The sequence below is a fragment of the Sphingobacterium anhuiense genome, assembly GCF_042686355.1.
Classification (GTDB): Bacteria; Bacteroidota; Bacteroidia; order Sphingobacteriales; family Sphingobacteriaceae; genus Sphingobacterium; species Sphingobacterium anhuiense.
In genome coordinates this window covers 173,014-230,684 of record NZ_JBHUPE010000012.1, presented here as the reverse complement: position 1 = coordinate 230,684, position 57,671 = coordinate 173,014, and the positions used below count along the sequence as shown (strand labels likewise).

Sequence of the window (57,671 nt, the reverse complement as noted above, 5' to 3'; positions counted from 1 at the left end):
CACATTCCATGTAGGCATAGGATAACAGAACCTAATTTTTTAATAGTAGATAATCCTCATTTCAAGATGAATTATAATTAAAATTGCTACAAAATGAATACAATAAAACTAATAATAGCTGAATGCAGCATATTGATTTCTTTTAGTAAAATAGGTCGCTGTATTTTCTATACAATTATCGTACTCCTTATTGCTTCTTGTGGCAAGGATAAGGAGTACAATATTGTACTTGAAGATGGCAAGAGTATCGTCATTAAAGATCTTCCAGGTGATACCGATGCTTCTATGGGAGATGGAACAGAAGGTAAAGAAAAACGCAACTTTTATACTTTCTTATTTCGTTTCAAGGATCAGAAACAAATTTGGATTAAGACAAAAGCAGATTCGGCGCAATGGTTAAAAACCAAAGATTGGGACTTAGCTTTTACTGGCCCTTATAATTCCGAAGTTTTTGTCAACAATTCGCAATATCAATATAACCCAGGATATCAAGGAGAGGCTAACAATACCGCAGTCATTTTACTCAAACAACCCTACCAAAGTATCACCGTAGCTCCTTCGGATGACGAGTTTAATAAAAGTGAAATTAACAAAATCGGATGGGCATCTTCAGAAGGTTCAGATGGGTGGTTTCGTTATAGCCTGAACAATCACATTATGCAAGCGCTACCTAACAGAACATATGTCATTCGACTTCCTGATGGAAAATATGCTAAGTTACAACTTATCAATGCCTACAAAGGCAATCCATCTGCCGTTACAAATATGAACTGGCCAGCTCCTTATTATACATTCAAATACTATGTACAAGATGATGGTACCAAAAATTTAAACACAAACACGCTCTAAAAAATGAAAACTAATTATCCGTTAATAGTATATTCTGCCATAAATTTTATCAAATAATATTTATAGTAAAGTAATTTTCATAGATGCTGATCATATCATAAAAATAAAAACGCAATTATACCATAGTGTATTAATGAGTAAATGATTCCAAATTTCTTAATAATCCACAGGCTAGTAATTATCCTTAAAAAATATCAAACTTCTAATTAATAGCTATTTAATAGGGAATATTTATTGATTATTACAACTAACAAATAAGCTTAAAAGCTAAACTCTAAAAAGCAAAAAGCATAGATTAAATATCATTTTTAATATACAATGGAAAAGCTAAACTCATTACCTTTACTATTATTTAGAATTAATATAAATAAAGATAGCGGTCAAATAACCTGATCATATAACCACGGGAATAATTGAAATTATAGTATTACAATATATAGCACTAAAATGAAAATAACAAAAACTAATACCCTTTTAAAATTCGTTGCAATCTTTGTTTTTTTAACATTGCTAGGCGCCTGCAGTAAAAGCGATCCTAAAATAGAACCTGAACCGAATCCAGATATTTCAGAAGGAATGTTCAATCGCTTAATTTCAGTAAAGAACTTTGGAGAGGACTTACCAACCGGAACCTTACCCACAACTAAGCAATCACCTATATATTATAGTTTAGAACAGAATAAGGCTATTACGCCAGATTATAGGCTGACAGCACGTTGGGATATTTCTTTCGCAGACATATACAGGAGTTTTATCAATTGCAATAATAGTTCAAATGGATATGGGGTAGGTGGACCTGGTAAAGGTGGAATTTATCTAGTCAAGAAAAAATTTGAAGATGTTGTAGATATTCCTTCCGATGCTGAATTCCGTAGAGGAGAAAAGGCCTATGGAACAGATGATTCAGGAACTTTTGGCGAAGGCTTGGGATGGTACCTATATGATTTTGGTGGCGACATCAAAGGTGGTGGAGCCGAAAACAAAAAGCATGTTTGTTATCCAATTGAAGAACATACCTTGGTAGTGCGCACAGCAAATGGCAACTATGCGAAGATCAAAATACAGAGTATCTACAAAGACCTCCTAAATCCAAAGGACTGGTATAGAACTTCACCTACACCATTCTTCACTTTTCAATATGTACTCGCGAAAGCAGGAAGCACCAAATTTGAAATCAGGAATTAAATAATAATATCCATAAAACACGATAGTCAATATTTAAATAAAATGAAAAGAGTATACACTTTTATAAGCATACTATTCCTAGGGTTACTGTTTAGTAACTGTACAAAAACTGAAGATCTGCCTTTACTTCCTAGCGACAAAATACTAGAATATAAGGTGACCAACCTCCCGAATGACGATGTTATTTATGGTGCCATAGACAATAACGAGAATACCATCACGGTTTACTTACCCTATTATTATGGATTATTGGTAATTGATCCTACAATTCAGGTATCATCTGGAGCCAAAATCACGGAGGAGATCTTGCCTGTTAAAACTGATGAAAAAGATAAGACATACACCGTAAAATCTGCAACAGGAACAACCCGTACCTACAAGCTAAAGATCGAATTACAAAGTACATCATCTTTTGAAGCGACTTTTGCATCAACATCTTCCATTGCGCTTACGCAAGGACCAGGAACGAAACTTCCTGCGATAAATGGGACTTTTATGCATACAAACTCTTCACTGGTCAGTATAGTACTCATTAACCAAGAGACGAAGCAACGTGTTCAGATGCCAACGCCTAATAGTTTAAAAGCTTCAAGTCTTGGATATCAATTAACTTATACCGGAACCGAGCGGGAAAATCTTATTCCTTCGGATATCATTGCGGGCACATATGATGTCGAAGTGACCAATCTTAATCATACCATTATATTAGCCAATCCACTCAAGATTACCTATAGACAACCAGATGTAACTTTCACCTTATTAGGATTAACATTGGCTAAAAACACGGATTGGACTATCAAAGCTAACTTAAACAAAGTAATCCTCGATCCTACAGAGGTTATTATGACACTCAACGGCAAAGATTATCCGCTCACCATCAAATCCCATACACGTACCGAGATGCAGGTTTCGCTACCAGCAAACCTTCCAACAGGGAGTTTCGAAAATGTCCAAATCAAATTCCAGTTCAAAGACTGGCCTGACGTTGTGAAAACGCAACTATACACCAGTACGATAACGGAGTCATAAACATGCATCCACATATGCCAAGGTGGCATCAACATTAAATAAATAAAAAACAGGAGGTCAACATGAAATTAAACATTAAAACAATCTTACAATCGGCAATGGCCGTGACAGTGCTATCGGCAGCAGTATGGGCAGCGGCCCCAAAAACAGAACAGGTAACAGCTCCTTTGGCGCTTACTCAAGCAAAAGCAAACACCAGCTTAACAGTAGTTGGTCAATGGTGGAGCCCATCAAACGCTGCCAACTGGCCTGCTGTTTATGTAGATTTTACAACAGGTTCTCAAAGTCTAATCAGCAGTGGACAAGTGGCATTCTTCAGTCATGTTAATGGCTCGATCAAAGCAAATGCAGGTTTCGAAATTAGAACAGTAACGACGGACATCTCCGCTGTTTCTGCATCGGACTGGAGTACTGCTACACTAGTAACATCATTAGGTAGTGGCACATGGTATGAGTACGATCTAGGTTCCCATGAGAATGTAGCCATTCAACCACTGACTGTATTGGTTGGTAACGCTTCAGGTGCCTTATATGCCGTAAAACTCAATAACTTCAGTAACGTAGGGCAACGAGTTGTTGCAGGTCAACTACAGGTAAAAGCTGATGCTAATATCGAGTATAAAGCGCTTTAAACAACAATAATTATCTATAGAAGATTCCGTAACCTGTGGATGGGTTGCGGATCTTTTTAATCAAAAAAATCATGCTACTTTCATTATCGAAAAAACAAATACGTTCATTCCAATTGTTGGCTATTTTTATACTGACTATGACATGTTGGTCTTGCAAGAAAGAAACCCCCGATTTACCTTATAAAGACATCGAATCATTTAGCATCAGAGATGCTTCAGGCAATACCTTATCAGCAAGTATAGTAGAAGATCGGATTATCCTATACTGGCCACCGCTGGTGGACCAACCAGAAAGCATTACACCAACCATAAAAGTCTCAGAAATGGCCACTATTACACCTGCTTCAGGCACATCAATAGAATTGCAATTAGAAAAACCCATTATCTATACCGTTAGAGCGCAGGATGGTTCCAGCAAAAACTATACATTATCCTTTCAAGTCAACCAACCGCAAGTACAAGCTAAATTGAATGACCCTATAAATACCTATTATCTAAACGAACCAGAAAAAGGGACCTTTACCTTCGTGGGAGAAAATATCATACCCAATGAAACACAAACAAAAGGTTATTTAATCGACAAAGATGGAAAAGAAACTCTACTATCTTTAAATACAGCGCTAACTTACTTTATAGCTAAATTTACAGCGCCAGACAACCTTAAAGCAGGTAGTAGCTACCAGGTGAAATTAGTTTCGGGTCGCTTCTCAGTACTTAGCGATCCGTTCGAAGTATTACTACCTGGACTTAGTGCCTTAATAAAATCTAATGTTGCTTATAATGCCACAAAAGGACAAAACCTGGTTGTACCATTAGTCAGCAAAATACTTTATGAACTTTATTTCAAAAGCGATTTTGATCATTTTGTAGCTGTTGATAACCTTAACAATTCTTATAAAATAACTAATGCAATAGTTGATGTTACAAATCTGACCGTGAGCCTCCCAATACCAACAACAGTGCTTGGAAACAAAATTACCGTCCTCAAGATAATGGACAAATCCGGCAAGATCTTGACTGAAAGTAATTATTCCATTGCTGTAAATTAAACTTATTTGTCAAAAGACTTCGCATCGTGCTATTAAAAATTTACTGGCCAAAACAGGTAATTCTGGTTGCTTTGATAACCGTGTCGTTATGCAGCTGCAGTAAGGGGAAGTCATCGCCGGAAGATCCGACAATTGTACCTAACCCAGAAGAAACGCTACGAGAAAAATACAGTAAAAGTAGCGCACAGTGGCCAGTAGCAGAATGGTATAAAAACATTGAAGTACGAGAACTAGCAGCATTGTCCGATAATCCTTCAAAAGATAAGGTTGAGCTTATTGCGCTAGGCAAAGCCCTGTTTTTTGATCCCCGTACAGGTAATGGTCTAAAGACCTGTGCTTCGTGCCATAATCCGGACACATACTGGATCGATCAGAAAACAACAGCGGATGGTATAGCTTTACATCACCGTAACACACCATCCATGGAAAATGTCTGGTATTTGGAAGGGAAACTCTTTCACGATGGGCGTGCGAAAACCTACCGTGAACAAATTGCAGAAGCTATCAATTCGCCAATTGAAATGGGCGGAAATACCGCCACACTACCAGCCAAACTGCAAACCAGAGCTGGTTATGTAAGTCTGTATGAATCGGCTTATAATAATAAGAATATGACCATAGAGGGTTTGCTAGATGCAATAGCTGCTTATTCCAAATCCATTAGCAGTGGAGAAACTGCATTTGATAGGTTTGTCCAAGGTGATTATCAGGCGTTAAATGACCAACAATTGGAAGGGTTGCATCTATTTCGTACGAAAGGAAAGTGTATCAATTGTCACAACGGCCCGTATTTTACAGACTTAGATTTTCATAATCTCGGCTATGCAGTAACGAACAAAGGTGCATTGGACAACGGACGATTTGAGTCTTCTAAATTAGAAAGTGACAAAGGTAAGTTTCGCACACCTGGATTAAGAAACGTCACAAATACTGCACCATATATGCACAATGGTACTATTGCTACTTTGAGTGAATTAGTCAACTTACTAAGCCAAGGAATGACTCAAAAGACTGGTCAGCAGATTAATGGCATATTATCACCACATATACAGAATTTAAGACTCAGCAGTAAAGAGCAGGAAAATATCATTATCTTTCTATCAAGCTTATCAAGTGAATCGATAAAAACTGAAAGACCAATATTGCCGTAACAAAAAAATCCCAAAGGAGGTCGCCTTTGGGATCTTTGAGCATCCAAAGATGTGGAAGCATCAATATTAAATAAATTGGGACAAAATTAGGCTTTTAACTCGAATAAAAAAGTTTAAATGAATTAATTTTAAACTATCGGCTCAAATGTCGCTCAGTAGCCACAAATATAAAGGACAAATTTTAATTGAATATGGCTCAATCATTTAAAAGTATTTCGATGCTTTTTTTGCTATTGCTTAGCTCAGCCTGTCAGAACAGGAATAAAAAAACAATGCAAACAGATGAAATAATAAATCCTATAGAGGGAACAAAAAAAGAACTGATTCTCGATTCAATTTTTTTGTATGCTCAACAATTATACCGATGGCAGGAATCACTTCCCTCCTATACAGATTTTACTCCTCGTAAGAAGTTTGGAAGCATTAGTCCCGAACAGACTGCTTATGAACGTGAGCTTTTCGCAATAAGTCAATACTCATTGGCCCATAATGGCAAACCATATGAATGGTCTGCAATTGCAGGAAAACCAAAATACTCTTATCTGGAGCGCAGTAGAAACACAAAAAAAGGTAACGGACATGTGGCAAATACAGAGCACCAATACAAATACGCGACACACCTGTCCTATTGGACTTCAGGCAATAAACAAATAGCCTATCTTTATATCGCTTCCTTTCCCGAACTCGCTATTGTTCGAACAGAACTGAACAGACTTTTTACAGAACTCTCCAACAAACAGGTGACTCATCTGATTTTAGATCTGCGTCACAATGGCGGCGGATATGTAGAGACAGCAGAATATTTAGCCAATTTGATTGTACCTAAAAAACTGGATGGGAAAATCATGTTCAGTGAACAATTTCATCCGAATGTCCAAAATGGCAAGGCTACCCTTTTAGGTAAACAACCCTATTTAGACGCAAATGGAAATCCTGTACAATATAAAGGCCGTTCCGCAACTTTGGCCGATGTAGACTATAGTGAAAAAGCCAATACACATTATTTCGCCAAGAAAGGAGTATTCAACACATTACAACACTTATCATTTATTGTATCCGGACGGACCGCATCAGCTAGTGAACTTCTTATTAGTAGTTTTAAACCTTACTTTCCTGTGAGACTTATTGGCCAGAAAACTTTTGGAAAGCCAGTAGGATTTTTCTCTCTTAAAATTGATGCTTTCGACATTTATCTTGCATCCTTCCTGATTCGTAATGCTGATGGTTGGTCGGACTATTTTGATGGAATGTCTGTCGATATTTCCCTAGCCACCCCAAAAACAGACCTACATATAGGTAATCCGAAAGAGCCTTGGCTAGCATCTACACTGCAAGACATTGTTTCTATTACAGACGCTAAGCTGGAAAAGGGTATTGATAATATTAAAGATAATCCTCCCTTCGTCTTTTGGCCAGAAACAATAGGTGAGAATCTGCTGTTTAAAACAAAATTCCAATTAAAGAACTAAAAAAATTATGTACAATTTAATTCAGATCGTTTTTCATAGATGATAAATCATTATACAGCATAAAGGTTTTAAAATAAATACGAATATTTGTATAGAATAATATAACTAAATACTAGAAAAATGCTTAGTCAACATATCAAAGAGCAAACACATGCTGCCCATCAAAACGTTGAGGGAACTATCGTACGTCAATTAAAAAGTATTCGTTCAGATGCTGATTATGCAAAAGTCCTAAAAGGCTTTTACGCCTATTTCCGTGCCGTCGAAGATCGTATTGCGCCTTTTGTAACTTCGGATATTTTACCAGATCTAGCAGATCGTCGCAATTCTTCTTATATAAAAAAAGATATCGAAGCATTGGGCGGAAGTGTAGAAAATCTTCCAGAAGCTAATGCTCCTCTAGTTAACAATGTGTTAGAAGCCCTAAGCTCACTTTATGTTCTTGAGGGATCCATTATGGGGGGGCCATACATTGTGCAGATGCTGAATAAATATGGAATCACTAAAGGCACTTCGTTTTTTGAAGGGTATGGTGAAAACAGCCGTGAAATGTGGGCAGGATTCACTACTGTCTTAAATAAACATGCTGAAGATCCTGAGAGCTATACACTTGCGACAGAGAAGGCAAATCAAACTTTCTACAATTTTGGAAACGTATTTTCCCCAATTGTAAATGTAAACTAAAACACAGCATTATTGTTTATATTTATGAATGGAGCAAAAAAATGATAAAACAAAATGGGTAAAACGTTTAGGGCTAGGCGCTTTTCTCTTTTTCCTTTTTAAAGGTTTAGTTTGGTTAGCAGTATTCTTCTTTGCCGCAAAATCTTGCAACTGGTCGTTCTAAACAAAACCTGATCACATCATTTAATGATACATGTTAGTCTCGATTTTTTATTGGGACTAACAAATTATAAAATTACCGCGCGTTATAATAATTGATCAATATTATTTTGACAGACCATTTATAATTCGCACCTGATAAGCTCCGTTATAATGATCACCAACCATAAGATTCTCACTAACCGTAATATAATATTGGCCTGTATCTTTAAATCGATATTCGAGGACTTTTCCGAATGGACCATCAGCACTCCCATCTGGAGAAAAAAGCTGACCAATACGGATATTTGCCGTATTGGTTGGACTTTCAAGTATAATATGAGCGGAATCCGGTTTATGGACAGATATAAAAATAGTATCTGTAATACCTGATTTTTTCTCCATTTTATGAATAAGACCTCCCTCTAAAAAGGTAATTCCGGACTGCCGATGCAATTCGGTATCCTGAGACTTGTCTTCCACAGTTGGCCTCTGATGAGAGGTATTTGGTTGGCATGCAACAAAAGTGAGAAATATAATAGAAGTAATGACGAACAATCTAGACATAGTTTTATTATTATAAACAAATAATAGAATCAAATAGTTTACACCCAATTATTTGGTTAAAGAAAATCGTCCTTTAAGATTCATCATCAAAACTCTTCCTGTGTTAATTCCATATTGACCATCGCTCCAGCTGTATTTCCAGTACTAACAGCACTTGCTACGGAGCGCATCATTGTGGTGGAGTCACCACAGGCAAAGACACCTGGAATATTGGTTTTCTGAAAATTATCAACTTTGATATGCCCAGCCTCAGTAAGCTCACATCCCAAATTCACCGGCAGGTCTAAATGCTGTACAAAGGGAACTGGAGCATACACCGCATCAAAACTTTCTGTTCGACCATCATCAAACACCAATTGCTTAACATATCCGTCTTTGTGGACAATTTCTACAATTTCAGTTTCAATTATACCAATTTGATTTTTAGCTAATTTATCTTTTTGTTCTTCTTCAAAATTTGCGTCACCTCTTGTCAAAACCTGTAATTGATCAGTGAGATTATGAACTAGTGAAGATAGATGGATTGCCTTATCCCCTTTTCCAATAATACCGGTTTTTTGATGTTTAAATTCATAACCGTGACAGTAAGGGCAATGAATAACTGAAATCCCCCAGCATGCAGAAAACCCCTTTATATCAGGAAAAATATCCTTAACTCCAGTTGCAAAAATAAGTTTCCTACCGATATAAATATTCCCTTCTTCAGTACAGATCTCAAAACCTTCTGACGCAAACCTACCATCTGTCACGACACCATTTTCAAAAATAATGCTTTCATATTGCTCAACCTGTTGCTTTGCTATGGTAGCAATCTCCAAGGGTGTCTTACCATCTTGTGTCAAGAAATTATGAGAGTGTGGCGTCTGTCGATTGCACGGAATTCCACTATCAATTACCAACACATCTCGCAAAGAACGCCCTAATGCCATGGCAGCAGAAAGACCAGCATAGCTACCTCCAATAATGATGACATCATAAATTCTATTTTCTTTCATAATAAACCTTTAATACACCATTCAACAATTACTTTTGTGAGATGGTGTATTAAAGGTAATAACTATCGCAACTTAATTGCAATAACATTGATAGATATTATTATTTCTTACTCTTTCATGACAGATGCATTTCTATCAAAATTTGTATGAATAAATTAACATGCCTACAAACCATATAATTTCAATTATTTTCCAAAAAATTGAAAACACTACTCAATAAAAAAAGGCTACCTTAAATTTTAAGTTAGCCTTTTTTCATTTTTATAATACGAATAAATTAGAAGCTATCTTCTAAATAGCCAATATCCAACGTACATCAAATGCATCCGTTATTTCAATCAAGCTTTGTTTGATTTCATCTGGAGTATAAGTAATCTTTCTATTAACTTTCAATTTATGAATTAATAATTTGCGATCTCCCGCATCATTACAATGCAGAAATATAGATAAATAATTTCCGATCTGACGACCTTCATTATGTACCAAATCTGAACCATGAATTACAATCATATCAGAAATTAATGATCCAATAATTATAGGTGACTCCAGATAGTTATTCATCTCATTTTTAAATTCTTCAAAATACAACTTACCACCAAAACAATTTTGGTAAAATTGAAGTGCTTTCTTACAATTTCCTGAAAATGTAATAAAAACACCATTCATCATTTTATCGGTTCTCTGAAATAACATATTGCTATTAATTATGCATCAGGTATTTCAGGTTCAACCAATCTCTTCATTTTATCTAATGATTCCTGCCAACCTAAATAGCACATTTCAACAGGTATTACATCTGGAATATTTTCTTGCACAATTTGAAGTTCAGTACCACAGGACACCTTATTCAGTGAAACTGTCGTTATCATTTCTCCCGGAAGATTAGGATCATCAAAACGATCACTATATTTAATTGATTCATTCGGTAAAATTTCTAAATATTCTCCACCAAAAGAGTGCCCATTGCCAGTGCTGAAATTTATAAAAGTCATTTTAAAGTTACCGCCTACTTTAAAATCCATTTGTTGCACTGTACATATAAAACCATAAGGAGGTAACCAGGTGGCATGTGCTATTGGATCAGCAAAAGCACGAAACACTTTTTCAGGACTGGCCTGAATAATGCGATGTAAGGAAACTGTATTCTTTTTCATGACATTAAATTTTAGGAATTAATATTTTTTTGATTCTACATATTTTACAAAACTATTCAAGATGGCTTGCCATCCTTGTTTTTGAACTTCAAACTCATTTTCGCTCTCCGCATCAAAAACTGTCGAAAGAGTTGTTTTACCATCCTTTTCCGTAAATACGGTACGCACCTTTCTTCCATCATTCATGCTGTAAGCCAACTCCTTAAACAATTCGACCTTATCATAAGTACCTTCAAAATCAAAGCCAAAACTACCATCTTTAGCTTCCATTCTATTTTTAAATTTTCCATTTACCCGGACATCATTTTCACTAGCAGGACAGTGCCAATTTGGATCTGCACTATTCCATTGCATGATATCACTAGGTGTATTCCAAGCGTCCCATACGGTCTCGATGGGAGCATTTACTATTGCTGTAACGTTAATTTTTGTTGATTGTATCATTCCTCTTTTCTTTATGTTTATAATGCTTATACAAAGATGGAGATCATTTCAAAATGTCACATGTTGTAAAAACGACAACTATAGGGGTGGATAACGACAAAAACTATTTGTACATTTATCTAACTAAATTAAGAGATATGCAAATTTCCATTTTCGTTCCACAACATGGTACAATAGAAGGTATTACACCCGCATTTCGTACTTTTCAAACCGCTAATGAATTTCTTACCTTCTTTGGCAAGAGACCCATTTTCAATGTTGAATATGTTGGCTTAAATGAATATATCACCGCAAATAACGGAGAGTATACCATAAAAACAAATCGCTTATTATCTGAAGTTACTAAAACAGACCTCCTCATTATCCCTCCAACATTTGGAGATATGGATAAAGGGATAAAAGCAAATGAAGAGGCTTTACCCTATTTCAGAAAACTTCATTTAAAAGGAACAAGCCTTGCAAGCTTATGTGTAGGAGCTTTTTTACTAGCAGAAACAGGATTATTAGATGGAAAAAAGTGTTCCACCCACTGGGCATACATAAACGAGTTTAAACAAAGATACCCTGCAGTCGAGATCGAAGATGGAGCTGTGATCACCGAACACGAGAATATCTATAGTAGTGGCGGTGCAAACAGTTTATGGAATTTAATACTGTATCTGGTCGAAAAATATTCAGATCGAGAAACTGCTGTGATGATATCAAAATATTTTGCATTGGATATCGGAAGAGATAACCAGTCTCAATTTGCAATTTTTAGAGGTCAAAGAAACCATAACCACACTGATATCCAAAAAGTACAGGATTATATAGAAAAAAATTACGAAGAAAAGATTACTGTAGAAGATTTAGCAAAACTCATCAATATTGGTCGTAGAACGTTTGAAAGAAGATTTAAAGATGCTACAAACAATACACCTATCGAATATATGCAACGCGTACGCATAGAAGCTGCAAAAAATCATTTTGAAGCCTCACGAAAGAATGTCTCCGAAGTCATGTTTAACGTAGGTTATACCGATACAAAAGCGTTTAGAGATATTTTCAAAAAAATAACAGGCTTAACCCCAATAGAGTACAGAAACAAATTTTCAAAACTTGGAGATGAAATATAAACCTAAAAATCATAAACCAATCCAAAGATCACAAATCACTATTATCGATCATTTACATTTATAGCGACAAGCAATACATTAATTCCTCAGCCAATAAACCATCCGGCCATCGTGATTCTTTTGAATAAGTATACACAAAACCACATCGCTGATTCGCAGCTTTTGAAGCCTCATTACCCGCCCGATGTGATACAATAACCTGAGCACACTCCTTTTGCCTAGCCCATTCAATTCGGGCTTGAAAGAATAATTGAGAAAGTCCCCTGCCACGATAAGCCTCTTTGATGAACGAAGAAATTAAAATGGCCTCAGATTGATTATCTCTGTTCAGCACTACACCACTTAAACCGATCAATAAATCTAAATGATATAAAGCAAAAATTGCCCGTGCATCATTTTCCAATAAAGCAATCCAATCATCCTGACTATACAAAACTTCTTTTGCATATGAACTACCAAATAATTCGGGATTTGTCTTTAAAGCCTCAAGTCTGATTAACTTATAATCTTGCCATTGAGATGGGGCTATCCGCTCTAGCTTATAATCACTTAAATTAATATTCATTTTTCATTAACTAGTTTAATTTTTCATTTTTCGAGAGAAACAAGTTACTGATGGAAATTTTAAGTTTGATATGTAATCCTATAGTCCACCTCAGTAAGCAGATCAATATAATAATTTTCTAATTATTTCTACTTTTCACAACTCATTTAAGACCATTAACAACAACGTGAAAAGTCAATAAATTTGACGCTATCTTAAAAAGATTTAAGTAATTACAAATATACAGCAATAAAAAAAATAATTTTTTATTGCTACATTTAGATTAGCAAAGTTTACAATCGAGCTCAATAATACTTTTATTATTTTAAAACAGAAAATAAGGGATACTTTTATTAAAATTACATTTTCGAAGAAATGAAAATTCCAAAAAAGTTTTTAAACCGTCAACATGAAATAACTGCTGATTTTTTACGAGAAGTAGATAACCATCTGACAGATATATTATCGGGCAAAAAGGATCAAATGTTTGAGATTAGAGATTTTGCAGCTTTGCTTTACATTCACCCTATTCACCTCAGCAATACAATCAAATCCGCAACAGGGTACTCACCTTGCTATTTCATGGAAAATAGATTAACAGAAAAATCAAAATCACTCTTACAAAATAGCGATATGTCAATTGCCGAAATTGCGCGCACATTAACCTATGACCCCTCCAACTTCACCAAATTCTTTAAGCGTTTTTCAGGAAAAACTCCAAAGCAATATCGGGTAGATTATTTCCAATCATTATCATCCGAAGTTAATAAGATAGCGATATAATACTTAAACTGTCACCATTTTAATCAACATTTGTCATTTAACTTTGTTTTCAATAAAAAAGGAACAAATGGAAACAAAAAATAAAATTGCACTTGTAACCGGTGGTAGCCGTGGACTAGGAAAAAATACTGCACTCAAAATCGCATCAAAAGGAATTGATATCATCTTAACCTATCAGTCACAAAAAATTGAAGCAGAAAACACCGTTCTAGAACTTAAAAACTTAGGTGTAAATGCTGTGGCTTTACAACTTAACGTTGCGGACAGCAAAACCTTTGACAGCTTTTTCACTGATATCCAATCGACACTTGTATCGGTATTTAATACCGATAAGTTTGACTTTCTAATCAATAACGCAGGTATCGGTATCCATGCTTCTTTTGCAGAAACGACTGAAGAACAATTTGACAACTTGGTAAACATTCATTTTAAGGGAGCCTTCTTTCTAACGCAAAAAGCTTTGCCACTGCTACGTGACGGCGGTGCTATTATCAATGTATCGTCAGGCTTAGCTCGTTTCGCTACCCCCGGCTATGCGGCATATGCGGCAATGAAGGGAGCAATGGAAACTTTAACTAAATATCAGGCAAAAGAATTAGGAGTAAGAGGTATTAGATCCAATATAATTGCACCAGGAGCAATTGAAACTGATTTCGGAAATGGTTTAGTACGAGACAACGAACAAATTAACGAAGCAATTGCTTCACAAACAGCACTGGGAAGAGTAGGACTTCCAGACGACATCGGAGGTGTAGTTGCTTTCATGTGCACAGATGACGCAAGATGGATCAATGCACAGCGAATCGAAATTTCAGGTGGCATGTTCTTATAGAAGAATAAAAAAATTCAGCTACTAAAACCTGCGTATTCAAATATCATTTTGAAACATGCAGTATTTGAAATCATTAATTTAATACCATTTTAAATTAATGATTTCTTTTTTCTTAGTCTAGTCAACTTCAAAATCAACAAAAACAGCCCCATCAAAATGTTGCTCTTTGATATTCCTAAGGGCATCTTCGATAACAATTAGTGCTGGTTCCCCAATTCCAGAAGTATAGTCCAGGCGAACGAGATAATCCCATACATCAGAAACTTGGATTGGATAGTAACTTGGATTTTCATGATCAATACCTTGCGCAGAGGCTAATATATTGTAACCTCTAATTTGCAATTGGAGTAATAGGTTCTGATTAACAGGTAAAAATTGCATAGTCATTTAATAAAACAAAATGTATTAAGCTTAATCAAATCAAAAACACATCTTTTAAAAGAATTCTTACAAATACTTATTTAGTGAACCTATGAAATAAACTATTTAAAGACACATCCTTCTAGCTTAACTAAGTTTTTATCAGATATTTTTTGTTAAATATCCTAACTGGTTCGAGAGCTACATAATAAGCAACATCCGGTACAAAATAGCATTTATCTGATTTGTAATGTTTTTATAGTTAAACAAATAATTAGAATAAAATGTTTTAAGAATCAAATTGAAAAATACAATTTTTATTAATTTATACAAGACAAAAAAAGCGGCACCAGAAAAAACCATAACCAATACATTAAACCTCATATATGTTAAGTTTCTCACTGCAGAGCACTGAAAAATAGTATCAAAAAAAAGCTCCCTGTTCATAACAAACAAGGAGCCTCACTTCAAAGCATTATACACTAATTTTTAATAAACAGACTTGCAATATTAAGAACAGCCTCAGCTCCTAAAGGCTCATCAAAAGATTGAGTAGCCGCAGCCAAAGATAAATTACCTGTAACACCTTTCAAGGTTGTAATATCAACATTTGCTTGAACTTTATTATCTTCCCCCATATAAACAGGATCTACAACAGCTCCAATTCCACTATCATTTGCACCTGTTATCCAAGGTTTTTGATTTGCAGCAGCACCCCCTCTTGCTCTACGCATCTGACGTATATGCGAAGCATGACGAGCCTCTACCGAATGTATCTGTAAAGCGGCGGTTAATACAACTTTATTTCCGAGCAAAATACCTGCCTGTCCCTTATATGCACGGACACCAGTATCTTCAAAAGCTTGAGCAAGAGCTAAGAATGTATCATAATCACTAAAAACATTTCCAAAGGTACCTCCAGCTGTAAAATCAAAAGTAGGTTTAGAAACTGCTTTATCTCCTAATACCTGCTTAAGAAATTTAACATGCGCATTTTCATGATCACGAATGGTTGTAATAGCTCCCAAAGGTCTACCTGAAGGAATTAGATTGGGGGCAGCAACCCCTTTAGTATAATATTCCGCTTCAAGATATTCCAACGTTAACGCATAATTCAACACACCATTAACATCTGTAGGAGCTGTCGCGCCATAAGCTTTCTTAAAAAGATCACTTATAAGGAAGGGTAATGCGGCCAAAGTAACCTTTTTTCCAAAAGAAGTCATATTTCGAATAACTTCTCTGCGTGGACTAATGCGATCAGTGAATTCTGGATCAACATTATTTATTTCGTCAAAAACATTTAATAAATTCATAACAATAAGATTTAGAAGGTTAATAAGTAGGTAAATCCTTTACATCAATTTTAGATTTGATAAATGGGGAAGCCGCCTGAAGCACCATTGTGGGACTTTTAGCAACATCTAAACCATTTGAATCAATAACTTCCATATTCGCAAAACTTCCGTTATCGATCAAATCTCTGATCAATGCAGCATGTCTAGCTTCAACAGATACAATTTTACCTGCTAAGGCAAGATAGTTGACATCTTTGATCAGCCATCCAGCACCATTATAGGCAGAGACACCCAGATCTTCAAATGTTTTGGCGGTGCTTAGCACACTTTCTCTACTTGAAAAGTTAATACCGGAAAGATTAAATTCTAAATTTGAAATAGCTTTCCCACCTAAAGCTTTTTTAAAGAATTCGCGATGCGCAACCTCATGATCTCTGATATCTGTTAAGTAAGTCTTTTCCAAATCTGATATACCAGAGTATGGACTATTTACAACCTGAATATAAAAAGCCGCTTCAAGTTGCTCAAGTGCGTAGGCATAATTTAAAATAGCGATGTCACCACTGCCAAAATAAAAACCATCTGCCCCCATATCTTCATCATGGCGGTCTTTTTTACAACCAGTAACCCCAAGTAGGGCAAGACTTGCCACGCCTGCACCGGTAAATTTTAAGAAATCCCTTCTCCGAAGGTCTTTTTTATCGAGATGTTCGTTTTCTTCTACTAAACACTCTTTTTGAGATGACATTTTTTCCATAACATATTCGTTTTTAGTGTATAATTTTTTAGTTTATGAATTTATATACGACAACTTTTTATGAGTGGATTGGAAGATTTTCTTTTTTTTCAATATTTTCTCAAAACAAGTATATACCACATATTACAAGCGTATTAATTCACCCTACTTTATTTTATGTAAGCTTTAGAAAATATATTATACTATTTCGATTCATAAAAGAGGATACTACTCCTAGATTCTCATCCCCTATTAGTACACCTGTGCAAACGATACTTCCTGCATAAAAAAATAAAGTATCATTAATCTCCGATAGAAAATCAATGCTTATTATAAAAAAAAAGGCAAAATTGTGGTATAATTTTAGCTGCGATATCATGCAGATCCAACAGCAAAATATAAAAAAGCTAGTTGATAAATGTACCAGTAATTAGAAACCGAAAATTAAATTTAATAACATGTCTTTTCACACATACCTAAAGAATATTGAAGAAAAAACCGGAGTAAGTCCCGAAGCATTTATAGACTTAGCAGCCCAAAAAGGATTTATAGAAAACAATAAAATTAAAGCTGAAATAAAAGCTAATCAAATTATCAATTGGTTAAAAGAAGATTATCAGCTCGGACATGGTCATGCACAAGCAGTCTATGCTTATATCAAAGGGAAAAGAGATTAAGTCGCATTAGCACTAACTTAATATTTGTTTTTATATGATTGATTAATATGTTATACCTAAAAAGTGTTGAAAATACTAAGCCACATGTGGATCGTATATCTTACCCATACAACATTCCATCCATCCATAGTTTAGATAAGCTTACTTTCCGTAGCCCAGTCACTTTTATCGTAGGAGACAACGGATCAGGAAAATCTACTTTTATCGAATCAATTGCGATTAAGTCAGGATTTAATGCCGAAGGTGGAAGCTTAAATTTTAACTTTTCAACGAAAGAATCACATTCGAACCTTTATGAGGATATTAAACTGATCAGAGGTCCATACCGCTTTAGAGACGGTTATTTCTTAAGAGCGGAGAGTTTTTTTAATGTTGCCAGTGAAATAGATAACCTTTACGAAGGCGATCAAGCGAAATTAGAAGAAGCATATGGTCAATCATTACATCAATGTTCACATGGAGAAAGCTTCTTAGCATTGATGCATAATAGATTATCAGGAAAAGGGTTTTATATTTTTGACGAACCAGAATCAGCACTTTCATTTGACAGTCAACTCAATATGATGATTCGGATAAAAGAATTGGTCGATCAAAACTCTCAATTTATTATTGCAACACATTCCCCTATTTTATTATCCTATCCCGATTCAGAAATATATAAAGTAACAGATAGCGGACTTGAATTAACGCACTATGAAGAAACAGAACAGTTTAAATTGACCAAGCTTTTTATTAATAATTATCGACAAATATTAAATGAACTGGGGCTATAAATTTCCCATAAAAATAGACATGGCTTAATCCCTTAATTTTAGACTAATATATTTTAAAATTATTTTTCTCTAAAGCCTTAATAGCGTTCCTTTCATGTTCCTCAAGCATCACTAATTGCTGTGTATCCAAGCTTGAAACGGCAGGGATAAAAATAATCGGAAATCGCTTAGGTGCTATAATATCCCATAGAATTTTTATACGCTCCATGTGAAAATCTGAAGTGACTAACATCACTAGATCTGGTCTTTCTTCCTCCAGTATTGGTAAAGCCTTCCTAATATCATCAACTGAATGCGCCGAAAGGGCAAAACGTAAAAAAAAATGATTTGGGATTCCTTTTGAAACGAGATATGCTTTGCTGTATGTTGCATGTGGAAGATCTGTAGGATTAAAACCTCCAAATCCGCCTGAACATAAAATCTGGCAGGAATCATTATACCTGCAGAGTTCAAATACACAATTAAGTCTGTCAGTTGCAATTTGACTCAGATTTCCACTTTCATCATTTGGCGCACCCAAAACCAAAATTACTTTCTTCATGAATTAAACTTAAAAAAAGTATCTGAGATTTTATAATCTAATAGCGACACAAACATAAAAACGACTGAAAACACCTACTAAAATATTCAGAAACAATCCTTTTTTAGTTTAAAAGATTAAAACTTAAATCGTATACCTACCCCAAGCTGAAAAACATCAGCAAGAGAAAGTGCTTTTATATTCTGAAAATAATTAATAATATAATAGTCATTTGAATTGAATTCAGTATAAATTCCAATCTTTTCTATTCCGATTTCCTTCCATATTTTATTCATATTGAGTTCAATTTCATTAGATAATGAGATGTGAGGTCTCAAAGCAGGAGACCAATAATAATAACCAGATGGATATTCCGATGAATTAAATTTAAATGATAAATCATCATGAAAAGTATAACTGAGAAATACACCTGGATTGAGCGGATACAATTTCCCCCAATTATTTAACTTTATTTCAAAAGGCTTGTAAGCAAATTTTGCGGTTATCGAATGTAGCTCTCCTCCCTTAGAAACAGGTACATAACCATAATTAAAATCAATATTACCTCTCTCATTTTTAAAAATATCATATCCTGCGCCAACACTTATATAACCAATGCTTCCAGCATATTGAATAATTACCGCATCTGGGATTAAAAAGTTCTTTTTCTGCGCATTACTCGGGTTGACTGTGCCAATAAAAAAAAGGACTAGTATGCTTAATTTAAAAAGATATTTGTTCAAAGCTCAGTTTATTATTTACAATTTCGACTAATAAAAATTCATTTTTTCCAATTGCACTCGTGACCACAAAAGGTGTTTCAAAGTTTCCAACAGTAAACTCCTCAAAAACATGATTATGAGCATGAAAGGATGTGAGAAAACCTCCGGCGTTGCTAAATGCTGAAGCATAATCGTATTCCAGATTTTGATCAAAATCTGGAGAGGTAGGTGGAACATGAGAAATAGCCACATAACTCTCTACATGAGGCTGTGGCTCTAGCTCCTTTTTAAGCCAGGGTATATTAGGTACCTGACCATTAAAATTATACTCCCTACTGTTCGTATCATGACAGATAAATTTAACTCCCCCATATACAAAAGAATAATTGAGCTTTCCATACATATGCTGAAATGCATCTCTGCCACGTGAAGTAAGATCATGGTTGCCAATAACCGCAAGAAATGGTCTATTCAGCTTAGTAAGGTTTTCGGCAACCCATTGCATTTCTTTAAGATTACCAAACTCAGTTATATCACCAGCCACAATCACAAAATCAATCCCTGTCATCGTATTTACTTTCTTATAAAAATTTACTGTTTCATTATGTGACCGCTGCGTATCTCCTGTTATTATAAACCGGACAGTATCATCTTGCTGACCATCCCCCAACTTTTTTAAATTGATTGCGTTGAGATCGCGATATGAATTTTTACTAAAAATCTGATTTGGACTATATTCAAAATCACTACAACCGGAAAAAACCGAAATGAATAATATAAAAGTGACCTGAATTGCCAACCTGATTGCTTTTTCTCTAATCATTGAAAAATAATTGAAAGATTAAATAAGAAATAAAAGCACATTAACACCATTTGTGAAAACGATGAATCACTATGCCGTTTCGAATATTATAAGATATTGAAGGCATTTGCATGCCGCCATAATATTTATTACGTTTCGTAAGTAGTACAAATATTAAAATATAAATTGACCTTTTGACCTTAAAAATCAGAAATAGTTTTATTGAGACTTTTAAATGACAAAAATGGTCTTTAAAAGGAACAACGAGAGATCGATCTTCATAATTTTATTAAGTAGCTTTTCGATATGAGTAAAATTGGAATAAATAAAAAATTAGAATACTAAACAACTAATAAATCAAACTTAATATTAATACATAAAACTATATTATTGATTTATAAATCACAAATTAAATAAATGACGCCAGCTACCTTACGAAATAGTTGTTAATAGCAAATAGTATTTACAGATTAAGATTTCTTGTAATCCGATCATCAATAAGTTTTAAAAACGTAATAATGGTTATATAAAAATGACCGATTAAAAATCTAAAATTAAACTGACCATATTGGACAGATATAGGAAATATAAAATTTCACATTAAATTATTGCTGCATTAAATACAGTAAAAATACCACAATTAACCCATCGTACATTCCTCATATGGCTCAAATTAAAAAATTTAGAACACGCTCAATGCATAGGCAAATACCATCTTGGATGAAAATCTTACAATGCAATAAAATATGCGTCGCTAAATATAGATTAGAAGAAAATAACGATATTAGATTTAATAAAATGCAGTAACCAAGCGATTATCAAGACCCTTAAAAACTATGACTCATATAGCACTGCTTATTGGCAATGACATCAACAATATCAACAAGGGAACAAGTTGGAATGATCTGTTAATGAGCATTAAAAAAAAATACCATGTTCAATCCTTAGAAAATGGTCAAAAACCATTCCCTATGCTTTACGAAGAGATATTCCTGAATGCCATAAAACAAAAGCATGTGGATGAAAAAGAGCTTAAAACTTTCATTGCAGATGCCGTTTCTGCCATACAACAAAATGAAATCCATGAGTTGATCAGAACATTACCTATTCAAAATATCATGACAACCAATTATGATTTCAGTCTAGAAGGCATACATCCGAAAATAAAAACAAGTTTAGTGAATGAAACGACCTATAGTGTATTTAGACAATATCAATCTTTAAACAAAAACTACTGGCATATTCACGGAGATTGCAATAATCCCTTTTCTATTAACCTTGGCTATGAACATTATTGCGGACAACTACAAAAAATGCGTGAGTATGTTGTCAATGGACCAAATTATGCCCCTAGCACAAAAGTGTATAAAACATCCCTTATTAGAAGATTACAAACAGGCAGACAAATGGTTTTACAATCATGGGTTGATCTTTTCTTCACAAATGATCTACACATTTTCGGTCTCTCTTTAGATTTTGTTGAGATCGACCTATGGTGGCTTTTAACCTATCGAGCAAGAAACAAGTTTTACAAGAAGAATACCTTTATCAAAAATCAGATTTATTACTATATTCCTAAGAAATATGTAAAAGATTCAGCAGACAAAATACAGCTTTTAGCGGCCAATGACGTTAGAGTAGAGATCGTTGATGATGAAAACAAAATCAAGTATTACAAAGCAGTTATAAAAAGTATCAAGGATAAATTGTAGGAGAACAACGTAAGAACTAAAATACACAAAAAGTGCTCGCTTTACATAAAATTACGAGCACTTTCAACAAATTTAAAACTTCATTTTCTGAATTCTTACAGCATTCAGTATAGCAATCAAAGATACACCGACGTCAGCAAAAACTGCTTCCCACATTGTTGCTATTCCCCCTGCACCCAAAATCAATACAACTCCCTTGACCACAAAAGCTAAGGTAATATTTTGCCATACGACGCGCTTAGTTTGCTTTCCGATCCGAATTGCAACTGGTATCTTGGACGGTTTATCGTCCTGTATAACCACATCAGCAGTTTCGATGGTCGCATCGCTACCTAGACCTCCCATTGCAATACCTACATCACTTAGAGCCACAACAGGAGCATCATTTACACCATCACCAACAAAGGCAACGCGTTGATTTTGTGCTTTGATTTCTTTAAGTTTATTGACTTTATCTTCCGGCAATAAATCTCCATACGCCTGATCGATCCCCAGCTGATCAGCCACATATCGAACCACTGTACTTTTATCACCACTTAGCATAGTTGCTTTTACATTCAGTTTGTGTAATTGCTGAATGGTTTCTAATGCATCAGTCTTAATGCTATCCGCAATAGTAATATATCCGACAAACTTACCGCCATATGCAACAGCGATCAAAGTATACACAATCGTAGCGGGATCAACATCATAACGGATATTAAACTTATCCATTAACTTAAAGTTGCCGACCAATAATTGCTTTCCATCCACTGTAGCCTGCAATCCATGCCCGCCTATTTCTTCCACTTGATCTAAGCGAATATTATGATCAACCTCACCTACATATTGATGAATAGCTGTAGCTACAGGATGAGTACTGTTACTCTCCAAAGCATTCACCATCTTTAATATTTCAGCTTGATCAAAATTAGTGTCAAAATTAACCTCTTGCACCTGAAAGACACCTTCAGTCATCGTTCCAGTTTTATCCATGACCACATGCTGAATATTTGCTAGTGTATCCAAGAAATTACTTCCTTTAAACAAAATTCCATTACGGCTTGCAGCGCCAATTCCTCCAAAATAACCCAAAGGAATAGAGATTACCAGAGCACAAGGACAAGATATAACTAAAAATACCAATGCCCGATACAGCCAATCGCTAAATACATAATCTTGCACAAACAGCGCAGGCAATAAACAAATACCGATCGCCAGAAAAACTACTATTGGCGTGTATACTTTAGCAAATTTACGGATGAATAATTCAGTTGGTGCTTTTTGAGCAGTTGCATTCTGTACCAGCTCTAGGATCTTACTTAATTTACTATCTGTATAAGCAGTTGTTACTTTAATCAAACTAACCGTATTCAAATTAATCATTCCAGCAAGAACCGTCTCTCCTTTAGATTTACTATCAGGTTTACTCTCCCCAGTTAAAGCGGCCGTATTGAAAGATGCGACATCAGATAACAATTCACCGTCCAAACCCAGTTTTTCACCTGGTTTTAGCTGAATGATTGAGCCTATTTCCACATTTTCTGCTTTTATGATCTGGGGTTGATTATTGATTAGAACAGTCACCTCATCTGGACGTTGATCCAAAAGTGCTTTGATATTCCCTTTAGCCCTTGATACAGCTAAAGTTTGAAAAACTTCCCCAACAGCATAAAATAACATGACCGCCACACCCTCAGGATATTCTCCGATAGCGAACGCACCAATAGTAGCTATAGCCATTAAAAAGAATTCGGAAAAAACATCACCTTTCCGTATACTGACTATTGCATCCTTAATGACCGGAAAACCTACCGGAATGTATGCTATTACATACCATACAGACCTCACCCACCCTTGAAACCAACTCTGTAATACCCAGTTATCCAAAGCAATAGCAAGCATCAAAAGAACAAAAGATATAATCGCAGGAGTAAACAGCTTTAAAGGGCTACCTTCTACATGAGCGTGATCGTGTCCATCATCATCAGTATGTTGAGCTTGACCATCTCCATTATGATTATGTCCTTCACATTTACCCTGATGACCGATGAGTTCCTGAGCACCAGCCTGATTATATATTTTTGTTGTCTGTGTGCAGCAAAGCTGCGCACCAGCTTCGTCGTACTTGTGTTTATGTTGTACAGTCATTGTATAAGATTCTTTAACTTAATTAATAATATCAAAGATAAGCGCTCATGCTATGCAATACTATTGCATAGTTTCATTCATACAATTTTCGCAAATACCTTTAGCAAAAAGTCGAACCTCATCAATTCGAACCGAATTATTATTGGGCGCAGAAAAATTAATATCTGTCCGGCAAGTGGTATGCTTACAGATCTTACAATAAAAATGAAGATGCCAGTCTTTATGTGTTTCCTCATTACAATCATCATGACAGAGGATATATTTGCTCGTATTATTTTCCTGTATACTATGCACAATACCTTTTTCTTCAAAAGTTTTGAGTGTACGGTATAGGGTTATACGGTCTGCTGGATAGAAGTGGGCCTCCATTTCAGATAAGGATAAAGCAATATGTTGAGAGGCTAAAAAATCGTATACTAATATCCGCATACTTGTTGGCTTTGTATTTTTATCCCGAAGTTTATTCTCTATTTCATTATTCATGCACTTGTAATTTAAGCGAATATTCTATATGTTGTCATTAAAATAACAATTAGAAATCCTTAACAGCACTTAATATCTTGTATTTTTATCATTGATTTCAGCACAAATAAGTCTTAAAAACTTCTATTATCATACCAAAATATACACATAAATATATGAAATTTAACTCCAAAATAAGTTTAATTTCTCTCGAAATAAGATTACTGAGGTATCAAGAACAATAAAAATACAAGCCTTAAAGCTTTATTAACACCATCAAAACTAAAGATAACGTTTATCAGATACCATGAAGAATATCCATATAAATTTCCGGGGATGTATCTTCTTATTTTTTACACATATAAATAGGCTATTCACTAAAAAGCAATATGAAGATATTAAGTAAGAGGTTTGGACTTTAAATTATTAAAATAAGTGATTTTAGATAAAAACATAGTTGCCATTTTCTCTCCTCTATGAATAGCTTCATCAGCTTTCTCTCCTTCAAAAAATTCATGGACCGTACTATACCAAAGCTTTAGCCAAGCATCAAAATGCGCATTAGTAAGAGCCATAGCAGCATGTGGCGGAAATGGACTTCCAAAGTAAGTATGCTTTTCCAACAAGATAGTTTGCCAAAAACTATACATTTTTTTCAAATGATCATCCCAGCGGCCAGCCAGTAGATTATTGAAGATGGGACCAATGAGAGCATCCTCACGTACCCTGCCGTAAAACGTATCAACAAGTAATTGAATATCTGCTAATGAAGTTATATCTTTCTTTTCCATATTCCTAATACACAAATTGATAAAGGGTTATTTTTAAAATTATATCGACAAACAAATATAGTCATAATTAAAAGAGTTAAACATCTTTTATAACTATATTTGTACTAATCAAAAAAAACTGACATGGAAATGAACAAACAAAACACTCCGGTATCACTCTATAAAGAAGTGTCATATAAAGAAGAAAAACCATCAGTAACAGTCTTATTGGAAACATCATCGACCAAAGAGATTCGAATATGTCTAGCAGAAGGAGTAATTATGACCGACCACAAAAGCCCATTTCCCATTGTCATACATATCCAAGACGGTTCCATAATTTTAAATGTAGCAGGAGTTATACATAACATGGAAAAAGGAGATCTCATTGGCTTAGAAGGTGCCATCATGCATAATCTTACAGCAAATAAAAACAGTATCATAAGACTTTCTATACACAAGCATGATCATGTCCAACGCGTGCAAAATGTTATAAATATCAATTAGAACAGTATCTTTGCACATAAGATTACAATTAATAGAAAATATAATTTAAAAATGGGTGTTTTTTCTAAAACCTGTGAATATGCCATGCGTGCAGTCTTTTACATCGCTCAAAGTTCTCATGAGGGTAGAAAAGTAGGTATTAAAGAGATTGCTGAAAAAGTAAAGCTACCAGAACCCTTTCTAGGTAAGATCCTTCAGAATCTCAGCAGAGTAGGTGTAATACAATCTTCGAAAGGACCTAACGGCGGATTTTACATTGATCCTGCAGGGTTAAAAAAACCAATTGCCGACATCGTCTTAGCTGTAGACGGCGAGCAGATCTTTATCGGATGTGGCATGGGATTAGATTATTGTTCCGAGAAAAACCCATGTCCACTGCACAACGATTTCAAAAAGGTAAGAAATCACCTTAGTGCCATGCTTAAAAATACAACAATTGGTCAATTTAATCTAGAACTCATAAAAGGTAGCTTAACATTATCTAAATAATAATTAACCTGAATTCTTAATAACAAGAAAACAAATGCCTTCATAATATCAGTAAAAGAATCAACTATTATCGGAAAACAAAAAAGTCCTATCTTTCGACAGGACTAACATAAACATATGATACTTAATTAAACATTTTCTATTGATAACAATTAATAGATTTTGAAACTTTCCAGGCTCCGCCGTCATTAACTAAAGTAACCAAATCTGTTTTAGTAAAATTTTCAAATTGCATAGTAACTTTCGCTACCATATAATGTGCAGACTGTTCTAAGATCAAAGTTGTCGTTTTACAATTTAATTTTTCTCCTTTTTGTTTTTTCAAAAAACTGATAACTTCCGAACGGCTATTTGTTCTTGCAATTTTACCCTGGACTTTCTGATTATAATCAGCAGTAAATAACTGCTCTAAACCTAGTGACTGCCCTTCAGTCATTACATCTATATAATGATCGATTGCAAAATTTGCAGTTGACAAATTGATTGTCTTTTCAGGATTTCCCGAAGCCATTGTAAGTGTACTGATTGCAACCAATACTGCTACAGTGAATGTTTTTACTAGCGTTTTCATAATGTCTTTATTTTATAAATTTAGTTTTCTTGAGTTATCAGTTAGTCAGTTAAATACCCCATTCTTAAAAAGTATTTCTTTTAACTTTCTGACTCAAAATTAAGACAAGGAACACGCTCTTTTTATTACATTTAGATCAACAATATAAAAAACTCGGTGAATAGCAGGAAAATAAAGGTAAAGTATCAGATCTCTATTAGCTTGTCTGCTTCAAGTTTATCAAAAACCATTAAAACACCAATCACTTGAAACTGCTCTTTCATATATGATGCTCTCGAAAAATACTGGACCGCCCCGATTTCATTGCTAGGATTAATTTCTTCTCTAAGATCATATATAAAACAATCCTGCTCCATAATAACCACAGGATTTTCGCCATATGCAGGAGCAGTTATATGACAATAAAAATCCAATCTATCATCGTTCAGGTCAATCATCAATTCTTCTCTAATCTCCCGCTTTAAAGACGTTAACGAACTCTCTCCACGATCGACCTTACCGCCAGGCAAATACCATGCTTTTTTATTATTACTATAGGCCAACAAGAGTTTATTATCTTTTAAAGTGATTAAACCTGCTGTAAGAAGACTTGAATTAAGCGTATCCATATCAAAAATTTTAAACGTATATAACGCGTAATCTAATAATTTTTAAAGAAAAATCAATAGTCAGATTTACTAATTAAAATGGGCATAAAGGAAAAACATCTTTTTCTATGGGCATAAACGCATCAAAAGAATTTCCGTTAAGGAAAAATGAATAATTTATCCATAACTTGTCCTTCTCATCGATCAATATCAACTATGCGTAAAGAAAATTCAACAAATTCTATAAATGAAAAATCGCTATTAGAGTTTTGCAAAGCCCATAAAGCACTCGCTCAAATCAGTGGTAGATGGAAATTATCTTTACTATTTGCTCTCCATGAAGAAGATTTATATTACGCAAGTTTTAAATCCATACTTCCAGATATTTCCGACCGGATACTCACCAAGCAACTGAAAGAATTGGTCGAAGATCAAATTATAGATAACAAAAAAGATAAAGTCAAATCGCTTTACATCCTAACCGAAAAAGGAAGGAAAATTGTAGCCTTATTAACCGCCTTAGGGGCTATCGGTGAAAACTAGAAACTCACCTGTTCTAAAAATTCTATAACCTCACCATTTGGACTATAAACCAAACTATTATGAACACCGACAGATTTAGATTTATTTTTCAACTGAATAGCAAGCACTCCATTGCTCAGGTCTATAGCTCCAGCTTTTAACGCGTCCACCCTTGCTTTAGCCGCGTCCTTCACAACAAAACAGATATGGAGAATAGAATTTTCGACCATTTCCTCCCCTAACCTTCTCTTTCTTCCCTGAGCAGGCATATCGGCATCACCATCGCATATTTCAACATATACATTGATCCGCTCATGCCACATCATGACACATTTCTCAAGGTTAAAATCGGGTAATGACCAAGAGTGCACAATTACAAATCCCAATTGTTCATAGAACGTTACTGTTTCATCAAATTGAGGAGCCTTTAAAGAATAATGATGAAAACCGACAATATTTTTTGATAACTTCATAATACATATTTTAGACAAACCTATGAAAGCTTATCGCTGAATAAAAGAACTTACAAAATTGTTAGTTGGTCACATCATAATATTTAGAAAAAAAACACATCAAGGATATAAATAAGAATATCCTAACAATTATCAAACGATTTTCAACAAATACTGTTATTGAGTAAAATAAAGAAGTTATGGCAAAGTCCAAATTCATACGGTTTTTCAATTTACACACTGGCGAAGACAAAAAGGAAAATGTCTTAGAAAATGTCGTAAATAATATTTCATTTCGAGGAGCTAATCTTTGGATATTAGCTTGCGCCATAGTCATTGCCTCAGTAGGTTTGAACGTAAACTCTACGGCAGTAATTATAGGAGCTATGCTCATTTCACCTTTGATGAGTCCAATAGTAGGGGCCGGATTCGCATTAGGAGTTTACGACTTTCCCCTATTAAAAAAATCCTTAAAAAATCTTCTTATTGCAACTTTTGTAAGTTTATTGGTTTCTTTTTTATATTTCACATTAAGCCCTTTCAAAGATGCACAATCCGAACTCTTGGCACGCACCTCACCTAATATATACGATGTACTAATTGCCTTCTTCGGTGGTCTAGTTGGTGTTATTGCCATCACCCGTGTCGAAAAAGGAAATCCAATACCTGGAGTTGCTATAGCAACAGCATTAATGCCTCCTTTATGTACTGCAGGCTATGGGCTAGCAATTGGCAATCTTTCTTATTTCGCGGGAGCATTGTATCTCTATATGATCAACTGTTTTTTCATATGCCTTTCTACTTTTATCATTGTCAAATACCTCAACTATCCAAAGGTTAACTTTGTAGATGCAAACCGTGAAAAGAAAATAACACGTGTCATTTCACTGATTATTCTCGTACTTATTATTCCTAGTGTCTACTTCGCATATACATTGTTAGAACAAAAACAATATTCACAAAAAGTCAATAAATTTATTCAGACAGCGTTTACAGACAAAGGATATACAGTCGTTTTTGAAAGAACGAACTATAATGCTAATCCTAAAAAATTAGAATTAGCATTCTTAATCAAAAAATTCAGCAAAGAAGAGGTCGACAGAATAAAAAGAGAAATGGAAGATTATGGAATTAAAAATACAGAACTAGTCATCCGTCAAGACAACAATGATCTTAAAGCAGATATTTTAAACGAAATCAACAAAAAAGAGCAGAATCTTTCTGAAAAAGATATTAGAATAAAACAATTAAATGCCGAATTGAACAAATACCAGATCAATACGCCAAATTTACAAGAGAATATCAAAATCTTATTTCCGCAGATAACGAGCTACAGCATAGGTGTACAGAATAAAATAATCACTGCGGATAGCGCTATCAATACCATTTCTTTAATTTATATAGCAGATAAAAAACTAAGCGAAGAAGAATTTATCAAGCTCCAGAATTGGATGAAGATCCAATTTCCGGAAAGAGAGGTAGCTGTTATTGCAAACCAGAACAGTGATTTTGCACTGCCACGAAAGGAATCGACAAAGTAAGCTTTCCATTTCCCTACAGGGAAATGGCTTCAATCATGGTTAAAATTGTTCCTCCATATCGTGAAGCGACGCTTCATCAGTTCATTATTAGTGAACCTATCACTTAAAATCCGATTTTTCCTGCAACAGTAATTCTCCCCAAGCATTTAATTTCCATAGTACCTCCACCAGTTTTTCACCGAGAGGTGTAAGCGTATATTCAACACGAGGAGGTAACTCATTAAAGCTTTTTTTACTTAAAATACCATCTTCTTCAAGCTCCTTTAATTGTTGATTTAACACGCGGCGATCCACCTTAACTATTCCCCTCAACATTTCACTAGGACGCTTTTCACCTTCATTGATCCGCCAGATAATCGGAATTTTCCATTTACCACTTATCGTATTCACCGCAAATTCCAATGGACATATTTTTTCAGATATAGCTTGCACCTTTGATTTCATAAAATTGACTTTTTTATCCCATAGGGATAATAATATGCGGTATTGTCATTATGAATTTACTTTTAAATATTTGCAAAAACAAATCATATCGCATGACAAACTTAGCAAAGAAAATAGATGAAATTAATAAAAACTTAGTCGCACAGTTGCCGGCTGACATTATCGAAGTTTTTAGTCAATCTATTCAAGAATTAAAGAGCAGTAAAATTGAAGAAAATAGCACACAGGTCGGTAATAAATTCCCCAATTTCAGCCTAAAGAATACCAGTAATCAAATCATCCACTTAAATGAATTACTAAAAAAAGGCAAAGTAATTGTAGCTTTTTTTCGTGGTAGCTGGTGTCCCTATTGCAATGTAGAATTAAAGGCATTACAGGACCATATAGAATTTTTTAAAGAAAAAAACATTTCGTTAGTTGCTATAGCTCCACAATCGGAAAGTTATAACAAAGAATTAGAAGTGAACCACATGCTCCATTATGATATTTTGACGGATCAGGATAATACACTAGCCAAACAACTCGGCATTTCATTTGAGCTACCAAACTACGCCGTCACCACCTATGAAAAGTTAGGGATTAAACTGTCAAAATATAATAAAAATGATCATAACGAATTACCAATACCAGCAGTATACATCATTGATACAAATTATAACATAACCTATCAATTTGTTGATAGCAATTATATGAACAGAGTAAATATTCAAGACCTTATCGACCAATTATGATCGAGGTAAAAAGAAAAGGAGCAAGATCAACTAAAGATCTATCTCCAGCTATTTTAAAGCAATTAAATTGTGGAGAAGTCGAAACAGCAAATCTGGTTGAATGGTTAGCAATTGATCAACGATCTTTACTGGTACACATATTAAAGCAACATAAACGCATAGCATATCTAAAACCAGTTTTAGTAGCTATTGATCAGCTAAAAACACAAACAGTCAAAACGATCAATGAAGCTATCGGAACAGCGCTCTTTGAGCAGTCATTCAAAAATGGAGATCAGCAATTTCTAAAAATATTATCCCAACATCAGGCCGATATGGCTCGCTGTTGGGCAACATACACAATTGGCAGAAATCATGAATTGAGCATTGAGCAGACGCTAGAACAGATTAAGCCATTTGCTGCAGACACACATTTCGGAGTAAGAGAGATCAGCTGGATGGCGGTAAGACATAAAATTAAAGACAATTTATTTTCCAGCATCAGCATCCTTTCCAACTGGACTTCGCATGAAAACAAAAATGTAAGAAGATTTAGCAGCGAGGCTACAAGACCACGCGGTGTATGGTGCCAGCATATTGATCTACTCAAAAACAAACCTGAGCTAGCATTAGAAATTTTGGAACCACTTAGATCCGATCCAGATCGTTATGTACAGGACAGTGTTGGCAACTGGCTCAACGATGCCAGTAAGACAAAAGCAGATTTCGTGCGCTCACTTTGTGAGCGCTGGGAAAAAGAAAGTGGTACAAAAGAAACAAAATATATCATCAAAAAAGCATTAAGAACAATTGGATCATAAATAACCAAATACTATTTTTCTTGTCATTTGCAAAGTAGAAACCAGTGAAAATTATTGTAAATTCAGTCCGAAAGACCAAGAATTATCAAACACATATAATTATTCATATAAAATATGGATCCCGATATTAGAATCTACAATAGTCAACTGAATCAAGAAGACCAAGCCATATGTGATATGCTAGCTGAGGAAATTTCCCAACATTTACCAGATGCTGTAAGTAAAATATGGCATGCACATCCCGTATGGTTTATAGAAAAAAATCCCATTGTAGGATACAGCAGACAAAAAGCTGGAATAAGACTGATGTTTTGGAGTGGTTCAGATTTTGAAGAAGAAAAATTAAAGTTTATAGGTGCTAAATTTAAAGATGCATCGATTTACTATAATTCCATTTCTCATATTGATAAAATCGATTTAAAACGCTGGCTAGAAAAATCAATAAAAATACAATGGGACTACAAGAATATTATAAAACGAAAAGGAATATTGATCCGATTGAAATAAATCTATGATTTCAAAAATCCAGAAATAAAAATCTGTGCAAAACCATTTTACATCAAAAATCTTAACACAACCAAATCGTTAAATAAAGAGAATCAAATAATGGCATGAGCCCCTTACAACCATTAATCTTACGTGATAAATAGTTCATTGCTAGCCTAAGTATCTAAAAAAAAATACTTTTTATTGCAAATTATTTCACTTAATAAAGTGAAAATTAGGATAAAATTCTACTTTTAGATTTAACACTCTCCAAATATTACTAAAATAGTATGAATAAAAGCTTTTATATCGATTAAAAAGTATTAATAAGCCAATAAAACATAATTGTAATCAAATTATATATTTTTAGTTAATCATAATCAAGTAATTAATACTTTTTTGTTAAAAAATCATTATCAAATTAGCTTTATTATTAAAAATGTAACAAAAAATAATTACTTTTAATCAGCTATAGCAGCCTATTCCGCCGAAAAGGTTTTCGCGTTTTGTTATGGAATCACCTGCTACCATTTCAACATCATCAATGTAATGAGAAATTTAACCATATTTGGATTAACCCCTTTTGAAAAGCCTGACATCAACCTTATGTATAAATTACATCAGGCAGGTGCAATTCCATTCTTAAGTTTAGGACATCAGTTAACAACAGCTCAAGAGGCTGTGCAACAACTTGATCAGCTAGATATACCTGCCTGTGGTATTTACTTTCCAGACGAAAGTTTTACATCACTTCAGATTCCTGGAAAAGTACAATATATTATTCTTCCATCTGTGACCGTGACTAAACCAGCTTCAGATCTATCCGTTTTTTACCAGGTAAGTAGCTTAGAAGAGGCAAAATCTGCCGAACAATTAGGTGCGGCAGGAATCATCGTAAAAGGCAACGAAGCTGCTGGCCTTGTTGGTTACGAATCAACTTTTGTCTTATTTCAACGTATAATCAAAGAAATTAAAACTCTACCAATATGGGTTCAAGGTGGTATTGGTGTTCATACTGCAGCTGCAGCAATGGCTTTAGGTGCTGCTGGTATTGTATTGGATAGCCAGTTGGCACTATTTCCTGAAAGTAGTATACCTAAAAGCTTAAAAGAGCTTTGTTCAAAACTAAATGGCACAGAAACTAAGATTATTGCAAATCATAGGGTGTTGGTTAGACCAAACTCCCCTGCTTTACCAGAGGAAATTAATGCCGAAAATCTGAAGCAATATTTCAAAGACCTTGATCCTACCCATAGCTATATACCAATGGGACAAGATATTTCACTGGCCATAGATCTATATGAAGATTTCAAAACTTTAAAGAAATTGATCTTTGGATTCAAGGAGGCTATGTATGGCCATTTGAAACAGGCAAAGACGTTAAATGTCATCAGCAAGGATAATATTATGGCCAAAGAACTTGGTCTACGTTACCCAATTGCACAGGGTCCTATGACGCGTGTCAGTGATGTTCCAGCTTTTGCCAGTGCTGTTTCTGAAGCAGGAGCATTATCTTTTGTCGCACTATCCCTACTAAAAGGAGAGCAAGCAAAAGCTTTGATCATGGAAACTAAAACCCGCGCTGCTGAAAAGCCTTGGGGGGTTGGTATTTTAGGTTTTGCTCCTCAAGAGTTAAGAGATGAACAAGCTGCCCATATACTAGCAGCAAAACCTCCAGTGGTATTAATTGCTGGTGGAAGACCTGCACAAGCAAAAGTTTTTGAAAAAGCCGGCATAAAAACTTTCCTTCACGTGCCTTCGCCAGCACTTTTAGATATCTTCTTAAAAGAAGGGGCTAAAAACTTCATCTTTGAAGGTCGGGAGTGTGGTGGACACGTAGGTCCTCTATCCAGTATGGTGCTTTGGGAAAAACAGATTGAACGTCTTTTAAAGGAAGATCATCCTGAAAACATCAGTGTATTTTTTGCAGGTGGTATCCATGATTCTTTTTCTACTGCTTTTGTCTCGATTATGGCTGCCCCACTAGCAGCTAGAGGTGTAAAGATAGGAGTCCTTATGGGGACTGCTTACCTCTATACACGAGAAGCAGTAAGCACGGGGGCAATCCAACAGGAGTTTCAGAATCAAGCCCTTCATGCAAAAGATACGGTTCTATTAGAAACGGCTCCTGGACATGAAACCCGCTGTCTTAATACGGCTTTTGCTACCCATTTCAATACCGAAAAAGCAAAATTGCTAGCCGCAGGGCTCGATAAAAAACAAGTGTGGGAACAACTTGAAAAATTAAATGTAGGCCGCTTAAGAATTGCAGCTAAAGGTATAGAACGTCAGGGGGACAAGCTTGTCACTATAGCGAAAGATGATCAATTAGACTTGGGTATGTATATGATCGGACAAGTTGCGACTATGCAGAACCAAGCGCTTACACTTACTGAACTTCATGAAAATGTGAGTGCAGCTAATTTTGTTCATATTGAACAAGCCGTTTTACCTGAAGAACCTGCATCACTGGAAAAACCGTTGGATGTTGCTGTTATCGGTATGGAATGTATATTCCCGGGTGCAAAAAACCTGGAAGAATATTGGCGTAATATCATTTTAGGAAAAGACAGTGTTACTGAAGTACCAGATGAGCGCTGGAATAAAGATCTTTATTATCACCCGGATGTAGATGGTCCTGATGTTTCGCATTCGAAATGGGGCGGTTTCATTCCTAAAATTGATTTCGATCCCTTAGCATTTGGAATTCCACCGCAATCGCTAGCCGCTATTGAACCTACTCAGTTATTAACACTGCTTGTTGCAAAACGTGCTATGGATAATGCTGGATATGCGGACAAAAGCATTGACAGAGAAAACATTTCAGTTATCATTGGTGCCGAAGGCGGTAATGATCTCGCCAATAGTTATAGTTTTAGAGGATACTATAAGCAAGTTTTTGGAGAACTGCATGAAGAAGTAAAAACAGCATTTCCACATACAACTGAAGATTCTTTCCCAGGTATTTTAGCCAATGTAATCGCAGGTCGAATTACAAACCGCCTTGATCTTGGTGGTCGCAATTTCACTGTTGACGCAGCTTGCGCATCCTCATTGGCAGCAGTTGATCTGGCTTGTCAAGAACTGATTTTAGGAAAATCAGACGTTGTGTTAGCAGGTGGTGCCGATTTACATAACGGCATCAACGATTACCTCATGTTTTCAAGTACACACGCACTTTCACGTAAAGGCCGCTGTGCAACATTTGACAGTGATGCCGATGGTATTGCATTAGGTGAAGGTGTTGCTATCTTAGTCTTAAAACGATACGAAGATGCTCTTCGTGATGGTGATCGTATCTATTCTGTGATTAAAGGTGTAGGTGGATCGAGTGACGGTAAAGCATTAGGTCTTACTGCGCCAAGAAAAATTGGTCAAGTACGTGCGCTAGAGCGTGCGTACTCACAAGCAGGTATTAGTCCCGCACGTGTCGGTTTAGTAGAAGCACATGGTACAGGAACCGTAGTCGGTGATAAAACTGAACTAAGTGCCCTCACCAATCTTTTCAGCAAATCGGGAGCACTGCCCGGTCAGACACATTTGGGATCTGTGAAAACTCAAATCGGACATACAAAATGTGCGGCTGGTTTAGCAGGCCTGATCAAGGCTTCCTTAGCCGTATACCATGGCGTAAAACCTCCCACCCTACACCTCAAACAGCCAAATGCATATTATAATGCGCAAACGAGCCCATTTGCATTTTATGCTGAAAGTGGATTATGGAATGAAAAGAACCGCTATGCGGGTATTAGTGCCTTTGGTTTTGGTGGTACAAATTTTCACACCGTAATCGCTAACCATCCTACCGCAGATAAGAACGCTACTTTACAAGCCTGGCCATCAGAGCTTTTTGTCTTTCGAGGAAAATCCTATGAAGAAGCCAAAATCCAATTAAAACAGATCAAATCTATATTAGATACCAACGATGAACTTCCACTAAAAAATATTGCTTATAGTTTAGCCACAGGCTCGACTGATCCGATTCAATTAAGCATTGTTGCGGATAATGCAGAAGATTTAATGATGAAAATTGAGTTGGTACTCTCAGGTATTGAAAGTAAAGACACGTACATCGTCAATAATAAACCTGGTAAAGTTGCCTTCCTCTTCCCCGGACAAGGTAGTCAGCGCATCAATATGGCGCGCGATTTATTCGTGGTATTTCCAGAAATGCGCCAATTATTGGCCGATCATCCGGAACTAGAACAAGTCGTCTTTCCGTCAGCTACCTTCAATGATAATGATTTAAAGCAACAAAAGGAAACCATTAAAGATACCCGTTTAGCACAACCCCTTTTAGGTATTATAGATCTTGCCATTGCAAAATTCCTGAAGTCATTAGGCATCGTGCCCGATATGCTTGCTGGTCATAGTTACGGTGAACTACCTGCTTTATGTTTTGCCGGTGTATTTGATGAAGAAAAATTAGTTGAATTAAGTTTGAAACGAGCTCAGTCTATTTTAGACGCAGTAGAAAATGGCGATCCAGGTACGATGTTAGCTGTGAATGCTGGAACAGGCCGTCTAAAACCTATTGTTGACCAGGTAGATAATTGCTATCTCGTTAATTTCAACGCTCCATCACAATGTGTGGTAGCAGGAAGCACTATTGGTATCAACAAACTAATGGAACTATTAAAACAGGAACGGATTTCTGCAAAAAAAATAGAGGTTGCTTGTGCTTTTCATAGTCCACTAGTTGCTAAATCAAAAGAACTATATCACAGCGTCCTAAAAGATGCAGCTTTTAATGATATGGAAATTCCTGTTTGGTCTAACACCTCTGCTACCTTATTTCCAACAAATAGTACGGAGATCAAAACCAGATTAACGGATCATTTAGTAGAACCTGTCCGATTTGTCGAAGAAATTCAAGCGATGTATGCTGATGGCGCACGTATATTCATCCAAGTCGGTCCTGGAAAAGTACTAACAGGTTTAACAAAATCCTGTTTAGATAAAGACGAGGTAACACTTCATGTCGAAGACAGCAGTCGGAATAAATTGACCCATCTGCTAGGTATGCTCGCACAATATCTCGGTACAGGCCGCAACTTTAAAATAAGTCAACTTTTTGAAGGTCGCGACACAACTTTTATTCAAATCGATCAACCCGAAATTTACAAAAAAAATCCTGCTATTTGGCGTGTAAATGGCCAATCTGCCCTACCAACAACGGGAACATTGCCAACCAATGGTGCATTACCAATATTAACTCCTTTACAAATGAACAACTCTGCCAATCAACCGGCCTCTTCGTCTGATAGTCAACTTGCTACCGAACGCATGTTGCAAGAATATCTGAACAGTATGAAGATGCTTATACAGGCACAACGCGATGTGATGCTCACTTTTTTAGGACAAAATCCGGGCATAAATCCGATGCCGCCCCATACTCCTGCCATACCTAACACAATCATCGACCGTTCGGCAACACTTCCTGCTGCACCCATCATACAGCAATTAACAATAGTAAATCAAGTAAAAACAGCTCCAGCTAAAGACATCAAAACTATATTATTACAGGTAGTCAGTGAAAAAACTGGTTATCCGCAGGAAATGCTCGGTATGGAAATGGATCTTGAAGCAGATCTAAGTATCGACTCGATCAAAAGAGTTGAGATCATCGGAACACTCCGTACCGAACTTAATCTATTTTCTGATGATCATAGCAATGAAGATACCATAATGGAACAATTAGCAGCGATCAAAACCTTAAGCGGTTTAGTTTCTTGGCTAAAAGAATACACAGGTACAGCAGCGACATCCGAAATCGAAACAGCACCTAATGAGACCATAGATTTAAAAACTCAAGTCCTGGATCAGCTGAGCCTTCAACAGCTCCAAACAGCAATTTTAGATATTGTAAGTGAAAAGACAGGATATCCAAAAGAGATGCTCGGGCTTGACTTAGATCTGGAGGCCGACTTAAGTATCGATTCCATTAAACGTATGGAGATCATCAGCGATCTCAAAACCAAAATTGGTTTTGGAGACGATATGGAACAAGCAGACGATTTAATGGAAAAACTCGCAGCAATCAAAACGTTGAATGGTTTAGCAACTTGGATTAAGGACATCAGTCAAGATGAGCCTGTACCAAGCAGCTTGTCACGTCTAAGTCTTGGATTAGCTCCAGCAGACTTACCATTAACACAAAACATGGATCTTATAAAAGGAAAACGTTTTGCCATTACACAAGATAATAGTACGCAAGTAGCAGCAATAAAAAGTAATCTGGAGAAATATGGGGCACATGTAGAATTGGTGGACATCAATGCCGAACTGGCTGATTTTGACGGACTCATCATGTTACACCTTTTCACATCTACGGTCAAGCATACCATCATTGATTATATTTCGTTAATTCAGAAACTTGATTTTGATAAAGCGAAGTGGGTATATTTAATTTCAGACACTTCATCACATCTTGGTGAAGTTAAAGATGTCAATGTATTGAGACATTATCAGGGTTACGCTGGTTTATTCAAAAGTTTAGCGAGAGAATTTGATCACACGACTTGTCGATTGATTAATTTAAGTACACCGCTAGGGACTGAACAAATTGCAGAGATAGCGCTAAAAGAAATCCTAACAACAGAAAAGCAAGCGGAGGTCATCTATAAGGATGAGCAGCGACACCGCATGGATTTGACACCTTCACCATTCCCGAATAATCTTGACAAAGCACAAATCCAACTGGATTCAAAATCTATCGTATTGGTACTCGGTGGTGGACAGGGTATTACTTCCGAACTTGTGAAACACATGGCCGAAGCACACCCTTGTACGTATATCCTTATTGGCCGTTCGGCCGATCCACGAATGGGATCAGTTGAACTAAGGGAAATGGAAAATATGACAACCAAGGAGGAAATTAGAAGCTATCTAATTCAAACTGCAAGATTCACTTCTCCTGCTCAAATCGAAAAGGAGACTGTACGAATTTTCAAAAACAATCAAATCCTACGTACTATCCGTCATATGGAGCGTCTTGGAAGCACGGTCGTTTATCAATCCCTTGATCTTTGCGACGAACTAGGACTAAGCGCTTTATTAAATAGTATCTATACGGAATATGGGAAAATAGACGGGGTCATTCATGGTGCCGGTTTATTAGAAGATAAACTTTTCAGACAGAAGACAGCAAGCTCATTCAGCCGTGTTTTTGATACAAAAGTAAAACCATTACGTGTACTAGCAGAGCAGTTACGCTCTGATTGTCAATTTGTCGTACTATTTTCAAGTATTGCCTCCGTTTACGGTAACAAAGGTCAAACCGATTATGCTGCAGCTAACAGTGTCATGGATGATTATGCACAGGCATTGAACCAACGCATCGCTGGTAAAGTGATTTCAATCAACTGGGGTCCATGGAAAGGTGCTGGCATGGTTTCGCAATCTTTAGAAACAGAGTATGAACGTCGCGGTATTTCATTAATTTCTTTGGAAGAAGGAAAAGAAGTTTTTCTGAATGAAATAAATTTCGGCACGGAAAATCAGGTGTTGATTATGTCGGGAAACAATTGGTAAACATCGGTATAGAATAATTATGACAAATACAGATGTTGCGATAGTTGGACTATCATGTGTCTTCCCCGGAGCAAAAGATGCAGCTACTTTTTGGCAAAATATTGTCAATAAAGTTGATGCGACGCAAGAAGCTCCAGAAGACCGGATCGATCCCGTTCATTTTAGTAAAAACAGCAATGCAATAGATCGCTTTTATTGTAAGCGAGGTGGTTTTATCCCAGACTATACTTTTGATCCAACTGCCTTCGGTATTTTACCGTTAGCAGTGGAAGGTACTGAGCCTGACCACCTATTAACACTCGATCTCGTACAAAAAGCGTTGGAAGATGCGGGTGTATTCCGTAAACAGGTATCACTTGAGAAAACCGGTATCATCATTGGTAAAGGAAACTATGCTGGCCCAGGTGCGACTCGTGCTATTGAGATCGTACGTACCGGTGAACAGATTTCTTCTTTACTACAAGAGCTACTGCCAGAAGTATCTTCAGCAGACCTAGAAAAAGTCAAACAAGCTTTTCAGGAACGTAAAGGACGCTTTAGTGCCGATACAGCTATGGGATTAATTCCCAATTTGGTCGCTTCTCTAGTTGCCAACCGCTTCAATTTAGGTGGTGTTGCATTTACAGTCGATGCTGCTTGTGCCAGTGCGCTAATTGCTGTTGACCATGCGGTACAGGAACTCCACCGAGGACGATGCAATATGGTTGTCGCCGGTGGTGTACATACAGGTCAAAATGCAGCCTTTTGGAGTATTTTCACACAACTAGGCGCCTTATCCAGACAAGAAAAAATCAGACCTTTCAGTAAAGATGCCGATGGGTTATTGATCGGTGAAGGTTGCGGTTTTGTTGTTTTAAAACGATTAGAAGATGCGATTCAGGATCAAGATAAAATATATGCTGTCATAAAAGGTGTAGGTGTGAGTAGTGATGGTAGTGGCACTAGCGTCATGAGTCCATCTGTCAAAGGTCAGTTAAAAGCTCTTCAACAAGCTTGGAGTAATGCCAATCTCGATAAGAAACAAATCGGATATTTAGAGGCACATGGTACAGGAACACCCCTTGGAGATAAAACAGAACTGCAGACTTTAGCGCAATTTTTCGGAAAGGATGACGATGCTCAAAGCGCTGGTATTGGCTCTGTAAAATCAAACATAGGTCACGCCATGCCTGCTGCAGGTATAGCAGGATTGATCAAAACCTGTTTAGCGCTTCATCATGACATTTTACCACCGACACTGTACTGCGAAGATCCAAGCGCAGACATGCAGCTCACCCGATTTGCTCCTGTACAGGATGCTAAAAACTGGTCTCAGACTGGTTTGCCTAAAATAGCGGCTGTCAATGCTTTTGGATTTGGTGGTATCAACGCGCATGTCGTGCTTGAAGGCTATGATATGCCGAAAAAAGATCCAGTTCTGCTTCTTGCGAGAAACAGTCAAGAGGAACTTCTTATAGCTTTGCAAAACAACGAGCATACAGTCGGTGAAGGTGACCATCGGATTGCAATCTTCGACCCGACTCCAGAACGAATACAAAAAGCAGTGAAGATTGTCTCTAAAGGCAACCCGTGGCGCAGCAAACAGGATATTTGGTATACCGCAACACCTCTACTAAAAAATGGTGGCAAAATTGCCTTCGTATTCCCAGGCTTAGATGGCCTTGCAAAAGGCGAAGTAGATACTGTGAGCCGTTATTTTGGATTGACAGCACCCATCGAAACTGAGGGTGAGGGATTATTAACAGAAGCATTAGCTATTTTTAATAAGTGTAGCATACTGGATAGCGCTTTAAAAAAATTGGGCATATACCCTGATATGAATGCTGGACATAGTTTGGGCGAATGGCTTGCGGGCTACTCATCCGAATTGGCAGAAGCGAGCTCTGTAACAGCCTTGATCAATGTACTCCATCCATCAACTTTTGAATTAAAAGATTCAAAATTTATTGCGATCGGTACGGGTATTGAACAGATATCACCCATTATTGAGCAGATACCTAATCTCTATATTTCGAATGATAACTGCCCACACCAGGTCATCCTTTGCGGGAGCAACACTGCTCTAGATACTTTGGTACCTATATTGAAATCGAATCAAATATTTCACCAGATATTGCCCTTCCAGTCAGGTTTTCATACACCATTTGTGGCCGACAAGCTTGATGTGATCTTGGCGGGTATGGATCAGGTTCGTTTCCAAGAGACAAAAATTCCCTTATGGTCAGCAACAACCTTAGCACCCTATCCAAAGGATCAAAATGCAATCAGAAAATTAAGTGCCGAGCATCTTGTACAACCGGTTCGTTTTCGAGAACTGACTGAAAAACTCTATGAAGAGGGCGCACGCTTCTTTATTCAGGTCGGTGCCGGCGGGTTAATCGGTTTTATTGATGACACATTAAAAGGTAAACCATTCAGTACAATTACGTCAAGCGGTCCTACTCGTTCAGCACTGGCCCAGTTACAACGTGTCATCAGTGCTCTTTTTGTTGAAGGTAAGACCGTTGCACTAGATTTTCTAGATTTGCACGCAACCACAACAACAAAGTCAACAGCAAACAGCATAAAACTTCAACTGGGTTTACCGATTATCCGGAACTTTAACGAAGTTAAGTCCTTAGCCAAATCATTTGGAACAGCAGCACCACTACGTGCTACAACTAGCAAAGTTAGTCATCCGCTTGTCCAAGCCTTTCAGGAAAACATAGCAGATATGATCAGTATGCAAGAAGAAGTATTGGCTCTTTTCCAACAGCGTTCTGAGAACAATTTATTGAACCATACCACTGCTCCCCTAACTGCAGATACAGCGCACTCACCTTCAAGCGTAAGTGTCGTTCATGCACTAGCAAGTACAAGTTTCACTAAACTTTTACAAGTCAGTTTAGACAGCGATCCGTATTTAATCGATCATAGTTTGCTTAGACAGCCTGCTGGTTGGACACCTGTTTCAGATATGGAACCGGTCATTCCGATGACGATGATCTTTGAGCTACTAGCGGAAACAGCACAGGCTGAAATACCAGGAACACAAGTACATAAAATTAAGCATGTGAATGTATTCCAATGGATGAATGTGGCAAAGACATTTGAGAAAACCATAAAAGGTGAATGGCGAGCATCACATCATGCTTATCTAGATATTGAAAATTTTGCTAATGCCGAGGTCCTTTTAAAAACTTCAGCAATACCAGTACCTGCATTCAATTTATCTATTGGAGATTTGTTACCAATCCATAGAACACCTGAAGAAATCTATGAAAATCATATGTTTCATGGACAAGCCTATCAGGGTATCACAGAAATTATGGCCGTTGGAACCAAAGGTATCATTGGTATGATTAAAGGTAATGGGGGGAAAGGATCATTATTGGACAATGCAGGCCAGTTATTTGGTTTGTGGTTACAGCTCACTTTAACGCAAGATCGGATCGCTTTTCCTGTTAAAATCAGAGAAATTGAATTCTTCGAAGAGATGCTTGACCAAGAAGGTATGTTTGAATGTACCTGTATGCTGACGGAGTTAAATGCAGAATTTGCTATTGGAGAAATCATACTCAAGCGAGATGGAAAAGTATGGTGTGCGATCAGTGGATGGCAAAACCGAAGACTGGAAATTGATGACGCCTTATGGAACGTTTCCATGTCCCCTTCGCATAACCGTTTATCTGAGCAAATAACTCCTGAAGTATTCTATTTCCACCAAGCTTACTCTCGAGTTGCATCTTGGGATTTTGTAGTTAAGCGTTATTTCAACCAAACAGAGAAACAACACCACGCGAAGTTGATGCCCAATAAACGAAAAACCTGGATGGTTAGTCGAGTAGCAGTAAAAGATGCTGTTCGTCACCTTTTACTCAAACAAAAAGGAGATGCACACTACCCCATTACTTTTGAAATAAGTACTGATGAAGCAGGTAAACCCTATCTTATTGGTGAGGCTACGGATAACATCCACGTTTCATTAGCCCACAAAGGAAAAGACGCCGTTGCTATTGCACGCTATGATAGACCAGTAGGTATTGATATGGAGATTATAGAAGAACGTAGCGCTGGATTCTATCCACTGGTATTTACCGATGCTGAGCTCCAATTATTAAAAGAGAGAAATCAAGCAGAGTGGACGACCCGCTTTTGGGTAGCCAAAGAAGCCTATGGAAAATTCATCGGTAAAGGACTACAGGGAAATCCCAAAGCATATGCTGTCGAAAAAATTCTTGACGATCACCTGTGGATCAACAATATTGAAATTAAAACTATAAAACATAATAATTATATTATCGGATGGACACTGTAAACCCAACATTAAAAATGAACCACGAAGAGTTATTCACACTTTTAAAAGGTTTTATTACAGAAGTAATAGGTGAAGAATTTGTAGAAGAAATGGATATCACTCCTGAAAGCTCTTTTACAAAAGATCTGGAAATGGACAGTATTGAGATTGTATCATTTTCAGAGAAAATCAAAACATATTTTGGCGATCAAATCGATTTTACAGGATGGTTATCTTCTATGGATCTAGATCAATTGATCAACCTTGACCTCCGCATGATTATCAACTATATCTACGAATGCCAATAATTGACATAAACAACAAAAAAGTTCATATACAAGAGCTAAACAAAGTTGCTAAGCAAACCGTGGTATTGATCCACGGTATGTTTAGCAATCTTTCTGTTTATTATTTTAATATTGCGCCAATCTTGGCGCAGCACTTTCACGTGGTGATGTATGACTTGAAAAGTCATGGAATGAGCGAACGTGTTTTGACCGGCTATGATCTGGATCATATGGCGACGGACCTGTTAGACCTGATGGATCATCTGCAGCTCGAGCAAGTATTCCTAGTTGGTTATAGCTTTGGAGGTCTTATTGCCTTAAAAACCGCTATACTCAGCCCAAGTCGCATACAGAAACTCGTTATCATGGAAGCTCCTGATCCACAAGATGAGAAAGCACGTGATATCATCGAAGAGTACAGTAAGGAATTTCTGGAACACTACGTCGCTAACTTTACCGATACGACCAAAGTCAAAATGGGTAAAAGACAGATGGAAAAAAACCATCGTCAATATGAATTCTTGTTTCAACAAACCAGTATCAAAACAGATATGGTCACGGAGAAGCATTTTCTAGAAGACATTCGTCATGCGCAATTGCCCATGCCGTCCCTATTGCTGTATGGAGCTGATTCAAATTGCAGACCAACTGGCGAATGGCTAAAAGAGCAGATCAATCATGCATCACTTAAGTTAATACCGGGTGATCATAACATTCCTATACAAGAACCTACTCGTATAGCAGAAACCATCGTTCATTTTTTCACCAACATCTTTATCAAAAATTATGGCTAAATATGTATTCGTTGTTCCACCTTTAACAGGCCATGTCAATCCAACCTTAAGTATCGGTGCCGAATTACTGCATAGAGGGCATGAAGTTGCATGGATCAGCCTCGATAAAAACCTGATTTCCAAGCTTCCAGAAGGCGGACAACTACTACTCATTCAATATGATCAAACGGATGATGAAAAACAGGCAAGTGAACAATACCTGGACATCATTTCCCGAAAGGTCGTTTATGGTATCGATAGTATCAAGTTTTTATACGAAGACGTTCTCATCCCCCTAAATAGACACTGCTATAACGGTATCATTACCTTATTAAAAGCATTCCAACCAGATTTGATCATTTCAGACCAGCAATTATTTGCAGGTCCAATTGCGGCAAAAACACTTGGAATCCCATATTGTACTACTGTTACAGCTCCAGCAGCTATTAAGATCATGAATGAACTTCCAAAAGTTCACGAATGGGAAGTCAATCAAATCGTGGCATTACAGCAAGAATTAGGAATTCTTGACGCGCATTCATTGGCCTGTTCTGATTTAATGACGCTTGTTTTGACATCCAAAGATTTCTTTGGTGAAATGGAACTAACTTCAAATTATCAATTTACGGGTCCTGTTTTGACAACACGCCGAACATCAAGTCAATTTGATTGGGATACATTTCATAAAGATACCAATAGAAAGATCTTGGTCAGTATTGGTACAACTTTCGATCATGACCATAAAAAAGCATTTTTTCAAAAAGTAATTGATGCATTCCAAGACGAACAAATTACGGCAGTAGTCGTATCAGATCCTGAGCTTTTTGACCAATGGCCAGATAATTTCATCGTCTATGAGCAAGTACCGCAATTGGAGCTATTACCACATTTAGATGCTGTTGTTTGTCATGGTGGTCACAATACAGTTTCCGAAACATTAATTCATGGCTTACCACTAGTTGTTATCCCGATTGCATACGACCAATCGCATGTAGCTGGTCGTGTCGTACGTACAGGTGCTGGTGAACGTTTAAATTTTAACAGATTTAAATCGCATCACTTAAAAGATGCCGTTTACACCATCTTGGATGATCCAAGTTATCGCAAAGCTGCTCAATCCGTTGGTCAATCATTTATTGATGCTGGTGGCACTTCCACAGCTGCAGACTTATTAGAACAAACAATCACGACCATAACAGCTAAATCCATGGTAAAATCTAAATTTTTATTTGTTATCCCTCCGTTTTTTGGACATATCAGCCCGACATTGAGCGTAGGAGCAAGTCTTATTGCCCGTGGCCACGAAGTCAAATGGTTTGGTATTACCCCATTGGACAGCAAACATATTCCAGAAGGAGGATCTTATTATTATCCTGAAGAAGAACTTATTCCGCATCAGGATGAAATTAAACGTATTCTAAAAAGACAGGATGACGGCCCAGCCTGTTCAGGTCCTGAAGTCATGAAGCTAGCATTAGAAGAAACGTATGTTCCATTTGCCAAAATGATGATGCCAGGATTAACACGTCTAACGCAAAACTGGCAACCTGATGTCATCATCAATGACTGTATTACTTTTGGAGGAGCACTTTTTGCGCATAAACACAATATTCCTTGCGTTACGACTACTCCTGTCCCTCCGGATGTAATGGGTGATACCGAAAAGAGCGCACCCAAAATATTCGAATGGCAGCAAAATCTGATCAAAGGACTCCAAAAAGAAGTGGGCATTTATGATGAAGGAATTTTTATTCATTCGCATAAATTAAATATGGTATTTACCTCACAGGCTTTTGCCGGTTTTGATACCGTTCCACCGCACATGAAATTTGTCGGTCCAGTAAAAGGACGTCCCAACGATGCACCTTTTAATTGGGAAAAGTTAAATGCATCTACCACACCAAAAATATTTGTATCATTAGGTACCCTGTTGGTCGATATTCGAAAAGCCTTCTTTGAAAAAATCATTGCAGCCTTTGCCGATCAACCTGTCACTATTGTAGCAGCTACTCCACCCGAAATTTTTGACGAATGGCCTTCCAATTTTATTATAAGCAGTTTTGTACCCCAATCAGCATTAATGCCACACATGGATATGGTTATCTGTCATGGTGGTTTCAATACGGTTAATGATACTTTCCGCAATGGATTGCCGATGTTAATTACTCCGATTGCCTATGATCATTTTCATATCGCAAAATTAATTGAACAAGCAGGTTGTGGTATCAGTATCCGATACAAACGATTACGAGTAGAAGCACTACGTGAAACCGTTTTTGAATTATTGGAAAATCCTAAATACAGAAATGCTGCCAAAGAAGTGTTAAACACCTTTACCGCTGCTGGCGGGAATGACAAAGCGGTAGCATTGTTAGAAAATTTTGCAGAAAAAGAACAAGCAACATTAGCGACAGTATAAGGTATGAAAAGAAAATTGTTATTTGGAGAGCGTATGCTTTTGGGTGATGGAACAGAACCCTTCAATGCGGTTATTCCATTTAGACTAAAAGGATCGTTTGACGAAGCAGCCATTCAACATGCTTTATTTAGAATTCAAGAAAAACATCCTTGGCTAAAAGCACTTATTAGTCATGATCAAAAACAAATACCTTGGTTTGAAGTACCCCAAAAGAAAATTCCAATACCAATACGCGTAATAACCAGAAAAACAGATGATGATTGGTTACATGAATCAAAAAAAGAATGGAATACATCATTTGATGGTCATAAACTGCCCCTGATAAGATTCATCTGGATAAAAGGACAAGAAGTTTCCGATATGCTGTTGGTTTTTCACCACTGTATATGTGATGGTGGTTCTGCTATGTCCTTGTTGCGCGAATTTCTAGCCGTACTGGACAACCCTACTGTGGATATTGGTATAGAGAAGCCCATATTTGGTATTCAGGACGTCGTTCCTCAAAACTTACTTGCTAGTCGTAAACAACAGTTCAAAGCCAAGTTCATCGGCCGTTTGGCCGCTACTGCTATTAAATTTATTCCTATTGGCAAAAGAACAGTCGAACGTAAAGAAGACTACCTGATTCACTGGAAATTTGACCAAGAATTAAGCAGACAAATCATCACCCATTGCAAATCACATGGTTTTACGGTCAATACATTCCTATGCGCAATCTTACTGCAAGCATTTTCAAAAGTAAGAGGAAAGGCAGCTTTCAACAAAGTCTCCTGTCCTGTGGATATTAGAAGATTTGCCCCACAGATAAAGGACGATCATCTTTTTGCATTTGGACTCATGATAGTATTATCCTCGAATAAAAAGATAAGTTTCGAAGACAATCTACATTTCATGCAAGAAAGCGTAGACCGCAAAACCACTAAGCTCAATCCCTACATCACCATGATGGTTATGGAATCAGCGCATGATGCTTTAGATAATTTCACCAAGTTATTAAAGAATGGAAAATCATCGAATGATTGTATGTTTTCAAATTTAGGTCGCATTCAAATTCCACATGAGTATGATTCCTTTACATTGGACACTATTTTCAGTCCAACTGTCATCGGTCCATTGGGAAATACGACTACACTTGTAACATCCACCTTTAGAGACGAAATGGATTTTTCCTTTGTTGCAAGCGAAGGATATTTACCACATGCAGAGGCATTCGCTATACGCGATGAAATAAACCAAACGATCCAATTACAACTAGATTCTTTGATAACAGCATGATAAAGAGAAAATTATTGATGGTAGAGAGGATCATGTATGTGGACTCTACTACACCTTTAAATGCTGTTTTTACAGCAAAAATCAAAGGAGAATTATCAGAAGCACAGATACATACCGCCTTAGTTAAAATACAAAAAAAGCATGCATTACTAAGAGCAACAATAGATAATAGCAACGAGAAGCAACCACTCTTTGTTGAACAGAAAAATATTGACTCCATCCCACTTCGTATCATTGAACGAAAAACGGATCAGGATTGGCTTACCGAATCGGAAAAAGAATGGTATCGTTTATTTGTAGAAAAAAACAAACCATTAGCACAACTAGTTTGGCTCAAAAGCGACTGCGTATCCGAGATTCTTTGGGTCATGCCCCACTGCATCTGTGATGGCACAACAATCGCCAACTTAATGCGCGAGTTTCTTTGTTTACTGGATGACCCATCGTTATCATTAGAAACGTACAAGCCCTACCAGTCTATCCATGAATTCCTGCCTGTGGAATACAGCAGTAAAAACAAAAAATTCAAAGCAGAATTCTATTTAGGGTTGGCGCGATTATTTTTTCTAATAAAACGATGCAGCAAAAAAAAGGCTTCGGACGCCAATTATGCCCTACACTGGAAATTAGATCTGCAAACTACCAATCAAATCATTAAAAAATGTAAAACGAATGGTATCTCGGTACATACTTTTATTTGCGCCGTCTTTATGCAGGCATTTCAACAAATACAAGGGAAGAGTGCCAAGGGCAAAGTAATTAGCCCTGTTGATATCCGTCACTTTATACCAGAAATCAAAGAAGACCATGTATTTGCATTTGCACCTACAGTCGAACTCACGTTGAAATCAGGAAGTCTATTAGAAAATGCAAAAAGAATCAAACAAGACCTCCTGCATAAAATAAACAAAATGAACGTAAGAGAACTTCTTTGGGTAGGCGAACAAATGCACCCCATTGTCCAGAAAATGATAGCCATACTGCGATCAGCTCCAGGTGGTCATGATATAACCCTGTCCAATATGGGTAAACTCAATATACCAGATAACTTCAAAAATTTTGAACTTGAAACACTATATAGTCCTACAGTTGCGTTTCCTTGGCTCAACCCGAACACACTGATTGTAAGCACTTTTAAGAACCAAATGGATTTCATATTGATGTCTAATGCCGATTTTCTAACTAAAGATCAAGCTATTGCAATTAAAGATCAAGCGACGCAATTATTAAACGAGCCTTTATGAAATTTAAATTTCCCACCCCTCGTCCTAAAAAAATAGCGAAAACAACGCTTAGCCGCTTTTTAAGAAAACGTATGATCTATTATGTTGTTCCCAACATCCTGTTCAATACCCTCGTGGCTTATGCTAGTTTTCAGGAAATTGGATTTACACATTTTTTTGAAGGACCGCAAAGTCTTGCACGTCTAACGTTGCCTATGGCCATATTTCTACCGCTGATTCTAACAGTCGATATCATCAAAAGAGTAGCAGTGGCCGCAGATCAAGGTGCCATTGAATACCGTATTGCTGACGAATTGAATAAAAATAAGTTTATGGCTAGGTTAGGTATTCTACACGCCGTAGTAACGGGTCTTTTGATTTTAAGTTTCTTACTCTTTGCACAGTTCAGCTTATCAAAATATTACAAATTAGATCCGCTAGCAATGGCAATTCTAGATGGTGTCCTTGCGGGTATATTATCCGTTCTGTTCACTTATTTACCTATTTGGAAACTAAAAAAACATTTTTATAAGCCCGAACCGGACGTAAAAGTGAGTTCAAATGAGCAGGACTCTATTTTACAGTAAAAATCAAGAACATATACAACACTTATCATATATCTGTTATACTAAGTAGAATTTATCGACAATTGACTTAATTAAAAAGCGCAAAGGGTGTTGCGCTTTTTATTCCAAAATCTAATTTATTTCGCTATAGCGATTGTCTCTATTATCCAGATTTTCATTGATTTTCTTTAATCTTCGACCAATAAGGCTTAATACCACATGCATGACCCCTACCGTTATTAATCCTATCCCCATCCAGATACCAATGGTAATACCTGCTATTAAGGGGTTCCAAAGCAACAAGAATGAAAACAAAACTCCCAAGATACCGGTAAACAAGATCCAGCCCCAATTACCAATTCCAGCACGTTTTATCTCAAATGCATTAGCTATCGTAGCAATAGATCTAAATAATAACCAAACTCCAATAAATACCGATAACATCAATGCTGTCAATCCCGTATTGGCAATAAGCAATACACCAATAAACAAATTCAGCATACCACCAACCAAATGCCAACCCCAATTATCACTGTTCTTACGGTTCGATAATGCATAAAACAATTCAAATACGCCACTGATCAAAATCCCGACACTTAAAAATATACTCAAAGCCAGAAAAGAGCTAAAAGGTGCAGCCGCTGCATAGACACCCACTATAATATACAATATGCCAGCAATTAAAGGTAAATACCAGAATTTTAAAACCTTTTGAACAATACTTTTCTCCATAATTCGTGTGTTTTTAAATGTTAAATATAAATTGGAAGATCATTACTTGTAGATCTACACTGACTATTTACATTAGATTTAGTTATTTTGTTTTAATGATTAAAAAAAACTTTTTAAAAAAAAGTTCAAATACTAAAAATTTTATTTTCATATCTCAAACGAATAAATACTCAATTAACCTTAAAAACCTTTTTTCCATATTGAAGATTTTCATATAACTAGATTCCTTAAATAATAAATTTATACATTTATTCTCACAAGAGAGAAAAAATGCAAGTTAATAAACCCCAGTTATTCAAAAAATGGAAAATGAAATTATCGCTTGAAGTGGTTTTATATGTCAATAAGTCTCTATTTAATATATTGATACCCCATTAAAAAAGGACTACTAACTATTTTTAGGTAATGAAACGGCAAATACTGAACCTTTATTCAACTTACTTTCTACCCGAATAGTTCCTTCATTCAATCGGATAAATTCAGCACAAAGAATTAACCCAAGACCAAACCCCCTTTCTCCTATCGTCCCTTTTGTAGATAACTGAGAGGAGGTAAACAACATATTTATTCGGCGGTCATCCATTCCCATTCCCTCATCTTTAATAAAAATATCAATCATGTTGCCTTTAACATCGGCAAAAACCTTTACACGTCCGCAAACCTCACTAAATTTGATCGCATTGCTCAATAAGTTTCTTAAGATAACAGCCGTCTGATCATAATCAGCAAAAAGACTCATGGACTCAGGAATATTTATATCAACCGTAAGTTGTTTTTGTCGTACAAGGAAATCAAAAAAATGGAATAATTCCAGCACTAAAGGCCGAAGTAAAAAAGTAACTTTTATAGTTTGAATTCCCTGCATCCCCCGCACACTCCATCGTAATAAATTGTCCATAACCGAGCCCAATTGGGAGACTTGATCTTTCAAAAGACCGATAGTTTCGATTCTTTCATTATGCGTCAGCAAATCCTCATGAAACATCTGCAGTAAATTTTCAAGTGTTACCATAGGACTGCGAATATCATGTGCCAAAATTGAAAACATCTTTTCTTTATCCTTATTTAAAGAAAATAAGGCTTGACGCTGTTTTTCAATTTCTTGCTGATAGGTACCCTGGATACTTTTAAAGAAACTCACCACACCGACTATCAATAGAATCCCTACAATCATATTAGTATAAGCCTGTTCTGGAGGAACGGGAGATCCCAGTAAAGGTGGTTGAGGAAATAAAATCACGGCCCCACATGCTATAAAAATTAAAAAACATAAAGAAAACCTGATCCATTTGTTATCAATCATCAAGCTGGTCGTGATCAGCAATGCCACCAGAAAGTATTCGCCACCGTTATGAAAATACAATCCAGCCACAGTATAGATAATTAATCTTGAGATCACCATTACTAGTCGTGCACTCAGATACTTTCGATACTTATTTAATATAAGCACTGTTGTCGCATCGCAAACATTCAATAAATTTAGAAAAGAAAGAAAATAACGTTCATTACCGAAATTAACAATAGCATAACTAAGCATACAGCACATTCCTATCCAATTTAAGATATTGATCAGCTTAGTATACTGAGATTCAACATAAGACATTTCAGGGTCAACCCCTACATTACTAAGCCGATATAGGATATTCTTTACATATACAGATAACGTATTGGCCATTAATTTTTGATGGTTAATTTGGATATTAAATCTAGTACAATTTTCTATTTAGGTACTTTCCTGCTTTATTAAAATAGATATGAAATACTCCCCCATTACAAGAGAACTTCATTATCCGAATTCATTCAAATAGAACATCTACTAAACTAATGAAATACTTTCCGGGTATGATCTCTTCATTTGAATGGAGAAAGTAAACGAGATTCAGAATTTACGAAACAAAACTAGTAAAATTTATAAGGTCTTTCCAACTTTTTATAACTGAACTAAAATTCGACAAAAACACTTCGTATTAAGAGATAAAGAGAGCTAGTCCTATTTCAATGGCCTATGAGAAGAACCTAAAAAATGAGAAACACAAATAAACAAAAAGCACAACGTGAAGTTGCGCTTTTTGTTCTTAAACCTAATTTCAAATCCATTGGCAATTAAGGTAAATTAACCAAAAGATTGTTATGCATAAAATCTATTTAAATATGCGGCATATAACACAGATCATAATGACCATATAATCATTTTTTAAAAAAATTATTTAAAATGATTATGATAATTTAGTCCAACATTTTAATTTTCATATCCTTATATTCGATTTTCATCGGTGGTCCCACATGAACCTGTACACCGATCAACCCTTTTTGCTTCCGATGCAACTCATCATTATCCACAACTTCAGAAATCAATTTTCCATTGATATAATGGGATAACTTATTGCCCTTTGCAACAATTTCAATTTCATTCCAATCGCCCACTTTAACCGCATCCGCCAATTCTTTAGCAGTCGCCAAAGTATCTCGCACGATCAGGGTACTCCAGGCATTTCCTTTCGAAGCGCCAGATTCACCTGCAGTTGGATTCGGTATCTCTGTTTGCTGTCCACGATAAGCTAGCGTAGTACGATTACGTTCCTCATAATTCTGACCTGTATAATGATGTTGACCATCAATATCAGCCTGATACCCCTTCAGTGCATAGGGTAATTCCGTAAAACGTTCACTACGATAATTGATACCACTATTGCCATCAGCAGAAATTCGGAATTGGGATTTTAGTACAAAATCCCCCGGTTCACCACCTTTCCAGATTAAAAAAGTATTATTCTTTAAAGGTTCTGCATCAGCTTTAATTTCACCAATCAATATACCACTCTCCATACGCCAATAGCTACTGTCTCCCTCCCATCCTTTCAATGTATTAGAATCAAGCATTGCGACAAACCCTTCTTGTACTGAACTATCAAGAACGGTATGCTGCCCCTGATCATGTTTCGTATTTCCGGCATTGCAGGCCAGCATCAAGAAAGAAGCTGTAACAGTCAGATAACCATATTTTATCATCTTATTCATCGTTATAAGCTATAGTTTATTTTAAATTAATTGTTCCAGTCGACATCCGTATCCGCCCAACATTTATTTTTAGCAGACAACAAAACTGCCTCACAAACCTTCTGTGTTTCATAAGCATCTCGAAAAGTAGGATGACATTCTTCACCAGTCGCAATGCTTTTAAGAAAATCTGCTACTTGATGCACAAAAGAATGCTCATAACCGATGGATAAACCAGGCACCCACCATTTATCCATATAAGGTTGATCACCGTCTGTCACATGAATCGAGCGCCAACCTTTAACGATTGACTCATCCGCATTATTAAAATATTCCAATTTATTAAGATCATGCAGATCCCAACGTAATGAGCCTTTCTCACCATTAATTTCAAATGTAAAGAGCGCCTTATGTCCTCGAGCATAGCGGGTAGATTCAAATAATCCCAAGGAACCATTATCAAAATGACAGTGAAATATACAAGCGTCATCAATTTTGACATCTTCCATTTTCCCAGTCTCCTCACGTAGACGTTGCTTCACAAAAATTTCTGTCATTGCAGAAACATCTTTAATACCACCATTAAGCCACATGGCCAAATCAATACAGTGCGCTAAAAGATCTCCTGTCACACCAGAACCTGCAGCTTCGGCATCCATACGCCAAAAAGCTCGGCCTCCCTGTGGTAAATTTTCATTTATAGTCCAGTCCTGCAAAAAGTTCGTCCGATAATGAAAAATCTTACCCAACTTTCCACTTTCCACTAGCTGTTTAGCTAGAGTAACAGCTGGCAGCCTGCGGTAATTGTACCATACCGTATTCTTAACTTGACTTGTTTCCACAGCCTTGACCATCTGCGCCCCTTCCTCAAGATTTCTAGACAAAGGTTTTTCACATAAAACCATTTTTCCTGCCGCTGCCGCAGCTACAGCTATTTCCATGTGCATATTATTCGGAGTACAAATATCAACCGCATCAATATCATCACGACTGATTAATTTTTTCCAATCCGTTTCATAAGATTCATAACCCCATTGCTCAGCAAAAGCGATAACCTTATCCTCACTTCTAGAACAAACCGCTTTCAAAATAGGTTTGTATGCTAAATCAGGAAAGAAATCACCAACCCGCTTGTACCCATTGGAATGAGTTCTTCCCATAAATCCACAACCGATCAATCCTATTCTAAGTTCTTTTTTCTTCATAACAATTAGTCTATAACCTTTTACACCGACCATCCATGTGCATTTCGCACTTTAATCATGGTTTCCAGAATTGAATTCCAGGTCTCTTGTTTATGCATCACTTCATTTGGAAACATACAGCCATCCCAACAAATGTGGTCGAAAACTTTGTTTGGGTTACCATTCTCATCGCGCAACCAATATCCAGCATCCTTTACAATATCTAGCTTACCATTCGGATCAGTCGGCAAACAATGTCTTCCCGTTTTATCATGCGAACCCGAGCCAAATACGGTTCCATCATTCTGAGCAACATGAAAATCTATCGTCCATGGACGAAGCTTATCTGTCAAGAATTGAAGACCACGTTCCAGCTCGGCTCTATCTTCCCATTGAAAATCAGTTTTAAGAATCCGGTCCTTAGGTTCATTATACCCCAGTAGATATAAAAAAGTATGAGACATATCTGCCTGAAACCCCATATTATCCCTATCCACCATCTCCAGCATTTCCAGCATCGTTCTCCAACTTTGCATGCCACCCCAGCAGATTTCCCCTTCCGCAGCAAGTCGTTCTCCATACGTAGCTGCTACGTCACATGCACGTCTAAATGTTTCCGCAATTATTTTGGTATTTTCAAGAGGATTTTTAGCCCATTCACCTACGCTTGTAGCCGAGTCGATCCGGATCACGTTATTAGTTCGAATACCTTGTTTTCTTAGTTTATAACCAAACTCACTTGCCTTTTGCACAACAGCTACAAAGCGATCTCGATCTGCTTGAGTACCCATTGCAGAACCACCATCTGGCGACCAGATGGGTGCCACTAAAGTACCGATTTCTAAATCATAACGCCCCACTTTATCTACTAACCAATTTACATTTTCATCTGTAGGATCTAGTTTAACATGTGCACTGAAAAGACCTAAATCAATACCGTCAAATTTGACACCATCAACATTAGCATGAGCTGTTTTTTCTAAAAGCTCATCCAAAGAAATAATAGGTTCATGATCGCCCTTGCCTACAATACCTGGCCAGGTCGCATTGTGCAATTTTGGAAAATTGTTCTTGCTCATCTGTACGTTTTTTATCTTTAGTAATTAAGACTTCATTATCAAATCCGGATTATCAGGTCCAAAATGTTTCAACATGACGATCGGATCTGTTTTCGAATCATTTTTAATGATGACACCTTTCATCGCAGCCGATTCTGAAACAAAATATTCGTCGTAGGTCAACTGCCCATAGCGGATCAGAGCCGGTGTTTCTAAAGTCCAATCATTTAACTTTCCGTAACCCTGCATCATAATCAATCCATAAGCCGCACCATCAGTGATCGTAACAGTTTGACCAGGAAAAACGGTCAATTCTTTTGCGCTAAATGCTGTCGATTTATAGCATATCCATTTCTCACTATAACCAGATTGCTCCATCTCAGCAATTGCCTTGACCGGTTTAGGGTACATAAATCGGTTCTGCATCATATTAGGATCCACATTCAAATCCCAATCAATAATATCCATTAATGCATTATAATCACCATGTTTATCATCAGGCACTCCCTTCCATAACAATTCTTCAGGAATGATCGCCTCATTGACCAAGGATTGATACATCGCAAAAACATCGGAAGCTTTTTGTGGTTCATATGTACACATACTACCTGGAGCATGCAATAATCCAGGAGGGAC

General features: G+C 36.5%; 54 protein-coding genes (1 of these 54 running past the window's edge). 29 read left to right on the top strand and 25 right to left on the bottom strand.

Annotation, left to right across the window (positions count from 1 at the left end):
* Window positions 1–93 precede the first annotated feature (93 nt).
* The 8 genes from ACFS6I_RS21960 (at window position 94) to ACFS6I_RS21925 (ending at window position 8,048) form a co-directional block, all read left to right on the top strand.
* Window positions 94–849 carry an HmuY family protein gene (locus tag ACFS6I_RS21960; protein WP_380923768.1) on the top strand — a complete coding sequence of 252 codons (756 nt, stop codon included), beginning with the start codon at window positions 94–96 and terminating at the stop codon, window positions 847–849.
* Between the two features lie 447 nt (window positions 850–1,296).
* A complete protein-coding gene (locus ACFS6I_RS21955) occupies window positions 1,297–2,034 on the top strand; it encodes an HmuY family protein (RefSeq protein WP_380923766.1) in 738 nt (245 codons plus the stop codon).
* 42 nt (window positions 2,035–2,076) lie between these two features.
* On the top strand, window positions 2,077–3,063 hold the full coding sequence (locus tag ACFS6I_RS21950) for a hypothetical protein (RefSeq protein ID WP_380923764.1): 987 nt from the start codon (window positions 2,077–2,079) through the stop codon (window positions 3,061–3,063).
* A 62-nt stretch (window positions 3,064–3,125) separates the two neighbouring features.
* The gene (locus ACFS6I_RS21945; protein ID WP_380923762.1) at window positions 3,126–3,695 is read left to right on the top strand and encodes a hypothetical protein; all 570 of its coding nucleotides are present in this window, start codon (window positions 3,126–3,128) and stop codon (window positions 3,693–3,695) included.
* Between the two features lie 71 nt (window positions 3,696–3,766).
* Window positions 3,767–4,744 (top strand): hypothetical protein, encoded by a 978-nt coding sequence (locus tag ACFS6I_RS21940; RefSeq protein ID WP_380923760.1) that lies wholly within the window; start codon window positions 3,767–3,769, stop codon window positions 4,742–4,744.
* A gap of 26 nt (window positions 4,745–4,770) precedes the next feature.
* Window positions 4,771–5,895, top strand: a complete 1,125-nt coding sequence (locus ACFS6I_RS21935) for a cytochrome-c peroxidase (protein ID WP_380923758.1) — start codon at window positions 4,771–4,773, stop codon at window positions 5,893–5,895.
* A 272-nt stretch (window positions 5,896–6,167) separates the two neighbouring features.
* Entirely contained in the window at window positions 6,168–7,364 is a 1,197-nt protein-coding gene (locus tag ACFS6I_RS21930; protein ID WP_380923756.1) for a S41 family peptidase, read from the top strand.
* 120 nt (window positions 7,365–7,484) lie between these two features.
* Entirely contained in the window at window positions 7,485–8,048 is a 564-nt protein-coding gene (locus tag ACFS6I_RS21925; RefSeq protein ID WP_021187846.1) for a biliverdin-producing heme oxygenase, read from the top strand.
* Between the two features lie 264 nt (window positions 8,049–8,312).
* Here the strand turns inward: ACFS6I_RS21925 and ACFS6I_RS21920 are convergent, their stop codons facing one another.
* The 5 genes from ACFS6I_RS21920 to ACFS6I_RS21900 all read right to left on the bottom strand — a co-directional run bounded on the left by ACFS6I_RS21920 (window position 8,313) and on the right by ACFS6I_RS21900 (window position 11,346).
* The gene (locus tag ACFS6I_RS21920) at window positions 8,313–8,753 is read right to left on the bottom strand and encodes a hypothetical protein (protein ID WP_380923754.1); all 441 of its coding nucleotides are present in this window, start codon (window positions 8,751–8,753) and stop codon (window positions 8,313–8,315) included.
* A gap of 86 nt (window positions 8,754–8,839) precedes the next feature.
* A complete protein-coding gene (locus ACFS6I_RS21915) occupies window positions 8,840–9,748 on the bottom strand; it encodes an NAD(P)/FAD-dependent oxidoreductase (protein WP_380923752.1) in 909 nt (302 codons plus the stop codon).
* A gap of 291 nt (window positions 9,749–10,039) precedes the next feature.
* Complete coding sequence (locus ACFS6I_RS21910) at window positions 10,040–10,441, bottom strand: glyoxalase (protein WP_380923750.1); 402 nt, start codon at window positions 10,439–10,441, stop codon at window positions 10,040–10,042.
* An 11-nt stretch (window positions 10,442–10,452) separates the two neighbouring features.
* The gene (locus tag ACFS6I_RS21905; RefSeq protein WP_021187851.1) at window positions 10,453–10,902 is read right to left on the bottom strand and encodes an SRPBCC family protein; all 450 of its coding nucleotides are present in this window, start codon (window positions 10,900–10,902) and stop codon (window positions 10,453–10,455) included.
* A gap of 18 nt (window positions 10,903–10,920) precedes the next feature.
* Window positions 10,921–11,346 carry an SRPBCC family protein gene (locus tag ACFS6I_RS21900; RefSeq protein WP_380923748.1) on the bottom strand — a complete coding sequence of 142 codons (426 nt, stop codon included), beginning with the start codon at window positions 11,344–11,346 and terminating at the stop codon, window positions 10,921–10,923.
* A 137-nt stretch (window positions 11,347–11,483) separates the two neighbouring features.
* Here ACFS6I_RS21900 and ACFS6I_RS21895 point away from each other — a divergent pair, with 137 nt between their 5' ends.
* The gene (locus ACFS6I_RS21895) at window positions 11,484–12,461 is read left to right on the top strand and encodes a GlxA family transcriptional regulator (protein WP_031286881.1); all 978 of its coding nucleotides are present in this window, start codon (window positions 11,484–11,486) and stop codon (window positions 12,459–12,461) included.
* Window positions 12,462–12,519: 58 nt separating this feature from the next.
* Here ACFS6I_RS21895 and ACFS6I_RS21890 read toward each other — a convergent pair whose 3' ends face one another.
* The gene (locus ACFS6I_RS21890) at window positions 12,520–13,026 is read right to left on the bottom strand and encodes a GNAT family N-acetyltransferase (protein WP_380923745.1); all 507 of its coding nucleotides are present in this window, start codon (window positions 13,024–13,026) and stop codon (window positions 12,520–12,522) included.
* Between the two features lie 354 nt (window positions 13,027–13,380).
* Here ACFS6I_RS21890 and ACFS6I_RS21885 point away from each other — a divergent pair, with 354 nt between their 5' ends.
* Both ACFS6I_RS21885 and ACFS6I_RS21880 read left to right on the top strand, forming a co-directional pair.
* Window positions 13,381–13,788: a helix-turn-helix domain-containing protein gene (locus ACFS6I_RS21885; RefSeq protein WP_380923743.1), complete on the top strand. Its 408-nt coding sequence runs from the start codon at window positions 13,381–13,383 to the stop codon at window positions 13,786–13,788.
* 67 nt (window positions 13,789–13,855) lie between these two features.
* Entirely contained in the window at window positions 13,856–14,620 is a 765-nt protein-coding gene (locus ACFS6I_RS21880) for an SDR family NAD(P)-dependent oxidoreductase (RefSeq protein WP_132842850.1), read from the top strand.
* Window positions 14,621–14,737: 117 nt separating this feature from the next.
* Here the strand turns inward: ACFS6I_RS21880 and ACFS6I_RS21875 are convergent, their stop codons facing one another.
* The 3 genes from ACFS6I_RS21875 to ACFS6I_RS21865 form a co-directional block, all read right to left on the bottom strand.
* Window positions 14,738–15,001, bottom strand: a complete 264-nt coding sequence (locus ACFS6I_RS21875; RefSeq protein WP_021187855.1) for a hypothetical protein — start codon at window positions 14,999–15,001, stop codon at window positions 14,738–14,740.
* Window positions 15,002–15,462: 461 nt separating this feature from the next.
* Complete coding sequence (locus ACFS6I_RS21870) at window positions 15,463–16,296, bottom strand: ferritin-like domain-containing protein (protein ID WP_132770882.1); 834 nt, start codon at window positions 16,294–16,296, stop codon at window positions 15,463–15,465.
* Window positions 16,297–16,315: 19 nt separating this feature from the next.
* Window positions 16,316–17,026, bottom strand: coding sequence for a ferritin-like domain-containing protein (locus tag ACFS6I_RS21865; protein WP_046791977.1), 711 nt, complete (start codon window positions 17,024–17,026; stop codon window positions 16,316–16,318).
* A 446-nt stretch (window positions 17,027–17,472) separates the two neighbouring features.
* Between ACFS6I_RS21865 and ACFS6I_RS21860 the strand changes: the two genes are divergently transcribed.
* Window positions 17,473–17,691, top strand: coding sequence for a DUF4287 domain-containing protein (locus ACFS6I_RS21860; RefSeq protein WP_380923740.1), 219 nt, complete (start codon window positions 17,473–17,475; stop codon window positions 17,689–17,691).
* Window positions 17,692–17,738: 47 nt separating this feature from the next.
* The gene (locus ACFS6I_RS21855) at window positions 17,739–18,464 is read left to right on the top strand and encodes an AAA family ATPase (protein WP_183917030.1); all 726 of its coding nucleotides are present in this window, start codon (window positions 17,739–17,741) and stop codon (window positions 18,462–18,464) included.
* Between the two features lie 43 nt (window positions 18,465–18,507).
* Here the strand turns inward: ACFS6I_RS21855 and ACFS6I_RS21850 are convergent, their stop codons facing one another.
* From ACFS6I_RS21850 to ACFS6I_RS21840, 3 genes are all read right to left on the bottom strand, one after another.
* Window positions 18,508–19,005 (bottom strand): YdcF family protein, encoded by a 498-nt coding sequence (locus ACFS6I_RS21850; protein ID WP_380923738.1) that lies wholly within the window; start codon window positions 19,003–19,005, stop codon window positions 18,508–18,510.
* Window positions 19,006–19,121: 116 nt separating this feature from the next.
* Window positions 19,122–19,727 (bottom strand): hypothetical protein, encoded by a 606-nt coding sequence (locus ACFS6I_RS21845; RefSeq protein ID WP_380923736.1) that lies wholly within the window; start codon window positions 19,725–19,727, stop codon window positions 19,122–19,124.
* On the bottom strand, window positions 19,708–20,529 hold the full coding sequence (locus tag ACFS6I_RS21840; RefSeq protein WP_380923734.1) for a metallophosphoesterase family protein: 822 nt from the start codon (window positions 20,527–20,529) through the stop codon (window positions 19,708–19,710). Before ACFS6I_RS21840 ends, ACFS6I_RS21845 begins: the two co-directional genes overlap by 20 nt.
* Window positions 20,530–21,344: 815 nt before the next feature.
* On the opposite strand from ACFS6I_RS21840, the gene ACFS6I_RS21835 reads away from it, so the two are divergent.
* Window positions 21,345–22,220: a hypothetical protein gene (locus ACFS6I_RS21835; RefSeq protein WP_380923732.1), complete on the top strand. Its 876-nt coding sequence runs from the start codon at window positions 21,345–21,347 to the stop codon at window positions 22,218–22,220.
* Window positions 22,221–22,292: 72 nt separating this feature from the next.
* On the opposite strand, the gene ACFS6I_RS21830 is transcribed toward ACFS6I_RS21835, so the two are convergent.
* From ACFS6I_RS21830 to ACFS6I_RS21820, 3 genes are all read right to left on the bottom strand, one after another.
* Entirely contained in the window at window positions 22,293–24,350 is a 2,058-nt protein-coding gene (locus tag ACFS6I_RS21830; RefSeq protein ID WP_380923730.1) for a heavy metal translocating P-type ATPase, read from the bottom strand.
* A gap of 60 nt (window positions 24,351–24,410) precedes the next feature.
* Complete coding sequence (locus tag ACFS6I_RS21825) at window positions 24,411–24,833, bottom strand: Fur family transcriptional regulator (RefSeq protein ID WP_132770887.1); 423 nt, start codon at window positions 24,831–24,833, stop codon at window positions 24,411–24,413.
* A 377-nt stretch (window positions 24,834–25,210) separates the two neighbouring features.
* Entirely contained in the window at window positions 25,211–25,603 is a 393-nt protein-coding gene (locus tag ACFS6I_RS21820) for a group III truncated hemoglobin (protein ID WP_380923728.1), read from the bottom strand.
* 129 nt (window positions 25,604–25,732) lie between these two features.
* Between ACFS6I_RS21820 and ACFS6I_RS21815 the strand changes: the two genes are divergently transcribed.
* Together ACFS6I_RS21815 and ACFS6I_RS21810 are read left to right on the top strand one after the other, a co-directional pair.
* The gene (locus ACFS6I_RS21815; RefSeq protein WP_380923726.1) at window positions 25,733–26,089 is read left to right on the top strand and encodes a cupin; all 357 of its coding nucleotides are present in this window, start codon (window positions 25,733–25,735) and stop codon (window positions 26,087–26,089) included.
* Between the two features lie 51 nt (window positions 26,090–26,140).
* Complete coding sequence (locus ACFS6I_RS21810; protein WP_021187868.1) at window positions 26,141–26,578, top strand: RrF2 family transcriptional regulator; 438 nt, start codon at window positions 26,141–26,143, stop codon at window positions 26,576–26,578.
* A 139-nt stretch (window positions 26,579–26,717) separates the two neighbouring features.
* Here the strand turns inward: ACFS6I_RS21810 and ACFS6I_RS21805 are convergent, their stop codons facing one another.
* Both ACFS6I_RS21805 and ACFS6I_RS21800 read right to left on the bottom strand, forming a co-directional pair.
* The gene (locus ACFS6I_RS21805; protein WP_346597602.1) at window positions 26,718–27,149 is read right to left on the bottom strand and encodes a nuclear transport factor 2 family protein; all 432 of its coding nucleotides are present in this window, start codon (window positions 27,147–27,149) and stop codon (window positions 26,718–26,720) included.
* A gap of 185 nt (window positions 27,150–27,334) precedes the next feature.
* Entirely contained in the window at window positions 27,335–27,757 is a 423-nt protein-coding gene (locus ACFS6I_RS21800) for an NUDIX hydrolase (RefSeq protein ID WP_380923723.1), read from the bottom strand.
* Between the two features lie 195 nt (window positions 27,758–27,952).
* Between ACFS6I_RS21800 and ACFS6I_RS21795 the strand changes: the two genes are divergently transcribed.
* Window positions 27,953–28,279 carry a winged helix-turn-helix transcriptional regulator gene (locus ACFS6I_RS21795; protein ID WP_380923721.1) on the top strand — a complete coding sequence of 109 codons (327 nt, stop codon included), beginning with the start codon at window positions 27,953–27,955 and terminating at the stop codon, window positions 28,277–28,279.
* On the opposite strand, the gene ACFS6I_RS21790 is transcribed toward ACFS6I_RS21795, so the two are convergent.
* Window positions 28,276–28,731, bottom strand: a complete 456-nt coding sequence (locus ACFS6I_RS21790; protein WP_380923719.1) for a VOC family protein — start codon at window positions 28,729–28,731, stop codon at window positions 28,276–28,278. The genes ACFS6I_RS21795 and ACFS6I_RS21790 overlap by 4 nt on opposite strands.
* 179 nt (window positions 28,732–28,910) lie before the next feature.
* Here ACFS6I_RS21790 and ACFS6I_RS21785 point away from each other — a divergent pair, with 179 nt between their 5' ends.
* Window positions 28,911–30,251, top strand: a complete 1,341-nt coding sequence (locus ACFS6I_RS21785) for a DUF389 domain-containing protein (RefSeq protein ID WP_380923717.1) — start codon at window positions 28,911–28,913, stop codon at window positions 30,249–30,251.
* Between the two features lie 99 nt (window positions 30,252–30,350).
* Here the strand turns inward: ACFS6I_RS21785 and ACFS6I_RS21780 are convergent, their stop codons facing one another.
* On the bottom strand, window positions 30,351–30,695 hold the full coding sequence (locus ACFS6I_RS21780; protein ID WP_132842870.1) for a winged helix-turn-helix transcriptional regulator: 345 nt from the start codon (window positions 30,693–30,695) through the stop codon (window positions 30,351–30,353).
* Window positions 30,696–30,787: 92 nt separating this feature from the next.
* On the opposite strand from ACFS6I_RS21780, the gene ACFS6I_RS21775 reads away from it, so the two are divergent.
* The 11 genes from ACFS6I_RS21775 to ACFS6I_RS21725 all read left to right on the top strand — a co-directional run bounded on the left by ACFS6I_RS21775 (window position 30,788) and on the right by ACFS6I_RS21725 (window position 51,085).
* Window positions 30,788–31,426, top strand: coding sequence for a peroxiredoxin-like family protein (locus tag ACFS6I_RS21775; RefSeq protein ID WP_380923715.1), 639 nt, complete (start codon window positions 30,788–30,790; stop codon window positions 31,424–31,426).
* The gene (locus ACFS6I_RS21770) at window positions 31,423–32,226 is read left to right on the top strand and encodes a DNA alkylation repair protein (RefSeq protein ID WP_346597613.1); all 804 of its coding nucleotides are present in this window, start codon (window positions 31,423–31,425) and stop codon (window positions 32,224–32,226) included. Before ACFS6I_RS21775 ends, ACFS6I_RS21770 begins: the two co-directional genes overlap by 4 nt.
* Before the next feature lie 114 nt (window positions 32,227–32,340).
* A complete protein-coding gene (locus ACFS6I_RS21765; RefSeq protein ID WP_380923712.1) occupies window positions 32,341–32,733 on the top strand; it encodes a DUF1801 domain-containing protein in 393 nt (130 codons plus the stop codon).
* Window positions 32,734–33,261: 528 nt separating this feature from the next.
* Entirely contained in the window at window positions 33,262–40,245 is a 6,984-nt protein-coding gene (locus ACFS6I_RS21760; protein WP_380923710.1) for an SDR family NAD(P)-dependent oxidoreductase, read from the top strand.
* 19 nt (window positions 40,246–40,264) lie between these two features.
* Window positions 40,265–44,542, top strand: a complete 4,278-nt coding sequence (locus tag ACFS6I_RS21755; RefSeq protein ID WP_380923708.1) for a beta-ketoacyl synthase N-terminal-like domain-containing protein — start codon at window positions 40,265–40,267, stop codon at window positions 44,540–44,542.
* 14 nt (window positions 44,543–44,556) lie between these two features.
* Complete coding sequence (locus tag ACFS6I_RS21750) at window positions 44,557–44,829, top strand: acyl carrier protein (protein WP_380923706.1); 273 nt, start codon at window positions 44,557–44,559, stop codon at window positions 44,827–44,829.
* Window positions 44,820–45,602, top strand: coding sequence for an alpha/beta fold hydrolase (locus ACFS6I_RS21745; RefSeq protein ID WP_380923704.1), 783 nt, complete (start codon window positions 44,820–44,822; stop codon window positions 45,600–45,602). Before ACFS6I_RS21750 ends, ACFS6I_RS21745 begins: the two co-directional genes overlap by 10 nt.
* Window positions 45,595–48,000: a glycosyltransferase gene (locus ACFS6I_RS21740; RefSeq protein ID WP_380923702.1), complete on the top strand. Its 2,406-nt coding sequence runs from the start codon at window positions 45,595–45,597 to the stop codon at window positions 47,998–48,000. The genes ACFS6I_RS21745 and ACFS6I_RS21740 overlap by 8 nt, the downstream gene beginning before the upstream one ends.
* A gap of 3 nt (window positions 48,001–48,003) precedes the next feature.
* Window positions 48,004–49,275, top strand: coding sequence for a condensation domain-containing protein (locus ACFS6I_RS21735; protein WP_380923700.1), 1,272 nt, complete (start codon window positions 48,004–48,006; stop codon window positions 49,273–49,275).
* Window positions 49,272–50,519, top strand: coding sequence for a condensation domain-containing protein (locus ACFS6I_RS21730; RefSeq protein ID WP_380923698.1), 1,248 nt, complete (start codon window positions 49,272–49,274; stop codon window positions 50,517–50,519). Before ACFS6I_RS21735 ends, ACFS6I_RS21730 begins: the two co-directional genes overlap by 4 nt.
* A complete protein-coding gene (locus ACFS6I_RS21725; RefSeq protein ID WP_346581528.1) occupies window positions 50,516–51,085 on the top strand; it encodes a hypothetical protein in 570 nt (189 codons plus the stop codon). Before ACFS6I_RS21730 ends, ACFS6I_RS21725 begins: the two co-directional genes overlap by 4 nt.
* 111 nt (window positions 51,086–51,196) lie before the next feature.
* Here ACFS6I_RS21725 and ACFS6I_RS21720 read toward each other — a convergent pair whose 3' ends face one another.
* The 6 genes from ACFS6I_RS21720 to ACFS6I_RS21695 form a co-directional block, all read right to left on the bottom strand.
* Window positions 51,197–51,796, bottom strand: coding sequence for an HdeD family acid-resistance protein (locus tag ACFS6I_RS21720; RefSeq protein ID WP_132770903.1), 600 nt, complete (start codon window positions 51,794–51,796; stop codon window positions 51,197–51,199).
* Window positions 51,797–52,184: 388 nt separating this feature from the next.
* Window positions 52,185–53,471, bottom strand: a complete 1,287-nt coding sequence (locus tag ACFS6I_RS21715; RefSeq protein ID WP_380923696.1) for a sensor histidine kinase — start codon at window positions 53,469–53,471, stop codon at window positions 52,185–52,187.
* Window positions 53,472–54,022: 551 nt separating this feature from the next.
* Window positions 54,023–54,814 (bottom strand): 3-keto-disaccharide hydrolase, encoded by a 792-nt coding sequence (locus tag ACFS6I_RS21710; RefSeq protein ID WP_380923694.1) that lies wholly within the window; start codon window positions 54,812–54,814, stop codon window positions 54,023–54,025.
* Window positions 54,815–54,840: 26 nt separating this feature from the next.
* Window positions 54,841–55,998, bottom strand: coding sequence for a Gfo/Idh/MocA family protein (locus ACFS6I_RS21705; protein ID WP_380923692.1), 1,158 nt, complete (start codon window positions 55,996–55,998; stop codon window positions 54,841–54,843).
* 20 nt (window positions 55,999–56,018) lie between these two features.
* Window positions 56,019–57,056 (bottom strand): TIM barrel protein, encoded by a 1,038-nt coding sequence (locus ACFS6I_RS21700; RefSeq protein ID WP_380923690.1) that lies wholly within the window; start codon window positions 57,054–57,056, stop codon window positions 56,019–56,021.
* Window positions 57,057–57,080: 24 nt separating this feature from the next.
* Window positions 57,081–57,671, bottom strand: partial view of a hypothetical protein gene (locus ACFS6I_RS21695; protein ID WP_380923688.1) — the 3' end only. 621 nt of this gene lie beyond the right edge of the window; only the last 591 of its 1,212 coding nucleotides appear in the window; the start codon falls outside the window, past its right edge; the stop codon is at window positions 57,081–57,083.

What these genes read in the sequence shown, in the direction of transcription:
- ACFS6I_RS21960 (WP_380923768.1), top strand. Translation starts at nt 94, where the DNA reads ATGAATACAATAAAACTAATAATAGCTGAATGCAGCATATTGATTTCT.
- ACFS6I_RS21955 (WP_380923766.1), top strand. Translation starts at nt 1,297, where the DNA reads ATGAAAATAACAAAAACTAATACCCTTTTAAAATTCGTTGCAATCTTT.
- ACFS6I_RS21950 (WP_380923764.1), top strand. Translation starts at nt 2,077, where the DNA reads ATGAAAAGAGTATACACTTTTATAAGCATACTATTCCTAGGGTTACTG.
- ACFS6I_RS21945 (WP_380923762.1), top strand. Translation starts at nt 3,126, where the DNA reads ATGAAATTAAACATTAAAACAATCTTACAATCGGCAATGGCCGTGACA.
- ACFS6I_RS21940 (WP_380923760.1), top strand. Translation starts at nt 3,767, where the DNA reads ATGCTACTTTCATTATCGAAAAAACAAATACGTTCATTCCAATTGTTG.
- ACFS6I_RS21930 (WP_380923756.1), top strand. Translation starts at nt 6,168, where the DNA reads ATGCAAACAGATGAAATAATAAATCCTATAGAGGGAACAAAAAAAGAA.
- ACFS6I_RS21925 (WP_021187846.1), top strand. Translation starts at nt 7,485, where the DNA reads ATGCTTAGTCAACATATCAAAGAGCAAACACATGCTGCCCATCAAAAC.
- ACFS6I_RS21920 (WP_380923754.1), bottom strand. Translation starts at nt 8,753, where the DNA reads ATGTCTAGATTGTTCGTCATTACTTCTATTATATTTCTCACTTTTGTT.
- ACFS6I_RS21915 (WP_380923752.1), bottom strand. Translation starts at nt 9,748, where the DNA reads ATGAAAGAAAATAGAATTTATGATGTCATCATTATTGGAGGTAGCTAT.
- ACFS6I_RS21910 (WP_380923750.1), bottom strand. Translation starts at nt 10,441, where the DNA reads ATGTTATTTCAGAGAACCGATAAAATGATGAATGGTGTTTTTATTACA.
- ACFS6I_RS21905 (WP_021187851.1), bottom strand. Translation starts at nt 10,902, where the DNA reads ATGAAAAAGAATACAGTTTCCTTACATCGCATTATTCAGGCCAGTCCT.
- ACFS6I_RS21900 (WP_380923748.1), bottom strand. Translation starts at nt 11,346, where the DNA reads ATGATACAATCAACAAAAATTAACGTTACAGCAATAGTAAATGCTCCC.
- ACFS6I_RS21895 (WP_031286881.1), top strand. Translation starts at nt 11,484, where the DNA reads ATGCAAATTTCCATTTTCGTTCCACAACATGGTACAATAGAAGGTATT.
- ACFS6I_RS21890 (WP_380923745.1), bottom strand. Translation starts at nt 13,026, where the DNA reads ATGAATATTAATTTAAGTGATTATAAGCTAGAGCGGATAGCCCCATCT.
- ACFS6I_RS21885 (WP_380923743.1), top strand. Translation starts at nt 13,381, where the DNA reads ATGAAAATTCCAAAAAAGTTTTTAAACCGTCAACATGAAATAACTGCT.
- ACFS6I_RS21880 (WP_132842850.1), top strand. Translation starts at nt 13,856, where the DNA reads ATGGAAACAAAAAATAAAATTGCACTTGTAACCGGTGGTAGCCGTGGA.
- ACFS6I_RS21875 (WP_021187855.1), bottom strand. Translation starts at nt 15,001, where the DNA reads ATGCAATTTTTACCTGTTAATCAGAACCTATTACTCCAATTGCAAATT.
- ACFS6I_RS21870 (WP_132770882.1), bottom strand. Translation starts at nt 16,296, where the DNA reads ATGAATTTATTAAATGTTTTTGACGAAATAAATAATGTTGATCCAGAA.
- ACFS6I_RS21865 (WP_046791977.1), bottom strand. Translation starts at nt 17,026, where the DNA reads ATGTCATCTCAAAAAGAGTGTTTAGTAGAAGAAAACGAACATCTCGAT.
- ACFS6I_RS21860 (WP_380923740.1), top strand. Translation starts at nt 17,473, where the DNA reads ATGTCTTTTCACACATACCTAAAGAATATTGAAGAAAAAACCGGAGTA.
- ACFS6I_RS21855 (WP_183917030.1), top strand. Translation starts at nt 17,739, where the DNA reads ATGTTATACCTAAAAAGTGTTGAAAATACTAAGCCACATGTGGATCGT.
- ACFS6I_RS21850 (WP_380923738.1), bottom strand. Translation starts at nt 19,005, where the DNA reads ATGAAGAAAGTAATTTTGGTTTTGGGTGCGCCAAATGATGAAAGTGGA.
- ACFS6I_RS21840 (WP_380923734.1), bottom strand. Translation starts at nt 20,529, where the DNA reads ATGATTAGAGAAAAAGCAATCAGGTTGGCAATTCAGGTCACTTTTATA.
- ACFS6I_RS21835 (WP_380923732.1), top strand. Translation starts at nt 21,345, where the DNA reads ATGACTCATATAGCACTGCTTATTGGCAATGACATCAACAATATCAAC.
- ACFS6I_RS21830 (WP_380923730.1), bottom strand. Translation starts at nt 24,350, where the DNA reads ATGACTGTACAACATAAACACAAGTACGACGAAGCTGGTGCGCAGCTT.
- ACFS6I_RS21825 (WP_132770887.1), bottom strand. Translation starts at nt 24,833, where the DNA reads ATGAATAATGAAATAGAGAATAAACTTCGGGATAAAAATACAAAGCCA.
- ACFS6I_RS21820 (WP_380923728.1), bottom strand. Translation starts at nt 25,603, where the DNA reads ATGGAAAAGAAAGATATAACTTCATTAGCAGATATTCAATTACTTGTT.
- ACFS6I_RS21815 (WP_380923726.1), top strand. Translation starts at nt 25,733, where the DNA reads ATGAACAAACAAAACACTCCGGTATCACTCTATAAAGAAGTGTCATAT.
- ACFS6I_RS21810 (WP_021187868.1), top strand. Translation starts at nt 26,141, where the DNA reads ATGGGTGTTTTTTCTAAAACCTGTGAATATGCCATGCGTGCAGTCTTT.
- ACFS6I_RS21805 (WP_346597602.1), bottom strand. Translation starts at nt 27,149, where the DNA reads ATGAAAACGCTAGTAAAAACATTCACTGTAGCAGTATTGGTTGCAATC.
- ACFS6I_RS21800 (WP_380923723.1), bottom strand. Translation starts at nt 27,757, where the DNA reads ATGGATACGCTTAATTCAAGTCTTCTTACAGCAGGTTTAATCACTTTA.
- ACFS6I_RS21795 (WP_380923721.1), top strand. Translation starts at nt 27,953, where the DNA reads ATGCGTAAAGAAAATTCAACAAATTCTATAAATGAAAAATCGCTATTA.
- ACFS6I_RS21790 (WP_380923719.1), bottom strand. Translation starts at nt 28,731, where the DNA reads ATGAAGTTATCAAAAAATATTGTCGGTTTTCATCATTATTCTTTAAAG.
- ACFS6I_RS21785 (WP_380923717.1), top strand. Translation starts at nt 28,911, where the DNA reads ATGGCAAAGTCCAAATTCATACGGTTTTTCAATTTACACACTGGCGAA.
- ACFS6I_RS21780 (WP_132842870.1), bottom strand. Translation starts at nt 30,695, where the DNA reads ATGAAATCAAAGGTGCAAGCTATATCTGAAAAAATATGTCCATTGGAA.
- ACFS6I_RS21775 (WP_380923715.1), top strand. Translation starts at nt 30,788, where the DNA reads ATGACAAACTTAGCAAAGAAAATAGATGAAATTAATAAAAACTTAGTC.
- ACFS6I_RS21770 (WP_346597613.1), top strand. Translation starts at nt 31,423, where the DNA reads ATGATCGAGGTAAAAAGAAAAGGAGCAAGATCAACTAAAGATCTATCT.
- ACFS6I_RS21765 (WP_380923712.1), top strand. Translation starts at nt 32,341, where the DNA reads ATGGATCCCGATATTAGAATCTACAATAGTCAACTGAATCAAGAAGAC.
- ACFS6I_RS21760 (WP_380923710.1), top strand. Translation starts at nt 33,262, where the DNA reads ATGAGAAATTTAACCATATTTGGATTAACCCCTTTTGAAAAGCCTGAC.
- ACFS6I_RS21755 (WP_380923708.1), top strand. Translation starts at nt 40,265, where the DNA reads ATGACAAATACAGATGTTGCGATAGTTGGACTATCATGTGTCTTCCCC.
- ACFS6I_RS21750 (WP_380923706.1), top strand. Translation starts at nt 44,557, where the DNA reads ATGAACCACGAAGAGTTATTCACACTTTTAAAAGGTTTTATTACAGAA.
- ACFS6I_RS21745 (WP_380923704.1), top strand. Translation starts at nt 44,820, where the DNA reads ATGCCAATAATTGACATAAACAACAAAAAAGTTCATATACAAGAGCTA.
- ACFS6I_RS21740 (WP_380923702.1), top strand. Translation starts at nt 45,595, where the DNA reads ATGGCTAAATATGTATTCGTTGTTCCACCTTTAACAGGCCATGTCAAT.
- ACFS6I_RS21735 (WP_380923700.1), top strand. Translation starts at nt 48,004, where the DNA reads ATGAAAAGAAAATTGTTATTTGGAGAGCGTATGCTTTTGGGTGATGGA.
- ACFS6I_RS21730 (WP_380923698.1), top strand. Translation starts at nt 49,272, where the DNA reads ATGATAAAGAGAAAATTATTGATGGTAGAGAGGATCATGTATGTGGAC.
- ACFS6I_RS21725 (WP_346581528.1), top strand. Translation starts at nt 50,516, where the DNA reads ATGAAATTTAAATTTCCCACCCCTCGTCCTAAAAAAATAGCGAAAACA.
- ACFS6I_RS21720 (WP_132770903.1), bottom strand. Translation starts at nt 51,796, where the DNA reads ATGGAGAAAAGTATTGTTCAAAAGGTTTTAAAATTCTGGTATTTACCT.
- ACFS6I_RS21715 (WP_380923696.1), bottom strand. Translation starts at nt 53,471, where the DNA reads ATGGCCAATACGTTATCTGTATATGTAAAGAATATCCTATATCGGCTT.
- ACFS6I_RS21710 (WP_380923694.1), bottom strand. Translation starts at nt 54,814, where the DNA reads ATGAATAAGATGATAAAATATGGTTATCTGACTGTTACAGCTTCTTTC.
- ACFS6I_RS21705 (WP_380923692.1), bottom strand. Translation starts at nt 55,998, where the DNA reads ATGAAGAAAAAAGAACTTAGAATAGGATTGATCGGTTGTGGATTTATG.
- ACFS6I_RS21700 (WP_380923690.1), bottom strand. Translation starts at nt 57,056, where the DNA reads ATGAGCAAGAACAATTTTCCAAAATTGCACAATGCGACCTGGCCAGGT.